The sequence below is a fragment of the Phormidesmis priestleyi BC1401 genome, assembly GCF_001650195.1.
Classification (GTDB): Bacteria; Cyanobacteriota; Cyanobacteriia; order Leptolyngbyales; family Leptolyngbyaceae; genus Phormidesmis_A; species Phormidesmis_A priestleyi_B.
This window is the reverse complement of the sequence record NZ_LXYR01000046.1, coordinates 1-41,327: the sequence shown is the minus strand read 5'-3', so window position 1 is coordinate 41,327 and position 41,327 is coordinate 1. Positions and strand designations below refer to the sequence as shown.

The following is a 41,327-nucleotide window of genomic DNA, read 5'->3' as shown; positions in this document are numbered from 1 at the left end:
TCAACTGTCCAATCTGTCGATACAACTCATCGAGGTGGGCTTGCCCTTCTGGCTCTACTTTGCTGGCGCTGGAACCGCGCTCAAACACCTCACTCATGCCCGCTAGAAGATGCCGTTTCCAACCGTGAATCATCGTCGGATGCACGCTATATTGACTCGCAATTTCAGCAATGGTTTTCTCTCCTTTCACCGCTTCAATCGCAACTTTTGCTTTGAATTGAGAACTGTACTGTTTGCGTTTGTTTTTGCTCATAACCATTCCTATCATGGGTGGGAAGTTTAGAGCTTATTCACCTGTCCAGTTTTTGGGTTCCACCTCAAGCAGCTCAAAGTTCTGAATTCTCAACGGTCTGAGCGCAGATGCTTCGGGAGACGTTCGCTGCGTCAAAATTCGAGCGAACCCTCTCCCTAACAGCTTCAGCAAAACAAATAACACGATCGTGGCAATCACCGTGTAGAGCGCCCCGAATAAGAGACTTTGAGCGCTATGTTCTTGTCGATATTGCCCGATCGCAGTTCGGAGTTTAGCGACATATGCATCGGCAAGCTACGATCGCGTTTTACCTGCGAATTGAGCATCGGCATCTGTAATGCTAAACAGTAGCTGGTCGCCTGCCTCGATCGTCGTCGCGTATTGTTGGTCTTTTACTTTGATTGTATCGATTGGAATAGCAACATCAGCCGCGATCGCTTCCACTCTTTGAGTCACAGCCCGCGCTCGTTCTGCTGCTGAGAAGGAGCCGACTTGTGCTTGTACTACAAATAGCTGTTCACCCGCTAGTAAGACAGGAGTCTCCTTGACTCGATTATCGATTGGATTGTCGATCGAGTTTGCGGAACTGGTTTGAGCGATCGCGAAGGGAACGGAGATCGTCAGCAAAAAAACAGCTAGGGCGATCGTTAAAAACCACTCTAACTGTTTACGAACGTTGAATTTCATGTCCTGAGCCTTAGATTACTGAATCGGAAAGTTTGAAAATTGTGTAGGAGGGTAGTTTTGCCGATCGCTCTCAGACGGTGGCAGTTCTGCGGGTCGAGCAGGACTGCTGACTGCTAATTTCTGCTCCAACTCCTAAATTTTCCATCGACGCTTCGTAGCTCCAGCCCAGAAAATGAATCGCGACGGGTGCAGCATTTTGAGTTGCAAAGACCACTGGGACGATCGCAATCAGCAGCGCCAAAATCGTTAACAGTTTCACAATGTTCTTCTCTAGGAGTGTCAGAAAATAGGGGTGTTAGAAACATCGTTACCCAAACTTATCGTATCACTGCCTTCAGCTCACTGAATCGTTTACCAATCGTTGCCTCCCATTCGACGATCGCTCAACACACGATCGTCATTCGATTACAACGTTCGTTTTTGTGGCGACCCTCCAGAATAGAGATGAACAGCCGCTTCAATAGACCTCCTGCACGAATCCTTCGCCCTCACCCTAGCCCTCTCCCTGAGGAGAGGGAACAAGAGATTCTAGCTCCCTGGGGAGAAGGGTTGGCGAGGGCTTGCCCCACTTCGTGAGGAGGGCTGTCCAGATTCACGCAGGAGGTCTGATCAAGATTAAGCACTTTTATCATTTTGTGGAGGGAAATATGAAACATTCATTTGAAGACCCAGATAGAAGTCTCCGTTCTGTCCATCTGCTTCAGCAGATATCTCTCCGAGATTGCTCAAACCTTACTTTTGGGCGAACGGAGTTATATCTGCTGAAGCTGTTGTTTGGGGGTGGCGTTGCGATAGACTCTTGGTTTAATCATCAACCACAGCAGTCTTGGCGATCGCCGACTGAGCAGCCTTCAGATGTCCATCCAGCATCTCCAAAATTGCTGCTCTAACCAGATTGCTGTGTCTGCACTCTCCCCAAAGACATCATGGTACGCATCGGAAAATCGATCTGGAACCGCTTTTTGCGTCTGCTGTTGCGTCCGAAGCGATTGGCAATTTTTGAAGCTTGCCTGATTGGATTAGTGTCAGGACTGGCGGCGCTCCTACTTGCACAAAGCGTTGGTTGGCTCGGTGGATGGCGGCAACAGGCAGCACATTTAATCCCAGCGTATATTGCTTTACCCCTGATTGGGTCGCTGGGTGGATTCTTGTCTGGATTGATCGTCGATCGTCTAGCTCCAGCCGCAAGTGGCAGCGGCATGACCGAAGTAAAGGCGGTACTCGCGAATGTTCCGATGCCCCTAAATCTACGAATCGCGCTGGTGAAGTTGGTCAGCGCCACGCTCGTCCTGGCGGCTGGAATGCCCCTTGGACGAGAAGGACCAACCGTACAAATTGGGGCAGCGTTGGCGAGTCAATTGACTCGATGGTTTCCCACGTCACCCGATCATCGTCGTCAAATTCTCGCCGCCGGAGCGGGAGCGGGACTTGCTGCTGCGTTTAATGCGCCGATCGCAGGTGTTTTATTTGTCGTCGAAGAACTGCTGCAAGACGTGTCTGGCATCACGTTAGGAACCGCGATCCTGGCTTCGTTCATCGCGTCGGTTGTCGCTCGCATTAGTGGTTCGCACAATCTCGATTTAGATTTGCATCTGGTCGTCTCCAATACCAGCTTTTCTGCTCCTGAGATTCCCTTTTATCTGCTGCTTGGAGTGCTGGCAGGCGGTCTCGGTGTGCTGTTCAATCGCTCAATTCTGACGAGTTTGACCTTGTACCGCCGTCTCAATGTGAGCTTGCCCTGGCGAGTCGGATTTGCGGGACTCATGACCGGAATTGCCTTTGCTGCCTTACCCGATCTTTTTCGAGACAATGCGGGACTGAGGGAACTGCTCTTAACGGGGAATGCAGACTGGCAGCTCGTCGCGATCGTCTTTTGCGTCCAATTTTTTCTGATCGTCGCTACCTATGGTTCTGGCGCACCGGGAGGATTGCTGATTCCCAGTATGGTGCTAGGTGCGGCGCTCGGCTACCTCGTTGGCGTTGGAGAACACCAAATTTTGGGGTTAAGTCTAGCCACTACTTATGCACGAGTGGGAATGGCAGCCTTTTTCTGTGCAGTTGCTCGGACTCCGATCACAGCGGTCATCATCGTGTTTGAAATGACCGCTGACTTTAATTTAGTATTGCCGTTGATGATTGTCTCTGTAACTTCTTATCTGATTGCAGAATTGTTTGAAGAAGGTTCACTCTATGACGATCTGCTTGAATTTAAAGGCATTCATCTGACCAAAGAAACGACCGCCCAAGATCCTTGGACCGATCTAACCGCATCGGACGTCATGCAGCCCAGAGTCGAAACGCTTCCTAGTCGAATGCGGCTCGAAGAAGCACTACAGGCGTTTTCTCAGTCTTCGCATCGCACATTTCCGATCGTCGAAAGCGGCAAGCTAGTTGGCATTCTCACTCAAAAGGATATTGCTAACCTTTCTGTACGCGGATTGAACGGCGAGAATCTGGTGAGCGATCTGATGACCCCCGATCCCGTCCGCATTGACCCAGAAGATACGCTTGCCTACGTGCTGCATTTACTCGATCGACACGATCTCAGCAGCTTACCCGTTGTAGAAGGACGGCGATTGATTGGAATTATCACCCGCAGCGACATCATTCGCGTTGAAGCAGCGTATCTCAACAACGAAAGCCTCACGGAACCCAATGCAGAACGCTCACACCTGATTTACCAAACGCGCTCGCCAGAAACCGGACAAGGGCGCATCCTCGTGCCGTTGAGTAACCCAAAAACATCGCTGATGCTCCTAGAAATGGCAGTGGCAATTGCCCACGATCGCAACTATGAAATCGAATGTTTGCAGGTGATTGTTGTACCAAAACATCATGCGCTTGCAGAAACGCCAGTGAAAACAGCAGAAAGTCAAAAACTACTAAAGCAGGCAAGCCGTTTGAGTCAGGCATGGCGAGTTCCGATGCATACTCAGATTCGAGTAGCGCATGATTTGTCAGGTGCCATTCTAGAAACGCTCAAAGAGCGACACATTGATCTCGTCGTCATGGGTTGGAAAGGCAGTACAACTACGCCGGGGCGGGTATTTAGTCGCGTGGTCGATACCATGATTCGACAAGCTGCTTGTGAAGTAGTCTTGGTGAAGCTAAGTGATTCCTTTGAAGTTGCACAAAGTGCGAATCGACCTAGCCTTGAACGATGGTTGGTGCCGATGGCAGGCGGACCTAATGCCCAAGAAGCGGTTCGATTGCTGCCTGCATTGATGTCTCTGAGTAAAGCCGCACAAATCCGATTATTTCACGTATATGATGCTTCAGAAGAGCGCAAAACCGATGATGCGGGGTTGGACACTGAGGCAGTTTTGGCAGCCGCCGCTCAGTTCCTCAAGCCTCATACGAATGCTTCTATCTTGACAACTTCGGTCTGCGCTGATTCTGTGCCTGCGGCAGTGCTGAGTTATGCCAAACAAGATCAAAGCGATGTCATTGTTTTGGGTGCGAGTCGAGAGGGCTTGCTGCAACAAATGCAGCAGGGAAATATTCCCGCCGTGATTTCTCGCCAAAGCACCTGCACTGTGATTTTGGTGAGAGCGTCATGAAGCTGAAAAGAGACAAAAGTAAATTGTAGGGCGATGCTACTCTGGGAATTTGTTCTCATCTTGAAACCTTTTGTAGAGGAACGAAGAGAGTTCTTGATTCAGTAGCCCTGTTCGGACTAAATCTGCGTAGGTGTCGGCTTCGATCGCAATCAGTTCGCTGTGTAATTGTTGGGTAATCCAGTCTCGGATCGCCGGATTTTCTACTTCAAATCGACTGATTTCTGTTTGTAAAAGCTGTAATTCTTCCTGAATTACAGCTTTTGAGTCACGATAAATTTCTGGCTCAATATTAGGACGCAACTCAACTTCATCCAAGTGTTGCAACACTCGACTCAATGCCATATGTCGAGCGATCGCTTCTACATACTTCTGACGCAGCGGCTGGCTACCGAGCAGCTTTAACGCCATCATCAACGGTTGAATGCTCAGTCCTTGAACGAGTAGCGTAAACAAAACCGCACCAAAAACGGCTGCAATGATCGCATCTCGATCGCCCAAACTTCTCGAAACGCTCAGAGCAAGCGCGATCGAAACCGAGCCGCGTACTCCGCCCCACCAGAGCACCGTTTGCTCTTTGATCGGAATCCGAATTTTAATCAGGCGATTGCTAAACCATCCCAATCCATAGATCGCGATCGCACGAGTCAGAAACATCATCCCCACAGTCACCGCGATAATACCCAAGTTCTTTCCCAGACTCGTAAAGTGAATCTGATCTCCAATCAACAGAAACACGATCGAGTTGACAAAAAACGATAAAAACTCCCAAAATGCCGTCACAATCACTCTTGTCCGAGGACTCATGCCAATCTGAGAGCCGAAGTTGCCCAAAATTAACCCAGTGGCAACCACCGCAATCACCCCCGATCCTCCCAAATCTTCAGCAAGTAGATATACTCCATAGGCAGAAACGAGCGTTAATGATTGCTCGACTAAGGGCAAATCAAACCGCTGCGTGATGTAGGAAATTCCAAACCCGATCGTGCTGCCGATCCCGATCCCAATTCCAACTACCTGAACAAACTCAAGCAAAATAGATTGCGGCGTTAGCTCACTCGCTCCATACGCCATTGCCGACAAAGCGCTAAACGCAACAACCGCCATGCCATCATTAAATAAACTCTCGCCTTCCATGACCGTTCTCAGTCGTTTATCTGCACCCAGTTCTCGAAACAAGGCGGTGACAGAAACCGGGTCAGTAGCAGACAGACACGCCCCGATCAATAAGGCAATCGGCAGTGCGACGTTTGCAAGCTGGTTAAGTCCGATCGCAACTCCTGCAACCGTAATGACAACACCCCCGATCGCATAGAGACAAATAGGAAAGAAGTCACGTTTTAAGTCTGACCACTGCAAGTTCCAAGCTGCTTCAAACAGCAGTGGCGGCAAAAAAATTGATAGAATTAGCCCTGGCGAGAGTTCCACTAACCGAATATCGACGAAGGCTAAACCTAACCCGACGATGACCAATAAAAGGGTGTAGGGAATCCGATGGAGCCAGCTTATAATCTGGGGTAGCGTGGCAACGCCGAGAGAGACCGCAAGCACTAAAAGAAATTGCTTCAAGTTGACCGCAATTTCATGTGGGTTTAGCTGTACAGCTTCAGATGAAGTTTGTTGAATGAGCAGCGTTGTGGCATCAAGAAACATAGAGATGATTTGGAGTTAGCTGAACCGTTTTTTCGTCTTAGAAGTGACGAAACGAATGCACTTTGTGATGTGTAACCGGATGGGCAGTGGAATAATTTGTCCACAGCAAAGAGAGCACAGAGCGATAGACAAGGAGCGGCTTGCACAGGCGTTGATAGCATGAAGCAAATTGATTATTGCTGACTGGGAGCAAGCGATCGAGCCGTCACATCTGTACATTGTAGATAAATTAACACAGGTTCCTTTCAGAAGCTGGCGATCGATAAGCATTCTGACCCTTTGAGTTAAATCTTCAATCTCTTTCATACTCTCGCGGTACGACGAAACTAGCCGTTGACGGGAATGCTTTGATGATTCTTTAACTGTCCTTCTCTTTAGGAGAAAAGCTATTCTTCGTCTTCCGAAGCGGTTACAGAGCTTTCTGCTGGAACGACTAACCGTTGTCCCCGCCCCCGGCGGCAAGTCATGGGGCACCAATCGCCAAGCTCCTTCTGCACGAACGATCTAGCGCCCAGCTTTGGAGGATGGCTTCCCCCCGAAGGGGACTGGGTAAGCGCGCCCTCCACTGAACATCTCACGCAAACTACGAGCGTGTCACGACGCAACCAGAAACAATGCAAGTGCGAATGCGTTCTGCCACTTTCCTTGAACAACGGCAGCAATCACAGCAGCGCTGAGCAGTCCCTGTCCCACATAAGCCGCAGTCCGGTATCCTGACCATCTTGCACTTAACATTGCTCCAAACATTGCTCTAATTACTCTTTACCGTTTTGGTGAGTTCGTGCCTCAGCAAGCGCCCTCAAAGAACCTCCGATACTGCGAGGCTTTGGGGCATTCCCTTGACCCACGGGCCACCCTTCACGCTGACGAGCGCGATCGCCATCCGTTTCCTCAGTCTGGTCATGAAAGAGAATCTGCTGGGTTGGGAAAGGCAGGTCAATTCCGTTCGCTGTTAGCTTATTTTTAATGGCTGTAAGAACGCGATCTTGCAGTTCGAGAGTTTCAGCGCGGCGCGGCGGTTTAATCCACCAACGGGCACGGATGTTTACCGAACTTCCTGCTAACTCCATCACGATCGCATCGGGAGCAGGTTGCTCTAACACTCCATCAGTTTCACGCATCGCCTCTAAAATCGATCGCTTTGCTTCATCAATATCATCGCCATAGCCAATTCCAATGTCATACTGCAAGCGTCGGTGCTCGAATGCTGTATTGACCGTCACCGAGTTTGTAAATAGCTCCGAATTTGGAATCACAATGCGACGACCATCATAGGTGCGAATCGTGGTTGCCCGCGTTTGAATACTTTCGACTGTGCCCTCAAAATTCTTGAAGACAATCTGATCATCGATTTCAAACGGCTCAGTTAACAAAATCAAAATGCCTGATAGGAAGTTTTGTAGGATGTCTCGAAACGCAAAACCAATGGCTACTCCACTGATTCCTAATAGTTGAACTAGGTCTCCTGCTTTGAGTGAAGGAATCACGATCGAGAGAGAAATGAACAGTCCCGTGAGAATGGTTGCACCTTGCGCCAATCGTCCTAGCACCAGCCCTAAATTACGAGCATTGCGGCGATCGCGGGTTAAATCTCTAACAACTCGCTTGATTGCCCTGGCGACGAAAAAGAAAATCGCAAAAACAACCAGCGCCAAGACAAGGTTAGGCAGTAAGACAATGAAGTCATTCACCATCGACTGTACCTTAGCCCAAAGCTCCGATACTCCTGTATTCATAACGCTATCAATTGAGAAGGTGACTCACTCTAGTCAACGTCAACAAAATAATCTTCTACCTACAGAGGTTAATTTGTAACTCTAACGATGGAGCCATTCAAATACGCTCAGAGAAGCAACAGCGCCTACGAAATTTGCTGCAATTCCGCTCATATTTGCCATCGCGACCATGATATCGATTGACCGAATCATGCGAGTCGGGTCGTAGATAGCAACACCTTGCGGTTGAGAGATCGCCTTTGAGAGCAAGACTCCCAGCGTGGCTCCACCGCCTAAAATGGTTAGCAACATTCCAACTAAGCCCACGATCGCACCCAAGCGCAACACGTTCATCACCTCTGATTTCGCAGGATGTTTCATGGTGTCTGCATGACGCAAACGTTTTGAAAATCGCGTCTGTAGAAAGGCAAGATAAATTCCACCTAAGAGCGCTAAAATTCCACAAACTGCCCAAAAAATCCCGACACCGATGCCGGGAGCCGTTCCTGGATTCACATTGACCCCAACACTGGGTAAAACTGCTGTATTCTGGCTAAAACTACGACCTGCGATCGCAAACATCAGCAGCAGTACAGAAATCGCTCCAAAGCCAATTTGAAGAGAGAGACCAACCCATCCGGTCAATCGTAAAACGTTGCCTATTCTTTCGAGCTTTGCCTCAAGTGATTGCTTTTCAGCCATCTGCATAAAATTACTCCATTGCTTAGTGTGGTTTTAGGTTTTACGAGTCCTTCAGGGCTGCGCTCGGCGCTGATCAGGCTCAATCCGGCTGACTAACGCTGACCAACAACGTATTGATTTGCCGTCTGCTCCGCGATCGGTGTCGCCCTACCCTGGCTGACCAGTGCCTGATAAATCAACGCGGCAATTTCTCCACGAGTGGCAGGCTGATTCGGATTCAGCAGGCTGAGATTGGGATGATTGACCACAATTCCGGCTCTTGTCGCGGCAGCAACATCGTCCACTGCATACTGAGGAATCTTGTCAGCGTCCAGATAGTAATCCCGCAGCAAACTAGAAGCAGATCTTTGCGTTGCTGGCTGGGCTGCTTTCAATGGAGCAGTCGCAGTTGGCTGAGTGGCTTGGGAAGAGGTTCCTAAAGGAGTAGAAGCCGCATTAGCAGGCGCAGGACGACTGACAAAGGGCTGCATTAACGCAAGCATCGCCATCGGGATTACCCTTGTTCTTCTCGTGGCTTGAGGACGAACAGGTTGTGCAGCATTCGCTTGTGCAGCAGGAGCTTGATTCGTTGAGTTGAGAACAGCCGCAACAGGTTGGTTTGCGCCTCGCAGGTTCAGATTTCTGGCAAGTGATGCGATCGCTTCAACTTTCGTGACGGGCTGCTGAGGGCGAAAATATCCACCAGGATATCCATTCATGAACCCCATTTCATAAGCAGACTCGATCGCTGGAGCCGCCCAGTTACCTTTCGGAACATCTTTGTAAACGCTACCACTCGCAATCTGTCGTTCTTTCTTTTGGTTAAAGGCATCCCGAATAATGGCAGCAAACTCGTCGCGATCGACGGCTTGTTTGGGGCGGTAGGTTCCATCGGGATAGCCACTCACGATATTCCGCTGCGCCAGCGATTGAATGAAGGGTTGTGCCCAGTAGTTTTGGGTATCTAGAAAAGCGGTGTTAGATGCGGCAGTCGCTGGAGTTGAGGTTGGTACTGCGATCGCGGAGATCGTCCCTACGCTTAATCCCGATAAGATTGCTCCACTAAGAAGAGTTTTTTGAAAAATGTAAGACATAATGCTTCTCCCGAACGTATTTCCGAAGCTTGATTAACTTTGTTTTGAACGCTCTCAGGTTACCTTTCATATCGCTGGCTTCCCTCCATCAAACGATAGAGGGTTTGGAGTACGTTCAAAAAACGGGTTTTTAAGTTGCGGTTTGACCTAGAAGAAGATCACGGCTGCGGATTCGTATTAGAATCGGCTCTGACCTCTGTGATTTTACCTACTTGAAAAATCAATCTGAACTGCTGTCCTGTTTCTCGTTTTAGAAAAGCTTCTAACAGTCGGACTTGTTTGGGAGTAATCGGATCTGTTGCTTGCACATTCAAACGAACTTCGGGTGGATTGGTCAACCAATTGGTATCAATATTGACTAGCTCTAAGCGCTGAAAGGTGACGGTTCGATTGAGCAGTACGGATTCCAAACTTGCTTCCAGCCGAGACTGACGGATCAACCTCACAAAACTTACACTAAGCGGGACGACCAGCAAACCTGTTAAAACGAGAGTGATCATTAAAGGCTTCCGCACTCGTTCTAGCGGAGAGCAACCTGTGATCAAGAAAGCGATCATACAGGCAAGAATGATGCCGAGCAAGTTCGTCAAATACAGTAAGGTTGCTCCTAAGCTGAGTGACCAATTTGCATGAGACACTCCCAACCCAACCACGCAAATCGGCGGCATCAGAGCAACCGCGATCGCAGTTCCCGCCAAACTAGCCGAAATTTTGGGCTGAAGCTTTGCATATCCGCTAATTCCTCCCGCCGCGATCGCAATACCCAGATCTAACAAGGTAGGTTTAGTCCGAGAGAGGATTTCACTTCCAAAACTAGATAAACCGGAAACAAGACCGAGACTGTAAGCAATTCCAACTGCTAGCAAAGTTCCGACACTGAGGGCAATTAGGCTTTGTCGAAGGAGTTGAATGTTTGCGGTGAGAGCGCTGAACGCCAAGGCTCGGATCGGCAGCATGAGAGGTGCGATGATCATTGCTCCGATGATGACCGCAACACTGTTAGAGAGAAGTCCCAGTGTAGCGATGATACAAGACCCAATAACTAGCGTTAAATAAGTCAGATTCGGGGTTGCTTCATCCAAAAACTCGGTCTGAAGCTTGTGTTGTTGGTCAGGTTCTGCCTGAAGTCGCCTGAATTTGTATAAGCGATCGCGAACATTGCTGAACAAAGCTGTCTCTCCTTTTTTACAATTGCATCATCAAAAGAGCGTGTTTAGTGAGTTCTCCATCGATTATCGTCAAACTCCTTGAGATCTTGTCTTGCTCAATCAGCGGACAAAAGTGAAACTAACATAAATTTGGATTCAGTCGCATGATCGCTTTTGTCTTTTCCATTGGTCAGAAGCGATCGTTGCTCTCAATTTCTAGAGCGGTTCCGCTCAAGACAAAACGGCAAATCGAATTTCGTGCAGGTTGATCGGTTAGATAAGATCAATCGATTGAAGGTGAACGTTTTGGTTGCAGCTTATTCCTGTTGATCACCACTTCGATCTCGATCGCACACAGTAAAGTCATTCAATTGCCCAAAACTGAGGCTGAAACTTCACTAGACCTCCTGCATGAATCCTTTGCCCTCGCCCTAAGGAGAGGGAACAAGAGGTTCTAGCTCCCTTCTCTCTGGGGAGAAGGTTGGCGAGGGCTTGCTCCACTGCGTGAGGAGGGCTGTCTAGATTCACACAGGAGATCTACTGATGATCGAGAATTCTACGGCTTCATAATCAAGTAACTCTTTCAGGCGATGGCGGACGGTTAAAACTCCGTTCCACCGTCTTTTTGTTGTCCTATTTAATTTTTGAATATATCGATTCTTTTCCCCACAACCTTCTAGGTTTAATCTAATTTTTCGAGATGCCTGGAGTTACCTTAGCTGAGGTCTTGCACCTGATTAAAGCCCCTCATTCGTAGCATTCAACCGCCCTGAACTGAAGTTCGGGCTAATCAGGGGGAGGTCTATTGAAACGGACTGAAAGTCAACTCTAGTCTGCTCTTGAGTCCGTTTTAACGGACTTTTTACCATTAGCCCGAACTTCAGTTCAGGGCGGGTTATCGGGCTAACTGAGAATGCTGCAAGATCTCAGTTAGCTTAAATCGATGGAAATCCAAGTCGATAGAGGATTGCAGACAAATTGCCCAGAGAGCAAAACTTGCCAGAAAGCTGTACATCACAATTTATCTCGTAATCAATCGATTCACACACCAAATCAAACACTCGACCTTTAGGGTAGGAGTCGATGAGCAACACTATCTTGATTTTTCTGTCTGACATCGCCGCGATCGCATCGTCAGAAAGAGGCTGCAATCTAGTCCGATCGACCTCAATCAAACGACCCCCTTGCTATCGCACAGGACGACTAATTGAGCTGATCGACGTTTTTGTCGTACCGCAAATATCAGCACGATCGTGGCTGAATTTGTGGGGATCGCAATTCCATTTTGGCTTGCAAGTCGCTTAGAACACCGTGGGGAGGCGCACGATCGAATCGGGATTGAATTGAACAGAGAAATCTAAAGCAGGCGAACTGTTGCTCAAACTAGCAAAAATGTAGGTTCAAGGTGAAGCAAACACTGGAGCTAGTGATAGCAGTCGAGACTCAGAGACCGCCTAACCAGAAGCCGTTCAATGACTCAATGGTCAATCACAGGATGCAATTGATTGATTATGTTGGAGCGGCTGTTCTTCTCAGCATCGTGGTCGTTGCGATCTCAATGCTTGCTGCCCGACTCAAATAAGCATGACACAGAGGCTCAAAGTAATGAACTTTAAACGAATTCTGGTCGCCATTAATCATTCTCCGCTAACATCCACCGTATTCGATCAAGCACTCTATTTAGCACACCAGGAGAAAGCTCATTTAATGATTCTCCACTGTGTTGCAGATACTGCTGAATTCAGCCAAGGGATCGAATCAGCGAGTATGTATGGACTCTATCCGAACAACACCGCATTTTCTCGACTCCTCAACACCGAAACGATTCAGTCCGAGAATCATGAGGCAGAATCTTGGCTACAAGAATACTGCCAGCAGGCAACGGCTCTGAATGTGCCAGTAGAACATCAATACCATTTTGGTGATCCAGGGACAACCATTTGCAGCGCCGCTCAACAGTGGAACGCCGATCTGATCATCTTAGGTCGGCACGATCACGCTGCGATCGCAGAGTTTTTCACAGGTAGCGTCAGTAACCATGTGTTGCATCATGCGAATTGTTCTGTCTTAGTGATCAAAAAAGATAGCTATAGCCTCGTCGTCGAGCCGCAACTGGAATTGGAACCCCCTCAAGTCACTCCCCTACATTAGGAACTTAAACCATGATAGCCAATACGCTGACCACAAAAAACAACACGCTGAGTCCAGAACTGCTCCACAAAATGGATGCCTACTGGCGCGCCGCTAACTATTTGTCTGTTGGGCAAATCTACCTCTACGACAACCCATTGCTAAAGGAGCCGCTGAAACTTTCACACGTCAAACCGCTGGTGGTTGGACATTGGGGGACGACACCGGGGCAGAACTTCATCTATGTGCATTTGAATCGAGTGATCAAGAAGTATGACTTGGATATGTTCTATATCGCGGGTCCTGGTCACGGAGGTCCGGCGATCGTGGGCAATGTTTACCTCGAAGGCACCTGGAGCGAGGTCTATCCAAACGTTACCCAGGATGAAGCGGGTCTGAAAAAGCTGTTCAAACAATTCTCGTTTCCCGGCGGGATTTCCAGCCATGTCGCACCCACCACACCCGGATCAATTCACGAAGGCGGTGAACTAGGATACTCGCTCAGTCATGCTTTCGGAGCCGCCTTCGATAATCCCGGTCTCATTGTCGCCTGCGTCATTGGCGATGGTGAAGCGGAGACGGGTCCTCTGGCGACCGCTTGGCAATCCAACAAGTTGCTCAATCCGATCACCGATGGGGCGGTTCTGCCGATTCTGCACCTGAATGGCTACAAAATCAGCAACCCCACCGTCCTGGCACGCATTGAGCCTGAAGAGTTGGAGCAATTTCTCCGAGGCTGCGGCTGGACACCCTACTTTGTGGAAGGCGACGATCCTGAAACAATGCACGAACTGATGGCAAGCACCTTGGATCGGGCGATCGAGGACATCCAGCAAAACCAAAGCAATGCGCAAAACAACAACGATGCAACTCGCCCCCGATCGCCGATGATTGTCCTCAAGTCCCCTAAAGGCTGGACGGGACCGAAAGTGGTCGATGGTTTGAAAATTGAAGGCACATTCCGGGCGCATCAAGTGCCATTGTTGGTGAATGCCGAGCATCCCGATCATGTCCAACTGCTAGAAAGCTGGATGAAAAGCTACAGGGCAGAAGAACTGTTCGACGAAAAAGGCTGCCTCCTCCCCGAATTGGCAGAGTTGGCTCCGAAAGGCGATCGACGCATGGGCGCAAATCCTCACGCCAACGGGGGTTTATTGCTGCGTGACCTGCACCTGCCAGACTTCCGTAACTACGCGGTGACGGTGCCTGCGCCGGGTGCTGTTGACGGTCAGGATACGCTCGTGCTGGGCAAGTTCTTGCGAGATGTGGTCAAGCTGAATCAGGAACAGCGGAATTTTCGCATCTTCGGTCCCGATGAAACGCTCTCAAATCTTCTAGGTGCAGTGTTTGAAGTCACCGATCGACAGTGGGACGCACGAGAAGAACACAACGATGAGTTCCTCGCGCCCGATGGACAAGTGCTGGACTCAATGCTGAGTGAGCATCAGTGCGAGGGTTGGTTAGAAGGCTATCTGCTGACCGGACGACACGGGCTATTCAATAGCTATGAAGCCTTCATCCGCATTGTGGATTCGATGTTCAGCCAGCACGCTAAATGGCTGAAGGTGACGGCGGAACTGCCCTGGAGACGACCGATCGCCTCGCTCAACTATCTGCTCGCCTCCCACGTCTGGCAGCAGGATCACAACGGATTCACGCACCAAGATCCCGGTTTTATCGACCATGTGATCAACAAAAAAGCGGACATTGTGCGAGTATATCTGCCAGCCGATGCGAACTGCTTGCTGTCGGTCTTTGACCACTGCCTGCGGAGCCGACACTATGTCAATGTGGTGGTAGCAGGTAAACACGCCCTACCCCAGTGGCTCACAATGGATGCCGCCGTGATCCATTGCACAGAAGGCATCGGGATTTGGCAATGGGCAAGCAATGATCAGGACTCTGAACCGGACGTAGTGATGGCTTGCTGTGGCGATACGCCGACGCTAGAGATTTTGGCGGCGGTTTCGATTCTGCGCAACCATCTCCCCGATCTGAAAATCCGGGTTGTGAATGTGGTCGATTTGATGAAGTTGCAGTCTGCCAGCGAACACCCCCACGGTCTGAACGAAACGGACTACGACTCGCTCTTCACCAAAGACAAGCACATCATCTTTGGCTTTCATGGCTATCCACAGTTGGTACATCGACTGACCTATCGCCGCACCAATCGCAACCTTCACGTCCGGGGCTACAAGGAAGAGGGCACGATCACAACGGCATTTGATATGCGGGTGCAAAATGACCTCGATCGCTTCCATCTAGTGCAAGACGTGATCGATCGTCTACCCCATTTAGGCGCGAAGGGGTCTTACCTGAAGCAAATGATGCAGGACAAGCTGATTGAACACACACTTTATATTGACCAGCACGGTGAAGATCTGCCAGAAATCCGCCACTGGAAATGGCATACGGAGACAACGTAGAAAGAGGAACCGTTGGTGAAGCAAGGAGTCCCAGATGCCTATTCAATTCAGGGAAGAAAACAGCGGCAAGGTTCTGCTTGTTCACGCGATCGACAAGCTGACTAAGGCAGATTACGAGTTCTTTCTACCTGAGATCGATCGCCTTGTCCAACTGTACGGAGCGTTGCATGTACTGATTGATGTGACCGCCCTCCAAGGTTGGGAAATCGATGCCCTGTGGGAGGACATCAAGTTTGATGTTGCCCACTTTGCCGATATTGAGCGACTCGCGATCGTCGGAGACAATCAGTGGCAGAAAGTCCTAACCTTGTTCGCTAAACCGTTCACTAAAGCGACGATCCACTACTTCAATCAGTCTGATACTACGGAAGCGCGACGGTGGTTGGATGGTTAGACGAGTCGTTAGATCTCCTGCACGAATCCTTCGCCCTCACCCTAGCCCTCTCTCCCCAAGGAGAGGGAACAAGAGGTTTTAGCTCCCTTCTCCCCAGGGAGAAGGGATTTCCTTCTGGATTGCTAACCGTCTAGAGCAGCCCTCGTCCTCAGATCAGGTTTCGTGAATCAGGCTTTTGAATCACAATTTGTATCGCAATCAATCAACTTAATCAACTTATACCAGAAATGAAATGGTTCCCTGTCACTATCACAAGAGTTACTTTTTGTTTAGTTGCGTTCCGCCTCCCTCAACTCAGTCGTTAGTTCAATCATCTGTGCAATATGAGACTTAAAGGCATTCACCACATTGAGCTTTCGGTACTCAACTACGAGGAGTCGATCGGATTCTTCGATCGGATGTTCGGCTGGCTTGGATACAAGAGTTTCTGGACCCTGGACATCGGCTATAGATCGACCTACTACATGGCGCGCTTTCCCTTCTTCCACAGCTACATCGGCATCCAGCCAGCCAAGACCGGAAGCAAGCTGGCTCATGTCGATCGTGCCACTGGAATACATCATGTCGCGCTCTGGGCGAGGAACAGAAAGGAGGTTAACGACTTCTACGCGAGCTTCTTGCTGAAAAACAACATTGATGTGACCGATCCACCCCGTGAGTATCCGACCTATACGCCGGGCTACTATGCCGTGTTCTTTGATGACCCGATAACGGGGATTCACTTCGAGCTGAGTCACACGCCGATGCTACCTTCTATTTCCAGCTATTGCGTGTGGATTCGGACGCTGAAGGATATCTGGCGAAGGCATCCTGAATGGAAAGCACCGCCCTGGAAAGAAGCGATGCGGAAGTTGCCCTCAAGGCATGGACAAGGCTAACAAGCGCGTGCATACGGCAAGATGTTGGTGAAGCTAGATTAGCAATTTCTAGAATGCTCTCGGCTCAAGTTTCGTGAACCAGGCTTTTGAATCACAATTTGTATCGTAGTCAATCAACTTAATCAACTTATACCAGAAATGAAATGGTTCCCTGTCACTATCACATTAAGCGTCCATCCTATGTAGATTTGAATTGAGTCATGAAGGAATATGACCTGAAGGTAAAACAGACTGCTGTTCACTCAGTTGCAACTCAGCCAGCTCAAACAAACCAGGAGAGAGCGATTAGAGCTGGAGACGGATTGTCTCTCATTCTCTTCATCTCCCCGATGGTTCTGGTCATTTCCATTCTGATGCTGGAAAAAGTTTGGAAAGTGGTCAGAGCAAAAGATGTAACGTTCAACTGCTCCCCTACGCTTCCCTGTAGGAACTGTCATTTCTTTACAAACAACCATTATCTACGCTGTACCGTACGCCCCTCTTGCGTTCTCACTAAGCAAGCACTCGATTGCTCTGACTATCGCCCTCTAAGTAAACATTGATCATGCAGGAAAACATCTCTATGCTAAGTAAAGCTAAGACCCTGGAAGGTTACAAGCTGGCAAACCTCGATGAGACGATCGGGACGGTTAAAGGATTCTACTTTGATGACCATTACTGGACTATTCGCTATTTGGTTGCTGACACCGGGAACTGGCTGACGGGCAGGCAGGTGCTAATCTCTCCCTATGCGCTGGCTGCTGTGGTAAAAGAACAGCATCACATCACCATCAATTTGACCAAACAGCAGATCGAGAGCAGTCCTTCCTTGAGCAGTGACAAACCAGTCTCTCGACAATTCGAGCTAGATTACTACGGGTATTACGGATTGCCGAGGTATTGGAGCAGTTCCTCTATGTGGGGAGCGTATCCCTACCCTTACCTGGAGCCTGACCGCGAAAAATGGCCTGAAGCTAACCCCGAAGAGAAAGGGTGGGACCCTCATTTGCGTAGCACCCGTGAGGTGACTGGCTATCACATCCAAGCCACAGACGGAGGACTGGGTCACATTGAGGATTTCATCATAGATGAGCAGACGTGGGCGATTCGGTATCTCATCGTCGATACCCGCAATTGGTTGCCTGGAAGAAAGATCCTGCTGTCACCGCAGTGGATCGATCGCGTGAGTTGGAGCGAGTCAAAAGTCTTCGTCAACCTTCCCCGCGAAACCATCAAGCAAGCACCAGACTATACAGAGGAGTCGCTGCGATCGCGGGATTATGAGACCCATCTGCATCAGCATTACAATCGCCCAGGTTACTGGGAATCGACCGCTAAGGAACTTGCCCGTTAAAGTGGACAAACCGTTAAACAAAAGAGGTCGCTATTGTTGTACAAAAAACACGATCGACGACTTCGATCGTGCTGGCACCACGGCGGCGCGGCAGTGATTAGACAAAGTACAGCACTATAATTGAGCCAATCACCCTCACATTAGGAGAGCACCATGCAAGTTCAAATCAGAACTGACCACAACATCGAAGGTCATGAGGCACTGGCACAGCAAGTTAGTAGCGTCGTCAAGGATGCTCTGAGCCGAGTCAGCGATCGCATCACCTCGGTTGATGTGCACCTGAGCAATCAGAATAGCGAACACGAGGCTGGCAATGACAGTATGCGCTGCATGATCGAAGCCCGCCTCGAAGGACATCAGCCCATTGCGGTCACTGATCAAGCCGCTACTCTTGACCAAGCCGTTGACGGTGCTACAGACAAATTGATTAACCTGATCGATCACACTCTGGGACGGATAGAGCATCAAGCCAGTCACCGGACTGACCCACCTCTGTCTTGATCGTCCTAGTCCCGAATAAGTCTGCTAGACGTTGCCCAGCCTGGATAATTCCAGGCTTTGAGTGATTCAAAATGGCTTATTTCAGTGACACTCAGCTTTTTAGATAACTTGAATGAACAAAGGAGATATCAATGAGTATACAAATAGGACTATGGATTGACCATCGCAGGGCTACGATCGTATCTGTGACGGAGAAAGGAGAAGAGACTAGCGAGATTCTCTCGGACGTGGAAAAACAGCTACGACGATCGGGCGATTCACCCATGAAAGGGTCTTATGAAGCGCTTCAGGTGCCCGCCGACGATAGCCGTCAGAGGGCACGTACAGGAGAACTCAACGCTTACTATGACGAGGTTATTTCGCAGATTCGCGATGCCGACTCGATTCTGATTATGGGACCCGGTGTAGCCAAGCATGAACTGCAAAAGCGGATGGAAAAAAATCAGCTTGGAGCTAAGGTGGTCGGAGTTGAAACGGTTGATAATCTGACCGAACCTCAGCTCGTAGCCAAGGTTCGACAGCACTTTGCCGCATAGCACTCGGAAAGCCGATCGAGTTAGGCGCACAAAGGAGTCCTGAATAAACTAAATGGCAGCAAGGTATGGCAACGTTCTGCAAGCCGTTTACAAAAGCGACGATTCACTACTGCAATTTAAGGCATTGCTGAATGCAAGTATGAATTCCTAAATCCGCCCTCACCCTAGCCCTCTCCCAAAAGGAGAGGGGACAAGATTTCTGGCTCCCTTCTCCCTAGGGAGAAGAGTTGGGGATGAGGGCAAATCATATATCAATTCAGCAACGCCCAATTTAGCTGTACTACGGACGCACGGCATTGGTTGGGCAAACAGCAGCGAAAAATCTGCAACTGAAGATGGAGCAACCCAAAATGAATGTCCAAAAGCTGATAGATACTGCCAAGACGCTGGTTGCCAGCGATAAGGGACTACTGGCAATAGATGAGAGCAGTCCCACCTGCAACAAACGCTTTGCCAAACTGGGGATTCCTCAAACAGAGGAGTGCCGACGTGTCTATCGGGAGTTGATCATCACTACGCCCAGTCTTTGCAAGTTTATCAGTGGCGTGATCCTCTACGACGAAACGATCCGTCAGCAAAAAAAAGACGGTACGCCCTTTGTGCAAGTGATCACTGAGGCGGAAATCATTCCTGGCATCAAAGTGGATATTGGAGCTAAGGATATGGCAGGTCATCCCGGCGAAACCATTACCGAGGGTCTGGATGGCTTGCGCGATCGCCTCCAGGAATATGCTCAAATGGGCGCTCGTTTTGCCAAGTGGCGGGCGGTGCTGACGATCAATACCAACATTCCCAGCGTGGGGAGCATTGAAGCAAACGCGCAGGCATTAGCTCGCTATGCGGCGTTGTGTCAGGAAGCGGGACTGGTTCCTATTGTCGAGCCGGAAGTGCTGATGACGGGTAATCATACCCTGGAGCAATGTGGCGAAGTCACGGCGAAAGTTCTGCAAACGGTCTTCCAACAGCTTTACACCCAGCGGGTGATGCTGGAGGGCATGATCCTCAAGCCCAATATGGTGCTGCCGGGATTGGCTTGTCCTCAGCAAGCAACGGTGGAGGAAGTTGCTGATGCTACGGTGCAATGTTTGTTGCGATCGGTTCCCGCTGCTGTTCCGGGGATCGCATTTCTGTCGGGCGGTCAATCCGGTGAACTGGCATCGGCTCATTTAAATGCCATGAATCTGAGATTCAAAGCGCGATTGCCCTGGGCATTGACGTTTTCCTTTGGTCGCGCCATTCAGCAACCCGCGCTGGAACTCTGGCAGGGCAAGGAGTCGAACGTGTCGGCGGCACAACAGGTGCTGCTGCATCGAGCCAAGTGTAATGGATCGGCGCGCCAGGGCGAATATAAGGCAGAGATGGAATGGACAAAAGTTTGAACACCGATCGCTTTACCACCCTACGCCTTTACCTGATTCGGCACGGCGAAACTGAGTGGGCGCTCTCTGGGCGGCACACAGGTCGCACGGACGTACCGTTGACCCCAAACGGTGAGGACGAGGCACGAGAACTGGGCAAGCACTTGAGGGATATCCAGTTTGCCCAAGTGCTGACCAGCCCGCTTCAGCGTGCCCAACAAACTTGTGCCCTGGTCGGACTGAATCAAGCCCCGGAGATCGAACCGGATCTGATCGAATGGGAGTACGGGGATTATGAAGGCAAGCGCTCTGTAGATATTCGTCAAGAACGCCCGGACTGGACTATTTTTCGGGACGGCTGTCCTCACGGTGAAATGCCCGACCAAATTTCTGCCCGTGCCGATCGACTGTTCGCTCGTCTGTCCAAGCTGGATGGCAATATCGCCCTTTTCTCCCACGGTCAGATTGGGGGCGTTCTGGCTACACGCTGGATCAAATTAGCGGTGATCGAAGCGCAGCATTTCCCACTTGGCACAGCGTCGGTCAGCATTTTTAGCTTCGACTCCCATCACCCCACAGTGCCCGTCATCGCGTTGTGGAATGCTACTCCTCACTCCCTAAACTTATGAACATTCCAAAACACTCTCGTGATTTGATTTACACAGATTGGACGTTGAGTGAAACGAACTTCGATCCAGAGCAGTTGCGTGCTAGAGAAACCGTTTTTACGATCGGCAACGGTTATTTGGGGACGCGGGGCAGTTTTGAGGAAGGCTTCCCAGAGGCGCTGCCAGCCACCTTAATTCATGGGGTTTATGACGATGTGCCCGTGATCTATACCGAACTGGCAAATTGTCCTGACTGGCTGTCGTTGATGATCATCATCAACGGAGAACGCTTTCGGCTCGATCGCGGCGAAATCCTCCACTACGAACGACAGCTCGATTTACATTATGGAGTGCTGAGCCGCTTCGTGCGCTGGCGTAGCCCCACGGGTAAGACCTTAGAGTTCCGGTTTGAGCGGTTCGCCAGTTTAGCCGATCGACATATGTTGGGATTGCGCTGCCAGATTACACCGATCGATTGCAGCGGCACATTGGCGGAGCCGTTTCCCTGGAAAATCGAGGTACAATCCAGCCTCAATGGGTATCCCGAAAATCAAGGCTTTGACCACTGGGAGCAGCTCGATCAAGGCGAGCTTGAACAGGGAATTGAGCAAGGAATTTGGCTACAGGTGCGTACCCGCACTTCCCACATTGAACTCGTCATGGCAGCTAAAATCGCTGTAATCGGCACCGAGGCATCCTTCCAGGTGGCGAGTCCTCCTGGCTATCACACCTTGACGACCACCTTCATGGCAGCAGCGGGGCAAACCATCAGCGTGGAAAAGGTGGTGACGGTGTTCACGTCCCAGGAGACGGAACGTCCAGTGCAGGCGGCTCAAGACAAATTGGCGGCTCTGTCCTCCTATGCGCTGCTGATCGAGGCACATCAGCAGGCGTGGAATGCAGTTTGGCAGCACAGCGATATCGTCATTGAGGGCGATCGCACTGCTCAGTTGTCCGTGCGCTACAACCTATTTCAACTCATTATCAGCGCTTCAGCAGACAACGATCGAGTCAGCATTCCTGCCAAAACGCTGTCGGGGTTTGGCTATCGGGGGCATATTTTTTGGGACACCGAAATTTTCATTCTGCCCTTTTTTACTTTTACGCAGCCTGCGATCGCCCGTAGCTTGCTCACCTATCGGTATCACACCCTGGAGGGCGCACGTCGCAAAGCCGCCCATAGCGGCTACCAGGGGGCAATGTTTTCCTGGGAAAGTGCCGCCACTGGCGATGAGGTAACGCCCCAAACGGCGATTTCGACCGACCCTTACGCCGAAGTAGTCCGCATCTGGTGTCGCGATCGCGAAATTCATCTGAGTGCTGACATTGCTTATGCGGTCTGGCACTACTGGCAGGCAACGGGCGACGATCACTGGCTGCGCGACTATGGGGCTGAAATCATCCTCGACACGGCGCTGTTCTGGATGAGCCGATTGGAGTGGCACGCCGAGCAGGAACGGTATGAACTATGCGGGGTGATTGGAGCCGATGAATACCATGAGCGGGTCAACAACAATGCCTTCACCAATCGGATGGTGCAGTGGCATCTCGAAAAGGCTGTAGCGGTCTACGAGTGGCTACAGCAGACGTTTCCCGATCGGGCGACTGGACTGGCACAACAACTACAACTCACCACAGAAAATCTGCGGCTGTGGCAAACTATGATTGACAAGCTGTATATTCCTCACGATGCTAAAACAGGTCTAATCGAGCAGTTTGAGGGGTTTTTCCAGCTTCAGGATATCGATTTAAGCGAGTATGAACCCCGCGATCGCTCGATGCAAGCAGTTCTCGGCATTGACGAAACCAATCAGCGGCAGGTACTCAAACAACCCGACGTGTTGATGCTCCTCTACTTGATGCGAGACACGCAAGCAACCCATGAACACCATCATGTGCTGCAACAAAACTGGGACTACTACGCGCCCCGCACCGACAGCACCTACGGATCGTCCCTGACACCCGCCATTCACGCGAGCCTCGCCGCCAATTTAGGTGACGCAGCAGATGCCTACAAGAAGTTCATGCAGGCTGCGATGGTCGATCTCGACGATAATCGTGGCAACACAACCGACGGTATTCATGCGGCTTCAGCAGGCGGAGTCTGGCAAGCTGTGGTGTTTGGCTTTGGCGGCATTCAACTCAAAGACAGCGCACCTGTTGCCACACCGCACCTCCCACCCACCTGGACTCGTCTCAAATTCAAGCTGAACTGGCGCGGCACCTGGCACAGCTTCGATCTAGTGCCCTCGCCTGCTCACGCACTTGACATTCAGGGGTTCATTTTCGACCTTGACGGAGTTCTTACAGACACGGCTGAATTTCATTACCGTGCTTGGCAGAAACTAGCAGACGAAGAACACTTGCCCTTCGATCGACAGGCAAATGAGGCACTGCGAGGTGTCGCTCGACGCAAATCTTTGATGCTCATTGTGGGCGATCGTCCCTACTCAGAGGCCCAGATCCAGGAAATGATGGAGCGCAAAAATCGCTACTATGTGGCATCGATCCAAACCATTACCCCGCAGAATCTTTTACCCGGAGCGATCGCGCTGTTGGACGAACTGAGGCAAGCGGGCATGAAAATTGCGATCGGCTCTGCCAGCAAGAATGCCAAAACTGTGATTGAAAAGTTAGGGCTTGCCGAGCACGTAGATGCGATCGCCGATGGCTACAGCGTCGATAAACCCAAGCCAGCCCCTGATATTTTTCTGTATGCCGCAACTCTGTTAGGGCTTGCCCCGGCTCACTGTGTGGTGGTGGAAGATGCCCCCGTCGGTGTTGCCGCCGCGATCGCTGCTGGTATGGGGTCAATTGGAATTGGTTCTCCCAGTCGGGTTGGTGCTGCCAACATTGTTCTACCCAACCTAATTGGGGTTCACCTGACCGATCTGCAAACCAAGTTAGACCAAACGTTAAAAGTATGACAAAGCACCACAGCAAAACTGATTCAACTTTGAATCTATCTTCCAGTAAGGGACGGGATAAATTTATGTCCTGAATAGAGGATTGCAAATTGAAAAGCTAGTTCAGAAAAAGTCATGGCTATCAAATTCAACCGTCTAACTCATTGAGGTCTTGAAATGAAAACAATCAGCTCTCATCCATTCTTTGGCTCTCAGCTTAACGCGGGAAATCCTATCGCGATTACGTCCCAAAGCATGAGAGATTCCTCCTTATCTGTGGCAGCCTCCGTCCCAAATTACACCGCTAGTCCATTCCTTCTCCTCGCGTTAGTTCTTGGTGTTGGAGGTCTTTTAGCGTCAACTCTTTCTAGCGCTATTACGGTAGAAAGCTGGGATTTCTTATTTAGGCTGATGCCGCACACCACCAAACTCATTAGATTCATCACCGCTAGCGAACTTTCAGCGACAAAATGCTCAAACACTTCTGCTAAAGTCATCGGCGCAGTCACCTATTTCAAGGTGAAACCAATCACATCATTCAACCTCCAGGGAGCAAGAAAATAATGAGCGATCGACACAGCAAAACTGATTCAACTTTGAAGCTATTGGATGGGGCTTCCCATAGTCAGCACGGTGAAAATGGTCAGCATGGAAATGGTGGTAATGGTAAACACGCTGGGCACGACAAACACGCCGGACACAGCCCCGCCATGTTTAGACGGCGATTTTATATCTGTCTGGGGCTAACATTGCCCATTCTCTATCTAGCTCCGATAATCGAGAATTTGCTTGGCTATCAAGCCATTCAGTTTCCTGGTTCCAACTGGATTACACCGATTATCGCCACGATTATCTATTTCTATGGCGGTTGGGTATTTCTCAAAGGAGCCTGGTACGAATTTCGCAGCAAAATCGGCATGATGACGCTGGTTGCGTTAGCAATCAGTGTTGCCTTCATTTACAGTGTGGCAGTCACGCTCGGCTTAAAAGGAGATTCTTTCTACTGGGAACTGGCAACATTAGTTGATGTGATGCTGCTCGGTCACTGGATTGAAATGGCTTCGGTGCAGGGAGCCAGCCGTGCCTTAGAGAGTTTGGCAGATTTAGTACCGTCGATCGCGCATAAACAAGTAAATGGACAGATCGAAGATGTCGCGGTGAGTGCATTGGTTGAGGGCGATCGAATTATCATCCGTCCCGGCGAACAAATGCCGATCGATGGTGAAGTCATCGAAGGAGTCTCTAGCGTCAACGAAGCCTTTTTGACCGGAGAATCGCGCCCTGTGACCAAGCGAGAACACGACGAAACGGTGGCAGGTTCCGTTAATGGGGAAGGTGCATTAACGATTACCGTTACTCGCACAGGTGACAACACCACCCTCAGCCAGATTATGCGGCTAGTGGAGGAAGCGCAGGCATCTAAAAGTCAGTATCAGAACCTGGCCGATCGACTAGCCTACTGGTTGACCTTGATTGCGATCGGTGTATCGGCATTGACGTTTGTGGTTTGGCTTTCTGTCGGTATTGGGGGTCTGACCTTTGCAATTAATCGCGCTGTTTCGGTACTCGTCATTACCTGTCCTCATGCTTTAGGTTTGGCGATTCCTTTGGTGATTATTAATGCCACATCAATGTCTGCTAAACATGGCGTGTTAGTAAAGAACCGCGAAGCTTTTGAACGGGCGAAAAACATCAAAACGATCGCCTTTGATAAGACAGGTACGCTCACCGAAGGTCAGTTTGGAGTCCAACATACTTATGCCGAAGGGATCAGTGAAACAGACGCGCTAACGATCGCGGCTTCCCTAGAATCTCTATCAGAGCATCCGTTAGGCAAATCGATCGTCACAGAAGCCAGTCACCGCAAGAGCCAGTTGAAGAAAGTCACTGAGTTTAAGGCTGTGCCAGGGCAAGGGGTCGAAGGCTCGCTCGATGGGCAACATTATCGAGTCGGTAGACCAGAGTGGGTAGCGGAGTTGAAATTACAGTTTGCGGCAACTCTCCAAGCTGGACTCAAAGAAATCGAATCGCGTGGCGAAAGTGCGATCGTTCTTTTCAATGATCGACAAGCTCTGGCAGTATTTGGGTTAGCCGATCAAGTGCGTGAGAATGCACGGAAAGCGATCGACAAGTTGCACGAGATGGGAATTGAAACCGTGATGATCACAGGCGATGCGGAAGTCGTCGCCAAAACGGTAGCCGCAGATTTGAAGATCGATCGCTACTATGCGCGGGTTTTACCCCAAGACAAAGCGGCTCTGATTCGCCGGTTAAAAGCCGATAAACCTACTGCCTTTGTCGGCGATGGGATCAATGATGCTCCTGCTCTATCTGAGTCGGATTTAGGCATTGCGATCGGTGCGGGTACAAATGTGGCGATCGAATCCGCCGATCTGGTACTGGTCAAGAGCGATTTATTAGATGTGGCTTATGCCCTCAAATTGGCAACCGCCGCCTATAACAAGATGATCCAAAACTTGTGCTGGGCAACTGGGTATAACGTGATTGGCATTCCCTTAGCGGCAGGTATTGCTTACCCGTTGGGAATTGTACTTTCCCCCGCTGTTGGTGCGTTGTTTATGACGATCTCCACGGTCGTTGTCTCAATTAACGCCATGCTGCTTCGACGCATGAAAAGTTGAGGTAAACCCATGTATTACGTTGTGGAGACGCAGAAATCATCGAGATATGCCCCAATGCAACATCGGCAATGATGATCTGGCTAACTTGATCGCATATCTCAACACATTACCTTGACAGGAGAGGCGCAAAAAGATGACCAAACACCATAAACAGAAAGATTCATCGTTAAATCTATTTGACAGCAAAAGTCACACCGAATTTATGCGTCCCTTTATGGTTCCGCCGGGGCAGAAAATTTCCCTTGCCAAAGACTACGACCCAGATTACAAAGCCCATTATCTGAAGAAGTCGGACTCTAAAAGTGACTTACAGGAAGTCATTGAGGCTTTAAAGCATTACCAAGATATGCTTTATGCCCAAAATACGTACTCGTTGCTGATCATTCTCCAGGCGATGGACGCGGCGGGTAAAGATAGTACCATCAAGCACGTCATGTCTGGTATCAATCCCCAGGGGTGCCAAGTGCATAGCTTTAAAGCTCCGTCTACAGAAGAGTTGAATCACGACTATCTATGGCGATGTTCTAAAGCGCTACCGGAACGAGGAAAAATTGGCATTTTTAACCGCTCTTATTACGAGGAAATCTTAGTAACACGAGTCCATCCAGAAATCATCGAGCAGCGGAACCTTCCACCTAGTCTCATCGACCCACACCTTTGGAAGCAGCGCTTTGAGGAGATCAACAACTTCGAGAACTATCTTGTCAAGAACGGGACAGTAATCCTAAAGTTTTTCCTGAATGTCTCCAAAGAAGAACAAAAGCAACGCTTCTTAGAACGCATCGATCGACCTGAGAAAAACTGGAAATTCTCCACCAATGATGCGAAGGAGCGCACCTTTTGGGATGCCTACATGACTGTTTACGAAGATATGTTCAATCACACCAGCACAGAGTCAGCACCCTGGCACATCATCTCAGCCGATCATAAATGGTTTACTCGTCTTGCTGTCGCAGGCATCATTTACGCCCAACTAAAGAAGCTCAATCTTCACTACCCCAAGGTCAGTGAGGCACAACACCAGGAACTTTTGCAAGCAAAGGTAATGCTTGAGAGCGAGAGCTGAAGACGGCAAGCCTTTCAATAAAGCTGACGGTAGTAAAAACAAAAGGAAGATCTATCATGAAATCCAGTACCGATCGCTCCAAAGCTCCTAAAGCGCAGCCCGATGCCAAGGATGATTTGAAAACTCTGCCGCTGCCAGAAGTGCAGAAAAGATTAGAGTCGTCACCCGATGGTCTCCGGCAAGCAGAAGCAAAAAAGCGCCTGACTGAAAATGGACCGAACGAGATTGAGGAAAAGAAGACTAACCCACTCCTAAAATTTCTCAGCTATTTCTGGGGTCCGATTCCGTGGATGATCGAAGTCGCCGTGATTTTGTCAGGCGTGGTGCGACACTGGGCAGATTTCTTTATCATTCTCGTTTTACTGTTGACTAATGCGGTAGTCGGCTTTTGGGAGGAGCGTCAGGCGGGCAACGCGATCGCGGCTCTAAAGGCTAAACTTGCGACTCAGACTCAGGTAAAACGAGATGGAAAATGGGTGACTTTACCCGCGCGTGAACTGGTGTCAGGCGATGTGATTCGGCTTCGGTTAGGCAACATTGTGCCCGCCGATGCCCGCTTGTTAGATGGCGATTCGATGTCGATCGATGAGTCTACGCTGACGGGCGAATCTCTGCCTGCTACCCGCAACGCTGGCGACGCAGTATTCTCTGGCTCGATCGTGCGTCGGGGTGAGAGCAATGCGCTGGTCTATGCCACAGGTACCAAAACCTACTTCGGCAAGACGGCGCAACTGGTGCAGGAAGCTCATACAGACAGCCATTTCCAAAAGGCAGTGCTGAAGATTGGCAACTACCTGATCGTCCTCGCGCTCGTACTGGTGACGTTGATTATTATTGTTGCGCTCTTCCGGCGTGACCCGCTCCTCGAAACGTTGCAGTTTGCTTTGGTGCTGACGGTTGCCTCGATTCCTGTTGCGATGCCAACGGTGTTATCCGTGACGATGGCAGTCGGCGCACAGAAACTTTCTCAGAAAAAAGCGATCGTCAGTCGTCTAGTCGCGATCGAGGAATTAGCGGGTGTAGACGTGCTGTGCGCGGACAAGACTGGTACGCTAACCCAGAACAAGCTGACCTTGGGCGATCCGTTCAGCGTCAACAAGATTCCCGCCGATCAAGTGATTTTGAATGGGGCATTGGCATCTAGCGCAGATAACGACGACACGATCGATCTCGCTGTTCTCGACGGCGTGAAAGATCAGGATTCGTTAAAAACTTATAAAATCGTTCACTTCACCCCCTTCGATCCGGTGCATAAACGCACAGAGGCAACGGTGAAGGACGCGGATGGTAAAACGTTTAAAGTGACGAAAGGCGCGCCACAGGTAATTCTGGCACTGTCAAAGAATGTTGACCAGGTGAAGCCTGATGTCGAAAAAGCGGTCAACGAATTTGCAACGCGAGGATTCCGTTCATTAGGTGTGGCGCGATCGGAGAAGGATGATCAATGGCAATTTATGGGTGTATTACCCCTGTTTGATCCACCTTGGGACGATGCCGCGTCCACGATCGCCAGCGCCGTCAAGATGGGCATCAAAATCAAGATGGTGACAGGCGATGCCATTGCGATCGCCCAAGAAACCGCTAAGAAGCTGGGACTTGGCACAAACATCCTCGATGCGAGTGCGCTAGGCGATTCAAAGCAGCAAGAAACTGCGGCAGTCACGCAGTCGATCGAACAAGCGGATGGTTTCGCCCAAGTGTTTCCTGAACATAAGTTTCACATTATCGATGTTCTACAAAAACATCATCACATTGTGGGCATGACGGGCGATGGAGTCAATGATGCCCCTGCGTTAAAAAAGGCTGACTGCGGCATTGCCGTTTCGGGTGCAACAGACGCGGCACGGGCAGCGGCTTCGATTGTGCTGACAACGCCCGGACTGTCTGTGATTATTGCTGCGATCAAGGAGAGTCGCCGCATTTTCCAGCGGATGAACAGCTACTCAATCTATCGCATTGCCGAGACGCTGCGTGTCTTGTTGCTAATGACGCTGGCGATTTTGGTGTTTAACTTTTACCCTGTGACCGCAGTGATGATCGTGATGCTGGCATTGCTCAACGATGGTGCGATCTTGTCGATCGCCTATGACAATGTGCAATACCGCAATCAGCCTGAAGCTTGGAACATGCGCCTAGTGTTAGCGATTTCTACAGTCCTGGGGGTGATCGGGGTCGTTGCCGCGTTCGGCTTGTTCTATCTGGGGGAACGTATCTTTCATCTCGATCGCGATCACATTCAAACCCTGATGTATTTGAAGCTATCGGTAGCGGGACATCTGACGATCTTCCTGACGCGCACACGCGGTCCGTTCTGGTCGATTCGTCCCGCACGGATTTTATTGATGGCAGTATTCGGGACGCAAACAGTGGCAACGTTGATCGCAGTGTATGGTCTCTTTATGACACCCCTCGGCTGGGGTTGGGCACTGTTTGTTTGGGGCTATGCGCTGGCGTGGTTTCTGGTGAACGATCGCGTAAAACTGCTCGCGTATCGGCTTTTAATACCGCGACTATCAAGCCAAAAGGGTGCTACACAAACGGCTTGAGGCTCTCAACTGACTGCGAGCTTCTACACCAAGATCATGCGTAATCTTTAACTTTCAGCTCTAAGTTTTGGTTCTTTGACAGTCCTCTCAGAGCTTCTATTTCCATTGGTTTCAGAGATGATTCATCTAGATACACAGCCACTGTCCTAGCTTCCTGCTGCAAAGACTTGATTAGCTGTGAGATTTAAGTTTTGCAGGACAGAGGATTCAATTGGGTCATCTCCTCGGAACTGCTGAGGCTGATACTCTCCGTCAATCAACTGATAAACCGTAAGCGTAGGTTGCTTTGGTTTACCAATGAATCGCACCCCTCCCAGCCCAGCATAATCGACGACCCAATAGACGATGGGTTATGACTCTAACAGCGACTCTAGTTCCTTCAAGAGACGTTCTGCTTTTGTGCGAGATCGTCCAGTCAAAGACGCTTTTGAGAGGCGCTTTAAAACTGATTTGACGCGGCTTGAGAACTGTACTTCTTCAGATTGGTTTATGATTTTCGGAGCGTGGTTACCAACCCAGCTTTTGACGGCTTCTGTAATTTGATCCCGTGACCAATCGTCTGCAATGGCTTGATCGAGCAAGGTATCCCGCATTTCGTCGTCGGTGATTCGGGCAAATAAACGTGCTTTTGAACCTTCTAAGTGCCCCTGCCTAATCGCACTCTGAACCGATTCGGGCAGGTTAATCAGGGGCAAAAAGTTAACCCGAAATCCTTCAGGGCTGTAGCGACCTAACCGCTCAAACTTGAGCTTAATGATTGACCAGTAGGCTTCAAGCTGTTCTAAGGGGATCTCAGCCAGCACGCTGTCTTTCCGAGGAGAGCGATGGGTGCCATCGGGTTGGCGATTTCGCGAGTTCCAGCTAAACAGGACAATGATTTGCTCGCGAGACAGTGACAACTCAAGCTCTAGCGAACGCAAAATGCCGTGAACGGTTTCTAAATCATTAAAGTCTCGCCGCTTAAGGTTTTCCTCAAGCTCAAGATCTAGGGCTTCAACTGCGTCCACCTCGAAGACTAAAGCGTTGACATATTCAATCTTTGCCTGTTGACACGCCAAATAGCGAGTTCCACCCGCAATCAGTCTATAGCGTCCCGCGTTGGTCGGACGCACCCAAAGAACGCCTCGAAAGCCAGAGGTGCGGAATGTCTCAACAAAGGAGCGAACCAATGCTTCATCATGAGATTGCCGAACTCGATCGCTAATTTCGATCTCAGATAGCTGCAATCGAACAACGACTTCCCTGCCCTGCTCAGTTTTTGGAGCAGGCAAGTTGTCTAGATCTGCGGTAGGCATCATTGAGCCGATGTTTTGAAGAGCCGCTGCAAGCCGATTAGCCATTGAGAATCTCCTCTAGCAGTTGCTGAATATCTGACCAGGCTTTTTCGACCGTCTTGCCTCGAAGTTGACTAACGGATAGCCCTCGACCAAAAGCTTCATCATAAACTGCATAGTCTCGAATCACAGATTCAAACACCGGAATGCCCTGCGATCTCAATCCTGATTTGAACGCTGATAGCGTTTCCTCCCCAGTGTTTGGATGAATGCGGTTCAGCACCACTCGGTGCTTTTTACTGCTCACGGAATCTAAAAGTTTTACCGTAGAACAGGTCACGCGCAGCTCATCCTGCTTCGTTGAGCTAGGAATCAGAATCAAGGTAGAGCGATGTACAATCTCTTCAAGATCAAGGGGTTCTGGTCGGGCTTTTGTGTCAATGAAGAAGTGGCGACAGTTTCCAGTTTGCCCGACCGAGGCGGTTTCGCTCATGACTCGCAGGGGGACGCTTTCACTATAAACAATCGATCGTGCCCCGACTAAGGTACTGCGGTTTGGGTCTCCATCGATTAAAATTGTCTCAATGCCGCGTTTCGCTAGCGCGTAGGAGAGATTCACCGCGATCGTGGTTTTTCCAACACCTCCTTTTTGATTCAGAATTGAGATCAACAGAGGTTTGATGGGTTGAGAAACAGATGGTTTAGCGAAAGTTTTCTTTTGGGACGCAGTTAGGACGGTCATAATTTAGTGAAGGGACAATTTCAAAGTTCAATGTCGTCGCGTTACTAGGGTGCGTTTGATTTACGCTGGTTCATACCCTTTATTGCCAGTAAGCAAAGATGATCTCAGAAGGCGCGCTCCGAAGTGATGAGAGAATGATACTCGCAAATCGCAAAGTTTAAGCAGCAAGCTTACAAACTTTTTCAGATTCAGGAGCGTGAATACTGGTATTCACACTTCCCCTGCTTCACCAAACCCACAAGCGCGAATACTGGTATTCGCGCTTGTGGGTTTGGTCGGAATACCATCTTAAAAAAGACTCCCTTCGGGCTGCGTTGCCCTCTATGATCTATTCGTCAAAGACCTATTTTCTGGGGTCTCATTGACGATGGAAAACTAATGAGCTGCACTGTAGCTGCCTCCCCATCTTTGTTGAACCCTATGAAAGATTGCAGGTGGTCTCGATCGAGACCACCTGCTGATGTCTTGCAGCATTCTCAGTCAGCCCGACAACCCGCCCTGAACTGAAGTTCGGGCTAATGGGGGGTTTTAATCAGGTGCAAGATCTCAGTCTATCCAGGTCGCTACACATTTTTTGAACAGACGCGATATGAACAGACTCTAGCTGAGTACCTGAGCCTTTGCTGCAAACCGGGTTGTTCGAGTGCGATCGCGACTTAAACTCTTAGGGGATATCTAGGACGGGATCGTGATTGGTGTACACAATGCAGTGATCGCCGATCGCCACAGTCAGTTTCACTGAGGATAATGCCATTTAGGAAAGAATAGTGAAAGCAGTCTGACCTTACTTCTGAAGCAGATCGTCGTTGACTTTATGCCTTATTCAAGTATCTTTTGTCTGGTTCCATGAAGTCTTCTTCAATTGATTGTTCTGCCACGGCGCACGCTTGCCGACGTACTTATTTTTGGTTTTTCCATTATCGTTCCAATAAGCATACCAATACGGTCCATGCCCAACTTCTAAAATCTCTCCGTCCATACATGAGCAGTGAAGCTTACCACAGCGTCTCTTCTGAAGAACGTAAGTTCTGCCTTCGTAATTGCGGGGTTCTGCCTCACTTCTGTGAACTCCAACCTCCGCAAACGCTTGTTCCTCCAAGTGCTTGCCCAACCATTCGTGAAGCTGCTTCTGTTCATCTACACTGAGGCAATAAATAGAGGTCTGAAGCGAACTGATCGACGATCGTCTCGGCATTTTTTCTTGTGTAATAAGCCGTTTCATTCTACCGCTGATTACACAAGAAGTCTCACAGCTTTCAGTCAGCCGTATTGATACGGCGGTCGATCCTTGACGAGATATAGAAAACTCAATAGAGCGTTCGATTCTTGTGTAGGTCTTGCGAAACAGCACCCAGTTCACACAAGAAAATTGAATGCCAGTCCTGACGAATAGAATTTACACTGTCACGATCGGACTTGCACGATTTGCTCTACCTCAACTCATAGCGTAGCCTAACTCCTTTTGCTGGCTCCAGTCGCAGTCACAGCCCATTTTTCAACCCTTTGACTTCAGTTGCAAAAAGGAAAGATTCAGTATCTTGTGTAATATAATGAGTCTTTTCACGATCTCTTACACAAGAAAAATTTAATCTAATACAGTTGTTTGATTTCGCAATGAACCTCAGCTTTTATCAAGCTCTCCTAGCAGCGCTTTAATTTGAGCCTGATGTTTCGGCTGAATTGTTCTTTGCCCTTTAAGCCAGCGAGTGACTAACGATCGGTCAACCTTTAATGTATCTGCTAGTTGCGCTTTGGTCATACCTTTCACGTCAAGCGCTGCTTGAATTGCATCACCTGTTAGCAGAGACGTTTGAATAGGCACCCGCGCAGGCTTCAGTGCTACAGGTGCCTGACCGCCTAGCTTTTCCTGAATTTTCACAGAGGGCTTGATAATCACGATCGCTTTGAGCCAGGTTGCTAGCCAGTTGCGGGGGCGATATCCAGAATCAAAATCATCACTCACCGACCAATCCGGTCGGATGCTCTCTGGATAAGTTGCCTGATCAAAATCGATTTCCCATCCCAGTTCTTTAAGAGTCAACAGAGCGCTATCCCATTGATTGATCAATTTCACGCGGCGTAAGCGATCGTCCTGAACTCCCTCCAAAAGTTCTTTCGGCTCTAGTCGCTCTAGCAAGGTTCGCACCTCATAGCGACCATCCTCTCGAATCCGACTCATAATAGTCAGAAAAATGGCAAGTTTTGAAGCTAATCGTTGACGGTAGGGATTGATTTGAAGCGTGCTTTTCGCTAAATAGCCATATTGAAACAGCGCCTCCTTTGCATGGATGTCACCTGCATTTAGAAACTTTTCCGTCCAAACACCAGGACGTACTTTGATATATAGCTCATCGGGTTCTCCCGCTTCATAGGTCGGAGAGTCAAGTTTCTTGAGATCCATCGTCAGCGCTAGCTGACCCGCATACCCTAGACCCTCTAAATTCCACATTGCACCTCGCTCAACGTTGTAACGCTTTGCGCCAATGTTGATATTACTCACCAAAACGGAAAGGCTACAGACTAGCTCTACCAAATGCCCGATCTTCTTGAGCTTTTGAGCGATCGTGATGTCAGTCCGCTTATCCCAACCAAAGAGCCGAATCAAATCAGTCCCTTTCAATCGAATTTGCTCCGCCCAAGGTTCCTCTGAATCAGTGGCATACGAGGAGAAGATTAAAAAGACATAGGCTGCTTCAGGACCAAACTGCTGAATAATTTCCCATGCCGCTTTACCGGGCACCAGTTCAATCTGTTGGTTTGAAGGGGTTTGGCGCACGATTTGGTGCTGAATAAACCCTTCTCCAACCAGTTTCTTCCAATAGGGATATTCTCCATCTTCCCACTGAGAATTAATAAGCGCTTGAGCGCCTGTGAGAATTGGGTAGCCAGTAGCAATCCGCTCAATCTCTGTATCCTGAAACAGAGGTTCTCGTGTTGCCGCAGCATTAAGAGACTTAATCCCTAATAGCTTATCAATCTCGGCAGCGCTGTATCCTGATAAGTCTAGATGCCGAAGCCACTGGCTAGCTGTGTGAAAGGCACAGGCACTCGTCACCAAAGACTCGCGCCACTCATCACTGTGGGCTGGGTTGCTCCCAGATTTAACCGATAGCATTCCGACCACAGAGCAATCCGACGGCATAAGACTCTCTTGTTGCCACTGCTCAAGTCGCACTAAGATCCAGGTCGCCGTTTGATTCCAAAACTCATCCGTTTTCAACACTGAGCGAAACCTCCGCTCAAGTCGCAGCATGGTCTGCTTATGCAAAGCGCCGATCTTTTCGGTCTCGTCATAGAGATTGATCACATCGACATCATCGTTTGACTGTGTTTGTGCCAGATGCAGTTTGAACTGGTTAATTCCCATCGCGACATTAACCAGCACCAGGTTCAAGAATGACTTACTCCCTTTCAACTTTGTGACATAGGACTGCACTCGGAATTGATCCGATGAAACCAGCACAGGATCAGATGAAGGTAGGTTCGTCAAAAGAGATGGATCGGAAGCAATGTCTTTGATTTGAGTCACAGGAGTCCCGTTAAAGCCCATGTACGTCAAAGCAGTATACATTTACGAGCACAGAACTGGGATACGGCAGCTTGATCTTGTCAATTTACCTCAGCTTTTCCCTAAATGGTTAAGCAGGTTCAGAGCTTAAAAAGTCTAGAGTGTAATCAGATGCGTATATCTAGAGGTCGCTCAGATGGGTTTGTCTTGCCAAGGGAGACTAGAATCTTGCAACTTCGCCTCTAGGATCTACCAACATACCGCGAGTTTATGCGGCAATAGTGCAACTTGATTGACTGCTTCTTCAGGTTCAATCTCTTAACTGGCAGTCATCTTAGAGATTAGAAGCAATAACCACAGGCATTAGATGATCCCGTACAAAAGTTAATGTGCTGTAACAATTGACAGAATTGACAACATCTCTAGAATCTAGCTACAACGTTAAATAGCCATTCCATTCTCGGCTGTGCGTAATCTAGCCTGAAAGCAGAGACTTGTCGCCCCATAATCCGTCTGTCTTTCTGAGAAGAAGGCACACCTAATCTAGCGGCGGTGTTGACAGAATTGCCTCCTGAACTAGATTAGAGAAACAAAGCTTGACCTAAAAAGAGTGGGTTGACAAATTGACATCAGGCTCTAGGATGCGGCAACATTTAATGGAAGAGGTTGCCAGAGTTGGCTAATTCATAGCATCCCAACACATTAGACCTCCTGCACGAATCCTTTGCCCTCACCCTAGGGAGAGGGAACAAGAGGTTCTAGCTCTCTTCGCTGTGGGGAGAAGGGTTGGCGAGGGCTTGCCCCACTGCGTGAGGAGGGCTGTCCAGATTCACGCAGGAAGTCTACTATCTGTGGATTGTCCTAACGGGCTGCGTTGACAAGATTGCCAAACTCACTAGCATCCCGCAACAAAACAAATTTGACTCCTGCTAGCACTCTAGAATGGCGCTACGAAAAAAAAATACTGATAGCTCTTGAAGTCTAGAATCTACTAACAAAAGAATCCTTGTAACTCAGGCAAACAAGCCCTTTCAGCATCTATTGCCAACTCTAAAGGCAATCTTAGCAATTTTTGTTGACTCAACTCAAAACAGGCAGAAACGGGTTGTTTAATGCTCAAGTGCGTTCAACCATCATCCTGTGAAAGCGCAGACCGTCAACAACACAGCTTAATCTCTGCGAAAAATTGTGGAGACGTGCTTGTTCTGCAACTTGAGTTTAGAGAGTAGGCAGAAGTAGCCGAGAGCTGGAATCACTAGGAAGCCAGCATGAGAGACCTCGATAAAGTGCTTTTTGAGAATGTCCGCGACCAACGTGAAGAATTTCTTACCCTCTTTCCCCATCGGTACGATTTTATTTGGGCAAATCACTCCAATTTTGGAGAAACTGTTGAGTGGCAGACTGAGCGACGCTATCCTCTCAGCGATCGCCTCATCGATCAAGGCAGCACGCTCTATGGGGTGCGCTTTGGTTCTAAAACCCAGTACAGCCTGCTCGATATCGACGCAGGAAGTCTGTATCACCCTCAACGTGACCCATTCGCCATCCAGCGAATCATCGCTGCTTTAGAACCGATGGGCATCGCCAGCTACCTTGCCTGCACGTCGAGCTATAGCAGGGGGATTCATCTCTATTTGCCGTTTGAAGACTCTCAAAGCTCTTGGCAACTGTCGATCGCCATTTCAACCTTGCTCGAAAACGCAGGATTTATTCTTAAACCAGGACAGCTAGAAATCTTTCCCAACCCTAAACCCTATCGCGGTGACGGCACCTTTAGCTTGTTCAACGCGCATCGGCTCCCGCTTCAGATTGGCTCCTATCTGCTCGATGATGACTTTCAGCCCGTCTGGAGTGATCGTCACACCTTTCTGCGTTACTGGAACGTTGTGAAATCGCGCAATGATGTTAACGCGAAGACCATCAGGCGTGTCATCAAACAATTCAAACGACATCCGTTTCGCATTTCGGGTAAAGCAGACAAATACCTCAACGATCTGAATGCTGAAGTCGAGATAGGCTGGACGGGTGCCGGACAAACCAATCGACTGTTGGGACGCATCACGATGCGATCGTATGTCTTTCATCACATCCTGACCAGTGGGACTCCTCTCACAGGAGCAGCCTTAGTAAACGAAGTGGTGCGAGTAGCAAAATCACTGCCGGGATACTCAGACTGGTGTAGGCACCAACATGAGATTGATCATCGAGCGGAGGAATGGGCGCGATGTGTTGAGTCAAGTCACTACTTTCACTATGGGAGTGCTTTAGGGAAATACAAAGCTCAGTCGAAGGAAATGGAGAGTCCGATCAAGAACCTACCAGATTGGAATGAGCAGCAGTCGAAGTCTGCTAGAGAAAAGATCAGAAGCGCGATCGTGGACTTGCTTGAGAAAGGAATACTTCCTAGTTCTGCAACTCACCGATTTAAACTTTTGCTCGACTATCGAATTGGCGGAGGATCACTGTATCGCCATAAAGATCTCTGGCATCCTAACTATTTGAGGATTGAAGACTGTGAGACAAATAGCATCAGTGAGGAAGTCTGTCTTACAATAGAGCCTAGATGTCATCCAAGCTTATTACCTGGTAATGGCGGTAATGATACTTCTAGTGATGGTTCTAGCAATTCTAAAGGGTCTATCCAACCATCAACGGATGAGCATCAGTCTGTAGAGAAAACCGATTCGGTTCGTGACACTCCTGTGATTCCTGAAGCGTTGTTGATCAGCGATGATGCATGGCAAGCTGTGCATCAAGAAGCCATTCAAATGGCACAACCGCAAACGCAGCCGCGCAGCTTGAAGCAACTGGCACGAATGCAACAATTCTTGGAGTCTGGCGATCCCATTTTGGTGGCAGAAGCGACAGCTTGGTTCTATCTCCAATTCCATCCCGCTAGGAGTTCAGAAGTGTGCCAGCGCGGCTGAGTCAGGCTATGATGCTTCCACTGAATTTACCCAGCTCGCACTACAGTTGACTCAACACTTTTTTGCTGATTCATAGAGCTATGGCAGACTCAATTCTCAGTGCTGATATCTAACAGCATCTATCTCAAGAGCGCTTATGACTGATGCGTCGTGACACGATCGTGGCATTGGTGACGACCGAAATTCATCAATTGATGAATTGATTGATGAACTGTATGAGACGGTGGGCGAGTCCGATTGGGGCAGAGACAGGAAAAGTATTGCTGCTTCACTAATGCACGGAACGCGTGCGGGTAGAACCTTTCCCAGCTTGAGACTCACGACTGAGCAGATTGTTGGATGCAGTTCAATCTAAAGATGAGTGATGTCTTGAGCTAAGTTGGGCAGCGAGGAGTTGGTCTTTTGAACATCGCAAATTTTCTTGTGTAAGAACTAGCCAAACAAAGGATTTATTACACAAGAAAATTTGCGGTGTTTAAGTAGCTGCGGTGACAGCGCGATCGCCTTTGACTAGGTGAAGGAATGTCACAATAGAACATTGGGCGTTGCTGAATCGATCGATGAAGCATAGATTTTACCCTCACCCTAGCTCTCTCCCAAAAGGAGAGGGGACAGGATTTCTGGCTTCTTCCTCCCCAGGGAGAAGGGTTGACGAGGGCTTGCCCCACTTCGTGAGGAGGGCATTTCATACCTGCACTCAGCAACGACAGACCCAAATAGCAACCATCGCGGAAGAGATTCGACGACGACCTGCGCCCCTGTTAAAATCTCAGTCGCTTTCTCAACAGCTTGGGCGAGCCAGAAGCGCTTAGAATTTTGGTTCAGTTGCATCAGCTAGTAATGTGCGGTTAGAGATGCACTGCTGCCCACGAGAGACTGAGTACCGAACTATCTGGGGAATCCGAGAGTCTTACTTCTGGGGTCGAAGGCAGGTGGACGGGCAACTAGGCGAACCTGATTTTGCTTAACCACTACCGTGACCAGTCCTAGACTGCGCCGAGCAGGTCCCTGAACCACTCGACCTTGGTCGTCATAGCGCGACCCATGACAAGGGCAAACAAACTGCTTTTGATCTGCCTTCCAAGCTACAGTACAGCCCAAATGAGTGCAGACCGAACTAATAGCATACTCGGCAATTTGGGGGGGGCTAGTGATGACGAGATAGACGATCGCGGGGTCAGCGAGTCCTTTCACAGCGATCCGATTGCCCGATTGGGGGGTTGACAAAAGTTGGTTGGCTTGAATGAGCTGCCCCTGCTCGTCTTTAGCTTGTACGCCAGGTAAGTAGTTTTGACAGCGCGAATTGAGCGGCGAGGCGGAGCAAAGTTCTTCTAAGGTTGGTTCAAGGCTCTCCGCAGGTCGGAGTTGTCCAAGTGCAAGTGCTGCCGTTGCACCACCCGCCAAGTATCGAAAAAAGTGTCGTCTCCCAAGCTGAGAAGTGTGATGAAGCTGAACATGAGAGGGGCGAATCACCATATAATCTCCTAAACCAAAATTGGTGTGGGCAACGTTTTAGCCGCTCGATCGGGGGTGTGTAGTCATAATTCTAGTGGTTCTGTCGCCAATCAGCGACAGTTCTGACCGATCTACACAAAGCTAACCGCTAGAGTAAGCAGGGTGCTTTCCTCAGCTAATATTTCACACGTTTGTGCTCGCGGTTTGGCTGATTTGTGGTCATGAGTCCGATCGAGTTTCAATATGTTTCAGTTCTGTTGCCGGGATTAGTGGTTGTGAAACCCCGTCCTTTGGAACTCTACTCTATGAGGAAATTTTACAGTCTATTTTGGCGAACCTCGACTGAAACGTCAGTTTTAGCCAAAACCTTTTCGCTGCGATGTTTAGGAGATCCTTGAAACTATTCATTTGTACAGGTTCTGGTGTTCAACAGATTCCTCAGGGTTTGCGCCCTCGCTTCGATCCGCCAAAAAACTAGAGTGGCGGTTTGGGGTGCGCCCGATCGACCAGAATAATCTGAATTTCTGGAATCACTCTGAGCTTCGGTTTCAAGATTGTCTCCTTTCTGCCTACAGACGATCACCATTAGCTGGAACATGACTAGCATACGATATGGATTGAGAAGCGAAATCAGAAGTACGGTAAAATCAAAGCAACTTCAGGGCTGAGGAGGACTTCATGCCGTCGCCGTTTCCGGGAATGAATCCGTATCTAGAACCGCCTGTGTTTTGGTCAGAATTTCACAACCGTCTGATTGTGGCGATTTCGGATGCCCTCACGCCTGAGTTGCGCCCCAAGTATTATGTAGCGGTCGAAACTCGAACCTATTTAGATGACGAAGCGGATGAGGAACTACTGGTCGGAGTCCCGGATGCTCTGATACTCTCCTCGACTCCGGCGGTGAGCGATCCGGTGCCCTCAAGCTCAATAGCTGTAGCTGTTCAATCTCGTCCTGTCCAGGTCACTCTGCCGATGCCGGAATCGGTGAGAGAGCGCTATCTGGAGGTGCGAGAAGTTGGAACCGATGCCGTCGTCACAGTGGTGGAATTGCTATCGCCCAAAAATAAGCGCAAGGGTCAAGGCAGAACCGCCTATGAGAAAAAGCGGCAGCAAGTCTTGAAGAGTCTGTCTCATTTAGTCGAGATTGATTTATTGCGGGCAGGGGTGCCGATGGCGATGCGAGGGTCAGTGTCTCGATCCCTTTACCGAATCCTAGCTAGGCAGGCGGGAGTCCCCACACCATAATTTTTAATTTGGTGTGGCGGTGAAAGCCGTGCGAGTTAACGAGCAAACTCCTACGCTACTCAAC

At 49.4% G+C, this 41,327-nt stretch carries 35 protein-coding genes; 19 read left to right on the top strand and 16 right to left on the bottom strand.

The features are described 5' to 3' along the window. The 4 genes from A8707_RS19740 to A8707_RS19730 all read right to left on the bottom strand — a co-directional run. The coding region (locus A8707_RS19740; protein ID WP_068818922.1) for a transposase at nt 1–253 on the bottom strand (253 nt) is incomplete at its 3' end. A 33-nt stretch (nt 254–286) separates the two neighbouring features. Beyond that, nucleotides 287–451: a hypothetical protein gene (locus A8707_RS28440; protein WP_156518747.1), complete on the bottom strand. Its 165-nt coding sequence runs from the start codon at nt 449–451 to the stop codon at nt 287–289. A gap of 96 nt (nt 452–547) precedes the next feature. After that, a complete protein-coding gene (locus A8707_RS19735; protein ID WP_068818921.1) occupies nt 548–940 on the bottom strand; it encodes a hypothetical protein in 393 nt (130 codons plus the stop codon). Nucleotides 941–1,010: 70 nt separating this feature from the next. Then, nucleotides 1,011–1,199 carry a LapA family protein gene (locus A8707_RS19730; RefSeq protein WP_068818920.1) on the bottom strand — a complete coding sequence of 63 codons (189 nt, stop codon included), beginning with the start codon at nt 1,197–1,199 and terminating at the stop codon, nt 1,011–1,013. 388 nt (nt 1,200–1,587) lie between these two features. Here A8707_RS19730 and A8707_RS19725 point away from each other — a divergent pair, with 388 nt between their 5' ends. Both A8707_RS19725 and A8707_RS19720 read left to right on the top strand, forming a co-directional pair. Then, nucleotides 1,588–1,830, top strand: coding sequence for a hypothetical protein (locus A8707_RS19725; RefSeq protein ID WP_068818919.1), 243 nt, complete (start codon nt 1,588–1,590; stop codon nt 1,828–1,830). A gap of 36 nt (nt 1,831–1,866) precedes the next feature. Then, nucleotides 1,867–4,500 carry a chloride channel protein gene (locus A8707_RS19720; protein WP_068818918.1) on the top strand — a complete coding sequence of 878 codons (2,634 nt, stop codon included), beginning with the start codon at nt 1,867–1,869 and terminating at the stop codon, nt 4,498–4,500. A gap of 36 nt (nt 4,501–4,536) precedes the next feature. Here the strand turns inward: A8707_RS19720 and A8707_RS19715 are convergent, their stop codons facing one another. From A8707_RS19715 to A8707_RS19695, 6 genes are all read right to left on the bottom strand, one after another. Beyond that, complete coding sequence (locus tag A8707_RS19715; protein ID WP_068818917.1) at nt 4,537–6,150, bottom strand: Na+/H+ antiporter; 1,614 nt, start codon at nt 6,148–6,150, stop codon at nt 4,537–4,539. Between the two features lie 594 nt (nt 6,151–6,744). After that, a complete protein-coding gene (locus A8707_RS28435) occupies nt 6,745–6,885 on the bottom strand; it encodes a hypothetical protein (protein WP_156518746.1) in 141 nt (46 codons plus the stop codon). Nucleotides 6,886–6,905: 20 nt separating this feature from the next. Further along, nucleotides 6,906–7,886, bottom strand: a complete 981-nt coding sequence (locus A8707_RS19710) for a mechanosensitive ion channel family protein (protein WP_068818916.1) — start codon at nt 7,884–7,886, stop codon at nt 6,906–6,908. An 81-nt stretch (nt 7,887–7,967) separates the two neighbouring features. After that, nucleotides 7,968–8,573 carry a DUF3611 family protein gene (locus tag A8707_RS19705; RefSeq protein WP_068818915.1) on the bottom strand — a complete coding sequence of 202 codons (606 nt, stop codon included), beginning with the start codon at nt 8,571–8,573 and terminating at the stop codon, nt 7,968–7,970. 86 nt (nt 8,574–8,659) lie between these two features. Further along, complete coding sequence (locus tag A8707_RS19700) at nt 8,660–9,640, bottom strand: S-layer homology domain-containing protein (RefSeq protein WP_068818914.1); 981 nt, start codon at nt 9,638–9,640, stop codon at nt 8,660–8,662. Between the two features lie 158 nt (nt 9,641–9,798). Then, nucleotides 9,799–10,809: a DUF389 domain-containing protein gene (locus A8707_RS19695; protein WP_068818913.1), complete on the bottom strand. Its 1,011-nt coding sequence runs from the start codon at nt 10,807–10,809 to the stop codon at nt 9,799–9,801. Nucleotides 10,810–11,871: 1,062 nt separating this feature from the next. Between A8707_RS19695 and A8707_RS19690 the strand changes: the two genes are divergently transcribed. The 5 genes from A8707_RS19690 (at nt 11,872) to A8707_RS19675 (ending at nt 15,738) form a co-directional block, all read left to right on the top strand. Beyond that, a complete protein-coding gene (locus A8707_RS19690; RefSeq protein ID WP_068818912.1) occupies nt 11,872–12,093 on the top strand; it encodes a hypothetical protein in 222 nt (73 codons plus the stop codon). A gap of 100 nt (nt 12,094–12,193) precedes the next feature. Continuing rightward, nucleotides 12,194–12,370: a hypothetical protein gene (locus A8707_RS28430; protein WP_156518744.1), complete on the top strand. Its 177-nt coding sequence runs from the start codon at nt 12,194–12,196 to the stop codon at nt 12,368–12,370. A 23-nt stretch (nt 12,371–12,393) separates the two neighbouring features. Next, the gene (locus A8707_RS19685) at nt 12,394–12,939 is read left to right on the top strand and encodes a universal stress protein (RefSeq protein WP_068818911.1); all 546 of its coding nucleotides are present in this window, start codon (nt 12,394–12,396) and stop codon (nt 12,937–12,939) included. Between the two features lie 11 nt (nt 12,940–12,950). Further along, nucleotides 12,951–15,344: a phosphoketolase family protein gene (locus A8707_RS19680; RefSeq protein WP_068818910.1), complete on the top strand. Its 2,394-nt coding sequence runs from the start codon at nt 12,951–12,953 to the stop codon at nt 15,342–15,344. 34 nt (nt 15,345–15,378) lie between these two features. Beyond that, entirely contained in the window at nt 15,379–15,738 is a 360-nt protein-coding gene (locus A8707_RS19675) for a SpoIIAA family protein (RefSeq protein ID WP_068818909.1), read from the top strand. Between the two features lie 269 nt (nt 15,739–16,007). Here the strand turns inward: A8707_RS19675 and A8707_RS29230 are convergent, their stop codons facing one another. Then, on the bottom strand, nt 16,008–16,301 hold the full coding sequence (locus A8707_RS29230) for a hypothetical protein (RefSeq protein WP_197484907.1): 294 nt from the start codon (nt 16,299–16,301) through the stop codon (nt 16,008–16,010). 75 nt (nt 16,302–16,376) lie between these two features. On the opposite strand from A8707_RS29230, the gene A8707_RS29225 reads away from it, so the two are divergent. The 10 genes from A8707_RS29225 to A8707_RS19620 all read left to right on the top strand — a co-directional run bounded on the left by A8707_RS29225 (nt 16,377) and on the right by A8707_RS19620 (nt 30,112). Then, nucleotides 16,377–16,616, top strand: a complete 240-nt coding sequence (locus tag A8707_RS29225) for a hypothetical protein (RefSeq protein ID WP_197484905.1) — start codon at nt 16,377–16,379, stop codon at nt 16,614–16,616. Between the two features lie 562 nt (nt 16,617–17,178). After that, complete coding sequence (locus A8707_RS19665; protein WP_068818907.1) at nt 17,179–17,949, top strand: PRC-barrel domain-containing protein; 771 nt, start codon at nt 17,179–17,181, stop codon at nt 17,947–17,949. A gap of 153 nt (nt 17,950–18,102) precedes the next feature. After that, a complete protein-coding gene (locus A8707_RS19660; protein ID WP_068818906.1) occupies nt 18,103–18,450 on the top strand; it encodes an HPF/RaiA family ribosome-associated protein in 348 nt (115 codons plus the stop codon). A 131-nt stretch (nt 18,451–18,581) separates the two neighbouring features. After that, on the top strand, nt 18,582–18,986 hold the full coding sequence (locus A8707_RS19655; protein WP_068818905.1) for a hypothetical protein: 405 nt from the start codon (nt 18,582–18,584) through the stop codon (nt 18,984–18,986). Nucleotides 18,987–19,282: 296 nt separating this feature from the next. After that, entirely contained in the window at nt 19,283–20,365 is a 1,083-nt protein-coding gene (locus A8707_RS19650) for a class I fructose-bisphosphate aldolase (RefSeq protein WP_231948217.1), read from the top strand. Further along, entirely contained in the window at nt 20,350–20,973 is a 624-nt protein-coding gene (locus A8707_RS19645) for a histidine phosphatase family protein (RefSeq protein ID WP_068818904.1), read from the top strand. Before A8707_RS19650 ends, A8707_RS19645 begins: the two co-directional genes overlap by 16 nt. Further along, entirely contained in the window at nt 20,970–23,879 is a 2,910-nt protein-coding gene (gene pgmB, locus A8707_RS19640; RefSeq protein WP_068818903.1) for a beta-phosphoglucomutase, read from the top strand. The genes A8707_RS19645 and pgmB overlap by 4 nt, the downstream gene beginning before the upstream one ends. Nucleotides 23,880–24,421: 542 nt before the next feature. Next, entirely contained in the window at nt 24,422–26,500 is a 2,079-nt protein-coding gene (locus tag A8707_RS19630) for a heavy metal translocating P-type ATPase (protein ID WP_068818901.1), read from the top strand. Nucleotides 26,501–26,633: 133 nt separating this feature from the next. Further along, nucleotides 26,634–27,566, top strand: a complete 933-nt coding sequence (locus tag A8707_RS19625) for a polyphosphate kinase 2 family protein (protein WP_068818900.1) — start codon at nt 26,634–26,636, stop codon at nt 27,564–27,566. A gap of 56 nt (nt 27,567–27,622) precedes the next feature. Next, nucleotides 27,623–30,112, top strand: a complete 2,490-nt coding sequence (locus tag A8707_RS19620) for a plasma-membrane proton-efflux P-type ATPase (RefSeq protein ID WP_068818899.1) — start codon at nt 27,623–27,625, stop codon at nt 30,110–30,112. Between the two features lie 350 nt (nt 30,113–30,462). Here the strand turns inward: A8707_RS19620 and A8707_RS19615 are convergent, their stop codons facing one another. The 4 genes from A8707_RS19615 to A8707_RS19600 all read right to left on the bottom strand — a co-directional run bounded on the left by A8707_RS19615 (nt 30,463) and on the right by A8707_RS19600 (nt 35,699). Beyond that, the gene (locus A8707_RS19615; protein WP_068818898.1) at nt 30,463–31,452 is read right to left on the bottom strand and encodes a ParB/RepB/Spo0J family partition protein; all 990 of its coding nucleotides are present in this window, start codon (nt 31,450–31,452) and stop codon (nt 30,463–30,465) included. Beyond that, on the bottom strand, nt 31,445–32,128 hold the full coding sequence (locus A8707_RS19610; RefSeq protein WP_068818897.1) for a ParA family protein: 684 nt from the start codon (nt 32,126–32,128) through the stop codon (nt 31,445–31,447). The genes A8707_RS19615 and A8707_RS19610 overlap by 8 nt, the downstream gene beginning before the upstream one ends. An 823-nt stretch (nt 32,129–32,951) precedes the next feature. Beyond that, nucleotides 32,952–33,350 carry a DUF6788 family protein gene (locus tag A8707_RS19605; protein WP_068818896.1) on the bottom strand — a complete coding sequence of 133 codons (399 nt, stop codon included), beginning with the start codon at nt 33,348–33,350 and terminating at the stop codon, nt 32,952–32,954. A 399-nt stretch (nt 33,351–33,749) separates the two neighbouring features. Next, nucleotides 33,750–35,699 (bottom strand): helix-turn-helix domain-containing protein, encoded by a 1,950-nt coding sequence (locus A8707_RS19600; RefSeq protein WP_082906439.1) that lies wholly within the window; start codon nt 35,697–35,699, stop codon nt 33,750–33,752. A gap of 1,205 nt (nt 35,700–36,904) precedes the next feature. Here A8707_RS19600 and A8707_RS19595 point away from each other — a divergent pair. Continuing rightward, nucleotides 36,905–38,563, top strand: coding sequence for a hypothetical protein (locus A8707_RS19595; RefSeq protein ID WP_068818895.1), 1,659 nt, complete (start codon nt 36,905–36,907; stop codon nt 38,561–38,563). A gap of 888 nt (nt 38,564–39,451) precedes the next feature. On the opposite strand, the gene A8707_RS30310 is transcribed toward A8707_RS19595, so the two are convergent. Beyond that, entirely contained in the window at nt 39,452–40,039 is a 588-nt protein-coding gene (locus tag A8707_RS30310; protein ID WP_068818893.1) for a Rieske 2Fe-2S domain-containing protein, read from the bottom strand. Nucleotides 40,040–40,696: 657 nt separating this feature from the next. On the opposite strand from A8707_RS30310, the gene A8707_RS19575 reads away from it, so the two are divergent. Then, nucleotides 40,697–41,263, top strand: a complete 567-nt coding sequence (locus A8707_RS19575) for a DUF4058 family protein (protein ID WP_068818891.1) — start codon at nt 40,697–40,699, stop codon at nt 41,261–41,263. Nucleotides 41,264–41,327 lie beyond the last annotated feature (64 nt).

What these genes read in the sequence shown, in the direction of transcription:
- A8707_RS19710 (WP_068818916.1), bottom strand. Translation starts at nt 7,886, where the DNA reads ATGAATACAGGAGTATCGGAGCTTTGGGCTAAGGTACAGTCGATGGTG.
- A8707_RS19715 (WP_068818917.1), bottom strand. Translation starts at nt 6,150, where the DNA reads ATGTTTCTTGATGCCACAACGCTGCTCATTCAACAAACTTCATCTGAA.
- A8707_RS28435 (WP_156518746.1), bottom strand. Translation starts at nt 6,885, where the DNA reads ATGTTAAGTGCAAGATGGTCAGGATACCGGACTGCGGCTTATGTGGGA.
- A8707_RS19685 (WP_068818911.1), top strand. Translation starts at nt 12,394, where the DNA reads ATGAACTTTAAACGAATTCTGGTCGCCATTAATCATTCTCCGCTAACA.
- A8707_RS19575 (WP_068818891.1), top strand. Translation starts at nt 40,697, where the DNA reads ATGCCGTCGCCGTTTCCGGGAATGAATCCGTATCTAGAACCGCCTGTG.
- A8707_RS29230 (WP_197484907.1), bottom strand. Translation starts at nt 16,301, where the DNA reads ATGATGTATTCCAGTGGCACGATCGACATGAGCCAGCTTGCTTCCGGT.
- A8707_RS19625 (WP_068818900.1), top strand. Translation starts at nt 26,634, where the DNA reads ATGACCAAACACCATAAACAGAAAGATTCATCGTTAAATCTATTTGAC.
- A8707_RS19615 (WP_068818898.1), bottom strand. Translation starts at nt 31,452, where the DNA reads ATGGCTAATCGGCTTGCAGCGGCTCTTCAAAACATCGGCTCAATGATG.
- A8707_RS19720 (WP_068818918.1), top strand. Translation starts at nt 1,867, where the DNA reads ATGGTACGCATCGGAAAATCGATCTGGAACCGCTTTTTGCGTCTGCTG.
- A8707_RS19620 (WP_068818899.1), top strand. Translation starts at nt 27,623, where the DNA reads ATGAAATCCAGTACCGATCGCTCCAAAGCTCCTAAAGCGCAGCCCGAT.
- A8707_RS19645 (WP_068818904.1), top strand. Translation starts at nt 20,350, where the DNA reads ATGGACAAAAGTTTGAACACCGATCGCTTTACCACCCTACGCCTTTAC.
- A8707_RS19660 (WP_068818906.1), top strand. Translation starts at nt 18,103, where the DNA reads ATGCAAGTTCAAATCAGAACTGACCACAACATCGAAGGTCATGAGGCA.
- A8707_RS19690 (WP_068818912.1), top strand. Translation starts at nt 11,872, where the DNA reads ATGAGCAACACTATCTTGATTTTTCTGTCTGACATCGCCGCGATCGCA.
- A8707_RS19655 (WP_068818905.1), top strand. Translation starts at nt 18,582, where the DNA reads ATGAGTATACAAATAGGACTATGGATTGACCATCGCAGGGCTACGATC.
- A8707_RS19700 (WP_068818914.1), bottom strand. Translation starts at nt 9,640, where the DNA reads ATGTCTTACATTTTTCAAAAAACTCTTCTTAGTGGAGCAATCTTATCG.
- A8707_RS19725 (WP_068818919.1), top strand. Translation starts at nt 1,588, where the DNA reads ATGAAACATTCATTTGAAGACCCAGATAGAAGTCTCCGTTCTGTCCAT.
- A8707_RS19610 (WP_068818897.1), bottom strand. Translation starts at nt 32,128, where the DNA reads ATGACCGTCCTAACTGCGTCCCAAAAGAAAACTTTCGCTAAACCATCT.
- A8707_RS19605 (WP_068818896.1), bottom strand. Translation starts at nt 33,350, where the DNA reads ATGAAACGGCTTATTACACAAGAAAAAATGCCGAGACGATCGTCGATC.
- A8707_RS19705 (WP_068818915.1), bottom strand. Translation starts at nt 8,573, where the DNA reads ATGCAGATGGCTGAAAAGCAATCACTTGAGGCAAAGCTCGAAAGAATA.
- A8707_RS19595 (WP_068818895.1), top strand. Translation starts at nt 36,905, where the DNA reads ATGAGAGACCTCGATAAAGTGCTTTTTGAGAATGTCCGCGACCAACGT.
- A8707_RS19630 (WP_068818901.1), top strand. Translation starts at nt 24,422, where the DNA reads ATGAGCGATCGACACAGCAAAACTGATTCAACTTTGAAGCTATTGGAT.
- A8707_RS19735 (WP_068818921.1), bottom strand. Translation starts at nt 940, where the DNA reads ATGAAATTCAACGTTCGTAAACAGTTAGAGTGGTTTTTAACGATCGCC.
- A8707_RS19600 (WP_082906439.1), bottom strand. Translation starts at nt 35,699, where the DNA reads ATGTATACTGCTTTGACGTACATGGGCTTTAACGGGACTCCTGTGACT.
- A8707_RS19665 (WP_068818907.1), top strand. Translation starts at nt 17,179, where the DNA reads ATGCTAAGTAAAGCTAAGACCCTGGAAGGTTACAAGCTGGCAAACCTC.
- A8707_RS30310 (WP_068818893.1), bottom strand. Translation starts at nt 40,039, where the DNA reads ATGGTGATTCGCCCCTCTCATGTTCAGCTTCATCACACTTCTCAGCTT.
- A8707_RS19675 (WP_068818909.1), top strand. Translation starts at nt 15,379, where the DNA reads ATGCCTATTCAATTCAGGGAAGAAAACAGCGGCAAGGTTCTGCTTGTT.
- pgmB (WP_068818903.1), top strand. Translation starts at nt 20,970, where the DNA reads ATGAACATTCCAAAACACTCTCGTGATTTGATTTACACAGATTGGACG.
- A8707_RS19680 (WP_068818910.1), top strand. Translation starts at nt 12,951, where the DNA reads ATGATAGCCAATACGCTGACCACAAAAAACAACACGCTGAGTCCAGAA.